Raw genomic sequence first — 57671 nt, 5'->3', positions numbered from 1 at the left:
GCCACGTCCGCACCGCACCCCACCGCGGAGCCCAGGGGCGACGACGGCGGCGCGGCACCCGACGCTTCCCTCGCCTCGGGCGCCGCACGGCGGCCTCCGGGCTTCTACCCGGGCACGTGCCGCGGCCTGACGGAGGACGAGCGGGCCGAGCGTCGTCGGACGCGGCCGGCGGCGCTGCGGATCGACGCGGCACGGGCGGCCGGCCTGCCGGCGGGCACCGTGCCGCGGGCCCACGCCCGCGACGTCCTCCACGGCGAGGTCACGGGCCTCGTGGACGACCTCGTCCTGCGCCGCAACGACGGTGCCTACGCGTACAACCTGTCCGTCGTCGTCGACGACCTGGCCCAGGGCGTGGACCAGGTGGTGCGCGGCGACGACCTGCTCGACTCCACGCCACGCCAGCGCTGGCTGGCTGAGCTGCTCAGCGCGGCGCGCGGCGAGACGGCGCCGCCCACCGAGTACCTGCACGTTCCCCTCGTGCTCAACGCTGGGGGGAGGCGACTGGCCAAGCGGGACGGCGCCGTCACCCTCGCCGACCTCGCGGCGCAGGACCCCCGCTGGACGCCGGAGCGCGTCCGGGACCGCCTCCTGGAGTCGCTCGGCCTGCCGGCCGGCCCCCTCGAGGGCGCGGTGGCGGCGTTCGACCCGCGGGGGCTGCCACGCGAGCCGTGGGTGTTCGACCCGGCGGGCTTCGTGGTCTGACCCGGCTGGCGGCGGCCGGCACCCGAGGCGCCGACCGCGACCGCGACCGCGGCTCAGAGGACCTGCGCGGCCTGGTCGAACTCGAGGCGGCCCTGGCGCGGGCTGACGGCCTTCTCGTGGTCGGAGGCCGCGTGGCCCACGTTGATCACCACGAGCGAGCGCCAGCCGCTCTCGGCATGGAAAGCGGCGTCGACGCCGTCGGTGCTGAAGCCGGCCATGGGGCCCACCTCGAGGCCGAGGGCGCGCAGGGCCACGGTGAGGTAGCCGATCTGGAGGAGCGCGTTGGCGCGGCCCATGCCGTCGCGCAGCTCGGCTTTGTTCTCCCACTGCTCCCGGAAGCCCTCGCGGAAGGGGGCGAGGTGGGGCATGTGCTCGTGCCAGCGCGGGTCGTAGGCGGCGATCAGGGTGAGCGGCGCCGCGAGGGTCTTGTCCGCGTTGAACCCGGCCATGTGCGGGGCCAGCCGCTCGCGGGACTCGCGCGACTCGATCACGGTCAGGCGCAGCGGCTGGCTGTTCATGGCGGTCGGCGCCCAGCGCACGTGCTCGTAGGCCTCGCGGACGAGGGCGGTGTCCACGGGCTGGTCCGTGAAGTGGTTCGTGGTGTGGCGGTCCTCGAAGAGGGCGGGCAGGACGGAGGCGTGGTCGATCCGGGTCATGACGGCCTCAACGCCCGCGCGGACGCACGCCATTCCCGCCGCTCCTGCACAGGCGTCGCAGCGGGCGGCAGGGGCCGACGACGGCGGCCGGCGGGCCGTACGGCGTCCGGGTGAGCCGCTAGGGTGAGCCAGGTGAGCACCGCCCTGTATCGACGCTATCGCCCGGACCGGTTCGAGGAGGTCATCGGGCAGGATCACGTCACGGTCCCGCTGCGCACCGCGCTGTCCAAGGACCGGGTGAGCCACGCCTACCTCTTCTCAGGCCCGCGCGGCTGCGGCAAGACCACCTCCGCCCGCATCCTCGCGCGCTGCCTGAACTGCGCGAAGGGCCCCACGCCCACGCCGTGCGGCGAGTGCGACTCGTGCCGCGACCTGGCCACGGGCGGGCCCGGCTCTCTGGACGTCATGGAGATCGACGCCGCCTCCCACGGCGGCGTGGAGGACGCCCGCGGCCTGCGGGAGCGGGCCACCTTCGCCCCGGTGCGGGACCGGTACAAGATCCTGATCATCGACGAGGCCCACATGGTCACCGCGGCAGGCTTCAACGCGCTGCTGAAGATCGTGGAGGAGCCGCCGGAGCACCTCAAGTTCATCTTCGCCACCACGGAGCCGGAGAAGGTCATCGGGACCATCCGCTCCCGCACCCACCACTACCCGTTCCGCCTCGTGCCCCCGGAGCCGCTCATCGCGTACCTCGAGCAGCTGTGCGCCGAGGAGCAGGTGCGCGTGGAGCCCGGCGTCCTTCCCCTCGTGGTGCGGGCCGGCACGGGCTCGGTGCGCGACACCCTCTCCGTGCTGGACCAGCTCATCGCCGGCGCCGAGCAGGGCGCGGTGTCCTACGACCTCGCGGTGAGCCTGCTCGGCTTCACGCCGGAGGCCCTGCTGGACGACGTGATCGACGCCGTGGCCGCGGACGACACCCCCACCGTGTTCCGCGTGGTGGACCGCGTGGTGCAGTCCGGCCAGGACCCACGCCGATTCGTGGAGGACCTGCTGGACCGGTTCCGCGACCTCGTGATCGCGCGCGCGCTGCCGGAGGAGGCCGGTGCCATCCTGCACGGCATGCCGGAGGACCAGGTGCGGCGCCTGTCCGCGCAGGCCGCCCAGCTCTCCCGTGCGGAGCTCTCCCGGCTGGCGGACGTCACCAACCTCGCGCTGACGGACATGGTGGGCGCCACGAGCCCCCGCCTGCACCTCGAGCTGCTGATGGCGCGCCTCGTGCTGCCCGCCACGGACGACACGCACCGCGGCCTCTCCGCCCGCCTCGAGGCGCTCGAGCGGCGGCTCGAGTACGGGGGCTCGCCCGCGGCCTCTGCACCGGCCCAGGCCGCCGAGGCCGCCGAGGGCACCCCGCACACGGGGGCCGTCGGGGAGGCGGCCGGCCTCTCCGGTGCCGCCCTGGCCCGCGCAGCCATGCGCCGACCCGAGGCCGAGGAGACCACCCCCAGCGCCCGGCAGCAGGACGCGCCGGCCCGCCAGGAGCAGCGCCCGGCCGTCCCCACGCAGGCGCCCGCCGCGCCCGAGACCCCGCCGTCGTCGGCCGCCCCCGCAGCGCCGACCGCGCCGACGCCGCCGAGCGCCCCCGAGCAGTGGTCCCCGCCGCAGCAGGGCGGATCCCCCACGCCGGACGAGGCCGCCGGCAGGGCGGACGCGGAGGGCAAGGGCCCGGAGAAGCCGGTCCCGGAGAACACCGGCGCGGAGCCGGCCTCCGCGCCCCCGTCGTCCCAGCGCTCCGGCGAGGCCGAGGGCCGGGCCGCGGCCCCGAGCACCTCCGGCACGGGCCCCTCCTCCGCGAACCCCGTGGAGATGGTGCGCCGCGCCTGGCCGGACATCCTGGCCGCCCTCGAGGACTCCTCGCGGCTGGTGTGGATGCTGGTGAAGGACAACGCGTCGGTCACCGGATACGACGGCTCACTGCTCACGATCGGATTCCAGCAGGACGGCCCGCGGCAGTCGCTGCTGGGCCGCGGCGGTGACCGGGTGCTGGCCGAGGCCGTCCACCGTGTGCTCGGCATCCGCCCGGAGCTCGACCTCATCCTCGGCGGGGATGCTCCCCGCCCCGAGCACCGCGCGCCCGCCGACGCCCGCCAGGCCTCCGGCCGGCCCGCATCGGGGTCGCCGCACCCCCAGCAGCAGCCCCCGCCGGACGCATCGGACACCCGCGGCCTCCCGCGCCCTCCGGCCCAGCCAGCGACCGCGTGGCCCGCGCCCGCCGACACACGGACCTCTCCCGAGCCAGGGCGCCCCACGTCCGCCGCGTCCGCGCCACCTGCGGCCGCGCCCGCTCCTCCGTCCGCGCCCGCGTCTGCTTCCCCCGCTCCCTCGGCTCCGACCGCGGACAGCTGGGGCCATGCCGGCGAGGCGCCCCCCGCGTGGGAGGACGCCCCGCCGAGCGAGGAGGACCCGTGGGACACCCTCCCCGAGTTCGACCCGGACTCGGACATGGAGGACTCCCCCGGTCCCGAGGGATGGGTGCCGCCGCAGGGTGCCCAGGAGGACGGCGGACCGCAGGAGAACGCCTCGAGCGGCACGCCCGGGTGGGACGGGCCGGTGCCCAGCCCGTCGGACTGGGGCACGCCGCCGCAGGCCGACCAGCCCGCCCCGGCCCCCCGGCCGGACGAGGCGGCCTCGCCCGGGGCCGAGCCCTGGGCCCCCGCCGGGCCCGCCCCGACCGCGGACGCCGCGCAGCGGCTCCAGGACGTGACCCCTGACGCGGCGGAGCGTGCCTACGATCCCGGACCCCTCGTCCGCGAGCCCGCCCCCACCATTCCTGTGTTCGCCCGGCCCGAGGCGGAGCTGCGTGCCGAGTTCGAGGCCCGCTTCGGCACCACGCGGCCCGCCGGCTTCGACGGCGGCTCCCGCGGCGGCGCCTCCGACGCACGCGGGGCGGAGCACACGGCACCGCCGGCCGCCTCGGACCAGACGCGCACGGGACGGGCCGGCGGCGACGGCGTCCCCCCGGGCCAGGGCGATGACCCCGCCGCCTCGGAACGAGAGGACCCCCACCCGGCCGCTTCGACGGCCGCGGTCTCGAGCGACGCCCACCCCGACGCCACCGGCGAGCCCTCCTCGGACGGGACGCCGGCCCCCGGCGTGCCCGCGCACGACGGGGGTGGAGCCCCCGCCGCGGGGACCGCGCCGCGCGGTTCGGGGCATCCCGCCAGCATGTTCCCGCGCCTCATGGAGCGTCTCGAGGCGGGCGGGCCCCTGGAGCCGCCCGTCAACGCCCGCGACGCCGGCGGAGACGGGACGGTCGGGCCCTCCTCGAACGGCCCCTCCGCCTCCTCCGGGCCGTCGGGGAGCACCGCTCCGCCGTCGGGTCGGCCGAGCCCCACCGCCCTGGGCGCCCGCCCAACGGGAGACGGCCGTGCCGCCGCCGGTGGGGAGCCTCCCGCACCTCCCGCGATGGACCCGCGTGCCGCCGCGATCCGGGCGGCCCGCGAGGCCGCACAGGGCCGCGCGCCGGCTCGGCCCGCCGCGCCGGCCACCGCGTCCTCCCCCGCCGTCGCGTGGACGGACGAGGTGGCCAGCGACGACGATGTGGCGCTGGAGGACTCCGGGCTCGTGGGCCGGGCCGTCGTCGAACGCGTGCTCGGCGGCCGGCTCCTCGAGGAGCGGCCGCACGAGCCCGTGCGCTGACCCACACGGCCGACCCGCGCCCTTGTCATGTCCGGTGGTCGTGGCAGACTCGCGTCAGCGCGGTGACCCCGCGCGGACGGACCGGACGGAGCCGGCCGGGCCCACGCAAGACGAAGGGACGACGTGTACGAGGGAGCGGTTCAGGACCTGATCGACGAGCTCGGGCGGCTGCCGGGCATCGGGCCGAAGTCCGCCCAGCGGATCGCGTTCCACATCTTGGAGGCGGACGCGCAGGACATGACGCGCCTCGCGGACGCGATCCGCACCGTCAAGGACAAGGTGCGGCTCTGCTCGGTGTGCTTCAACGTCTCCGAGCAGGACGTGTGCGCGCTGTGCCGCGACGCTCGCCGGGACGCCGCCCAGATCTGCGTGGTGGAGGAGTCCCAGGACGTGATGGCCATGGAGCGCACCCGCGCGTTCCAGGGCAAGTACCACGTGCTCGGTGGCTCCATCAATCCGATCGCGGGCATCGGCCCGGAGCAGCTGCACGTGCGCGAGCTGCTCACCCGCCTGCAGGACGAGACCGTGCAGGAGGTCATCCTCGCCACGGATCCCAACCTCGAGGGGGAGGCCACGGCCACCTACCTCGGGCGTCTGCTCGGCGCCACCGGCATCCGCGTCACCCGCCTGGCCTCCGGCCTTCCCGTGGGCGGCGACCTCGAGTACGCGGACGAGGTCACCCTCGGCCGCGCCTTCGAGGGCCGCCGCCTCATCAGCGGCTGACCGGGCACCCACGGCGACGGCGGCACCGGAGGTCGGTGCCGCCGTGGCCGCCCGCGGGGGAGGGAGCCTCCGGGGGACCGCTCAGGCCACGCGCGTGCCCGCGGCCAGCTTCCCGGCCGGCGTGTCGAGGCGGCGGTGTCCCCACCACAGCAGGCCCGCCGTGAGCGCGCCCTGCATGGCCAGGCCGAGCGGCCACACGGGCCATGTGCCCTCGCGGTTCGGCTCACCCGCCTGGTCGATCCCGCGCAGCTCCCCGTTGAGGCACTCCACGGACTGCAGAGGGTCCCTCTGGGTCCACCGCACCCCGCCCGAGATGAGGTTCAGCGCGCCGATCTGGCCCATGTACGGCTCCGACTGGGGCACCGGCGACCACGGCGTGGCGTCCGCGAGCACCACGAACGGGTTCGGCGCGAGCATCCACCCCGTCCGACGCGGGTCCGGGACCACCTGGTCCGTCACAGGGCCCCCGCACTGGTCGGCGACGAGGTCCCACGCTGCCGGGTCCTCGGCCGCCTGCGCGTCCATCTCCTCCGGCGTGGTGGCCTCGTCCATCGTGGCCGTCTCGTAGCCGTACCGGGGCTGGCTGGCCTGCACGGTGATGTTGATGACGGAGAGGGAGAGCAGGAAGCCGATCAGGGTGCCCAGCGTCAGCAGCGCCACGAGCAGATAGGTGACGACGACGGCGAACAGGGTGCGCCCCGTGATGGCCGAGACCGCCACGCCGATCCCCGTGATCACGGCGAACTCCACCAGGATCATCGCGAGGCCCACGAGGACGAACAGCGGAGAGACCCGTCCCACCAGCGCGGCCACCACGAGCCACGGCAGGGCCGCCACGAGGAAGGCCGCCGAGGCCACCCATGCCGCGAGCCACTTGCCCGCCATGAGGTGCCACGTCTTCAGCAGGGTCACCTGCGTGATGGCCAGCGTCCCGCCCGCCCGGTCGCCGGAGATCGCGTTGGCCGCGAGCGCCGGGGACACCAGCAGCGAGAGGGTCAGGACGAACATCAGGACGCCGTCGAACAGCCACTGGCCTGCCATGCGCAGGGAGGTCTCACGCTGAGCGTCGGACACCCCCTGCATCTCGCCGAGGGTGGAGGCGTGCAGGCCGAGAGCGCCGAGCGTCACGGCGCCGACCACGAGGAAGAACACGCCGAGCAGCGCGAACCAGCCGCGGGAGCGCAGCCGCTGGCGCAGCTCCATCCCGACGACGGTGCGCACCGCCGCCCCCGCGCCCAGGCGCGGGGGGACGATGCCGGGAGTCGGCGCGCCCGGCGTCGCGCTCGAGGGGGCGAGGACGTGGCTCACGGGCGTTCTCCTTCGGTGTGACGGCGGTGGTCCAGGTCGAGGTCCAGGTAGGCGTTCTCCAGGCGGGAGCCCTCCGGGGCGAAGTGGCTCACGGGCACGCCGTCGCGCACGAGGTCCGCGAGCAGCTCGGCGGCGGCCTGCTCGCCGCGCACCTGCACCACGACGCCGTCCCGGCGGTTCCCGGCATCGGCGCCGGGGACCAGACCGTGCGCGGCCAGGGCGTGGACCAGCTCGTCCCGACGCGCGGGGTCCGGCCCTGCGATCCGGTAGGGACGGGTCTGCGCGCCGGCCGCGGCGAAGTCCTGCGTGGAGACGGTGGCGCCCTCGCGCACGAACACCGCGCGGTCGGACATCTCCTCGAGCTCGGCGAGCACGTGGGAGGACACGAGCACGGCGGTCCCCGCGGCGGCCATGGCGCGCAGGTCGTCCCGCAGGCGGATGCGGGAGGTGGGATCGAGCCCGTTGGCCGGCTCGTCCAGCAGGAGCACGGCGGGGCGGTGCACGGTGGCGCGGGCCAGGGAGAGGCGCTGCTGCTGGCCGCGGGAGAGGACGCGCGCGGGGCGGCGGGCGAACTCGGTGAGCTCCACCCACTCCAGCTGCTCGTCCGCCCTTGCGGCGGCGGCGACGCGGCCCATCCCGTAGAGCCGTCCCAGGCTCGTGAGGATGTCGTGGCAGGTCAGCGACTCCCACACGCCGAGGGTGTCCGGCATCCAGCCCAGATGCCGGCGGGCCTCCTGCGGGTCGGCCGTCGCGTCCACGCCGGCCACGGCGACGGAGCCGGCGTCGGGACGCAGGAGCGTGGCGAGCAGGAGCATGAGCGTGGTCTTGCCGGAGCCGTTGGGCCCCACGAGGGCGGTCACGGTCCCGGCGGGCGCGGTGAGGGAGACGTCCCGCACGGCGTGGACGGGACCGAAGGAGCGGGCCAGGCCGTGGGCCACGATCCCGCTGCCCGCGGCGGGCGGAGGTGGGGAGACGTCGAGCACCGAGGAGAGGGTCATGCCTCCATGCTGACCGGGGCGGGGCGACGACGTCGTCCGCCCAGAGGATGATCCCGCGCGGCGCGGGGTCATCCTCACGGGCGGTTCCGGGCGGTTCCGGGTGGCCCGGGCCGACCCCACGGTCCCCGCAGCCCCGGCAGCTCACGATGCGGACGTCCCGGATCACACTGCGGGACCGGAGGCGGTGCGCCCCTACACTGGAGCGGTCCGTGGGGACACCTCGTCTCGACCCCGCCCGAAGGGAGCTCCATGAGCCTGATCGTGCAGAAGTTCGGCGGCTCCTCGGTGGCCGACGCCGCCGGCATCCAACGCGTCGCCCGCCGCGTCACCGCCACCGTCGCCGCGGGCCACCGTGTGTGCGTGGTCGTCTCGGCCATGGGCGACACGACGGACGAGCTGCTCGACCTCGCCGCCGAGCTCACCGACGCCGCCCCCGCCCGCGAGATGGACATCCTCCTCTCCGCGGGCGAGCGCATCTCCATGTCCCTGCTGGCCATGGCCATCCACGCCGAGGGCGTGCAGGCCTGCTCCTTCACGGGATCGCAGGCCGGCATGATGACGGACACGTCGTACGGCCGCGCCCGGATCGTGAAGGTCAGCCCGCACCGCGTGCAGGGCGCTCTCGACGACGGCGCCGTCGCCATCGTGGCCGGCTTCCAGGGCATGAGCCCCGAGTCCCAGGACATCACCACGATGGGCCGCGGCGGCTCGGACACCACCGCCGTCGCCCTCGCCGCGGCGCTCAAGGCGGACGTGTGCGAGATCTACACGGACGTGGACGGCGTGTACTCGGCCGACCCGCGCGTCGTGCCCACCGCCCGCAAGCTCGGCGAGCTCTCCTCCGAGGAGACCCTCGAGCTGGCCGCCTCCGGCGCCAAGGTGCTCCACCTGCGCTCCGTCGAGTACGCGCGCCGCTTCGGCGTGCCGATCCACGTGCGCTCCTCCTTCTCCGACCACGAGGGCACGTGGATCATGCCCGACCCGAACGACACCATCACCCTGCAGGAAGGCGCTCCCATGGAACAGCCCATCGTCGCCGGCGTGGCGCACGACCGCTCCGAGGGCAAGGTCACGATCGTCGGCGTCCCGGACGTCCCCGGCAAGGCCGCCGAGATCTTCCGCGTGATCGCCGAGTCCAACGTGAACATCGACATGATCGTGCAGAACGTCTCGCGCGCGGGCTCCGGCCGCACGGACATCTCCTTCACCCTCCCGATCGTGGAGGGCAAGGACGCCCTGGCCGCCCTGCGCGCGGCGCAGGAGCGCATCGGCTTCGAGGACATCGAGTCGGACAAGGAGATCGGCAAGCTCTCTCTCGTGGGCGCGGGCATGCGCTCCAACCCGGGCGTCTCGGCCACCTTCTTCAAGGCCCTCTCGGACGCCGGCGTGAACGTGGACATGATCTCCACCTCGGAGATCCGCATCTCCGTGGTCACCGCGGAGGACAAGCTCGACGACGCCGTGCGCGCCATCCACACCGCGTTCGACCTGGACGCCGACGAGCAGGCCACCGTCTACGGGGGCACCGGACGCTGAGCCCTGACGCCGGCCCCGGGGGCCCGGGCGCCCTGCTCGAGCCCGACGCCGGATGGACCGGCTTCGCAGCGCTGCTCTCCCCGCGCCTGGGCCAGGAGGACTGAGCGGCGCACGCGCCGCCGTCGCCCTCCCTCGCGCACATGGACGCCGCCGCCCCCGCACCGTCACGGAGAAGGTGCGGGGGCGGCGTCGTGAGCGCCCGTCTCGTCAACGAGGACGATGGGGGTCAGGCTCCGGTCACGGGACCGTGACGGTCACGTCGGTCGCAGCGCCGTCGGCCCAGATGACCTGTCCGCGCCACGTGCCGTCGGTGAGGCCGGACCAGGACAGCTCAGCCTCGGTGAGCTCACCGTTGGTGACGGGCACGGGGTTCGGGGTCACGGTGAGGTTGCCCGCGTCCTCGCGCAGCTCGAGCGTGTCCAGGGACGCGTCGTCCGCGCCGCCGTCGGCGGTGGCGTAGAGGTTGGCGATCACGAGGTACTCACCGGCCACCGGGTTGTCGAGGGTGATGGTCTCGCTCGCCGACTCGGTCGCCATCTGCACGACCTTGCCCTCGGGGGTGACCACGGCGAGATCCCAGTCGGCGTCCGAGGCGCCGGCGTTGATGCTGGCCACGAAGGACTTGGCACCCTCGCCCACGGTCACGGTCTTCACCGCGGTGGAGGTGTTCTCGTTGACGGAGATGGACTCGCCCGGGGTCTTGGTCACGGGGGTGGCGTCCACCTTGCCGAGGCCCAGGATCTGCGGGGTCAGCTCACCGGTCATGCCGGGGTTGATCTCCACCGTGGCGGAGCCGGAGGCGCCGGAGCCGGTGACCGACGACGTCGCGGTGGCCGCCAGGGCCTTGAGGGTCACGGGGGAGGTGACCTCCGGGACGGCCTTGCCCTTGGCGGTGCTCCAGGTGAAGGAGCCGTGGGTCCACTCGTTCGTCGGGGCGTCCGTGCGGGTGAAGGTCAGGGTGACCTCGGCGGACTGGCCCTTCTTGAGGTCCAGGTACGACGGCGAGGCGGTCACCTCGAAGCCGGGCACCGAGCCGGAGAACTGCCAGCGGCCGTTCTCGAGGGCGGTCACGGTGCGCGTCACGGAGGTGGAGCCCACCACATCGGGGATGGCCACGGAGGGGATGTTGACCTCGCGCCCGGCGATGTCACCCATGATCAGGGCGTCCCACTGGGTGGCGTCGGACTCGTAGACCAGACCCGGGCGGTCGGCGGCCTTCGGGTCCGCGGAGCCGGCACCGGTGGCGAAGTTGTCCTCGTTGACGGAGCCGTCCGCGGTGAACACGTCGCCGGCGGTGGTCATGAGCGCCGACTTGACCGCCATGGGCGACCACTCCGGGTGCTTGCCGATCAGCAGGGACGCCATGCCGGCGAGGTTCGGGGCCGCCATGGACGTGCCGGACATGAGCCCGAACTCGTTGCCCTCGTAGGACGGGTCCAGGGGGGAGACGCCGGCGATCACGTTCACGCCGGGGGCGGCGACGTCGGGCTTGAGGAACTCCTGGTTCACGGCGTTGGACGGGCCGCGCGAGGAGAATCCGGCGATCTGGGGCAGCGGGTCCTCGGGCAGGCCCGTGGTGTCCTGCGGCACGAGCGTGGCGGTGAGGCCGCCGGCCTTGACCTTCTCGATGATCGAGGCGTCGTTCGTGTGCACGGTGGGGACCGAGTGGATGTCCGCGTCCAGGGAGCTGGGTGTGACGTTCACGAGGATCATGCCGACGCCGCCGGCCTCGGCCACCACCTGGGACTTCTCGACGCGGGCGTTCTGGCCGCGCTCGCAGAGCACGATCTTGCCGGCGGTCTTGGCCGGGTCCAGGGAGCCGGGCAGGCACAGGCGGGCCTGGTCGGCGGTGGCGCCGGCGGCGGCCACCTGGGACGCGTGCACGACCTCCGCCGGGCCGACGCCGGTGCGGGACGAGGAGGCGCCGCGGACCTTGGTGCCGTCCGAGAACTCCACGGTGCCGGTGAGCTCGTTGGAGAAGGTCTCCGCGGCCACGGTGGTGACCCACGGGGAGGAGTGGTTCACGGTGTTGGCGGTGGGGCCGGAGTTGCCGCCGGAGGCGGAGACGAAGATGCCAGCCTCGGCGGCGGAGCGGAAGGCCATGGCCACCGGGTCCACGACGGAGGTGTTGTTGCCGGAGATCGAGTAGTTGAGCACGTCCACGTTGTTCTCGATGGCCTGCTCGACGGCGGCCACGGAGGCGGAGGTGTAGCAGCCGCCGGTGTCCGGATCGGTGTCCTCCCAGCAGATCTTGTAGGAGATCAGCTTCGCGGCGGGGGCCACGCCGGCGCCCTCGCCGAACGAGTCGCCGTTGATGTCCTGCGCCACGCCGGTGTTGCCCAGGATCGTGGTGGCCACGTGGGTGCCGTGGGAGGCGACACCGAGAGGGGAGATGCGCTCGTTGGGGTCGCGCTCGTCGATCGGGACGAAGCGCTCGAAGTCCTCGGAGAAGGCGTAGGCGCCCAGCAGCTTGCTGTCGCACGAGGAGGCCGGGAAGTCGGGGCCGGTCTCGCACTCGGCGACGGCGGTGGTGCCGTCCGCCTTGAGCATGGCGATCTGGCCGTCCGCGGTGCGGTACGGCTCGCCCACCTTCGGCTTGCCCTTGAGCGGGCCGACCGGCTCGCCGTCGATGAACGGGTTGTCCGGGTGGATGCCGGAGTCGATGACGCCGACCACGACGCCCTTGCCGGCGTTCTTCGCGGAGCCGTACGTGGTCTTCCAGGTGCCTTTGCTGCCGGGAAGGCCGAGGAACTCGGTGGAGGTGTAGTCGGGGGCGACCTGCTCGTCCGGAGTCACAGCGAGGACGCTGCGGTCCTTGCTCAGCTGGAGCGCCTCCTCCGCGGTGAGCTCCGCGACGAACGCGTTCACGGCGCGCTGGAAGGTCATGGCCGGCGCGACGCCGTGGGCCTGCGCGACCTTCTCCTGCTGGCGCTTGAGCTTGGCCTCGTAGTTCTTCACGCGGGGGTGCGACGGATCGAACTTCTCCTTGGGCGCGGCGCCCGGGGCCGGGGCTCCGGCCTCCTCGGCGGTCACCGAGGGCTGATCCGCGAGGATCACGAAGTAGCGGCCGTCCTCGAACTGCTGGTCCACGCTGAGCTTGCCCTGGGGGCTGGAGGCGGCGGCGCCGGAAGGCGGCTGGACAGCCGAGGCCGGAGCGGCCAGCGCGGGAGCGCCGAGCAGGCTGGCGCCGAGGACGGCGGCGGCGAGACGACGCCGGGCAGGGGTGTGGGAACGGGGCATGGCCTCCGCCTTTCTCATCAAGGACAGGTCCGGGTGCCGCTTCGTCGCTGAGGCGGTGGGAGCGGGGGCAGTCGAGGCCGGAGAGCCTGTGTGACTCGCACCACAGTCGGATGGATGCAATGTAGCTCACAGCGTCCGGTTTGGCCAGACGATCGTCAGCCCTCCCCCCCAGGAGCGACACAGAGGGCCCGCCGGGCGCGGGGCACGGTCCGGCCGGCGGCCGCGTGGACGTCGTCGGGCCCGGGAGGGTGGCGCGGCGCGGGAGAATGGATGCGCCATGCTCCAGATCCAGACCGACCCGCCCACTCCTGTCGCCGCGCCGTCCGGGGACGCGCGCCCCGCCGTCGTCGTGCTCCCCGCCGAGGAGTGGCGGGCGCGCGCCCGCGCGCACCGGGAGCGGATCTCCGCGCGGACCGCGCCGCTGGTGGCGCTGCACATGCGCGGCGAGAAGCATCCCGTGCAGGACTTCCTGTTCGGCTACTACGCCCACTCCCCCGCGGCGCTGGCGCGCTGGCATCCCGGGGCGGGCATGCTCCTCGCCGACGACGACGCCGGGTCGAACGCCGCCGCTGAGGCCGAGGAGTCCGGCGCCCCGGCCCGAGGGACGTGGAAGCACGTGCGCCGCGTGCGCGCGGGAGAGGCGCTCGCGCCGGGCGGGCCGCCGTCGCCGGCCGCGGGCTGGACCGTGGACGAGACGGCCTTCGCGCGCGACCGGGCGACCGGCGTCGCCTTCACGCGCGACCTTCTCGCCCGGACCTCCGCTCGAGCGCCCCGGCTGGGGTGCTTCGGACTGCACGAGTGGGCCATGGCGTACCGCGCGGACGTGCACGGCGTGCGCCACTCCCAGCTGCCTCTGCGCCTGGGCGCGGCGGGGACGGACGCGGTGGTCGAGTCCCAGAGGATCCGGTGCACGCACTTCGACGCCTTCCGCTTCTTCGCGCCCGAGGCGCGAGGGCTCAACGAGGGCGACGACGGCGCGCTCCCCACGCGGGAGGGCATGCGGGACATGGAGCAGCCGGGATGCCTGCACGCGGGCATGGACCTCTACAAGTGGGCGTACAAGCTCGTGCCGTGGGTGAGCTCGGAGATCGTGGCGGACTGCTTCGACCTCGCGTGGGACATCCGGGCCCTGGACATGCGGGCCTCGCCGTACGACCTCACCGGCGTGACCGACCTGGCCGGCGGAGACTACCCGCCCGTGCGGATCGAGACGCCCGAGGGCCGGGCCGAGTACGCGCGGGCGCAGCGCGGGTTCGCGGAGCGGGGCCAGGCGCTGCGGAGGCGGCTGCTGGAGGCGATGGAGGCGCTGGAGGGGCACGGTGGGTCGGAAGGCCTGGAGGCGTCAGCAGGCATCGGGGTGCCGCAGACGCGCCGTGGCCTGGGAGGATGAGCGGCATGAGTGAGCTGCCCCCGGAACTGCGCGGCGTGCGCTTCGACGACGACGACGCGCCCCGCCGCCCGCGCCCGATCGTGCTGATCGTGACGTGGCTGTGCATCATCGGCCTCGTGATGAGTGTGGCGGCGGGGATCTTCAGCTCGTTCTGAGGGCGCGTCGGAGGCCCGGGAGGGGCGCCTCGATTCCCCCTCACGCCCGCCGGCCGGCCCCGAGGCCGAGGGGCCGCGGACCCGCGGTGGCGGCGCCTCCTCAGGCCGAGGGGAACTCGCACACCCCGTCGTGGCAGACGGCGCCGCCGTCGGACGGCGGGGACTGGACCCGGGCGGCCTCGTCGCGCAGGACTGCCGCGAAGTGCTCCACGCTCTGGGCCCCGGAGACCGTGGCGGAGTCGTTCACCACGAAGAACGGGACGCCGCGCACCCCGAGGTCCGCGGCACGCTGCTCGTCCGCGCGCACCTCGCGCGCATAGCGGTCGCCCGCGAGGACCTCGTCCACCTCGGCCGCCTCGAGTCCGACGTCCAGGGCGAGCCTGCGGACGACGTCGGCCGAGCCGATCTCCTCCCCCTCGGAGAAGTAGCCGCGGAAGAGGCGCTCCTCCGCCTCGGCGCCGAGCCCGCGGGACGCGGCGAGCTGCAGCACGCGGTGGGCGATGAACGTGTTCCCCGGCTTCGCGGTGCGCCACTGGAAGTCCAGGCCCACGCTGCGGGCCTGCTCCTCCTCGTGGGAGAGGACCGCAAGCGCCTGGGGCGTGCTCGCGCCGTAGGCCGTGCTCATGACCTCGGGCAGCGTCATGCCGTACGACGCCGGCGCCTGCGGGTTGAGCTCGAAGCTGTGCCACACGATCTCGGCGTCCACGCCGGTCTGCTCGAGGGCGAGCTCGAGGCGGCGCTTGCCGATGTAGCAGAACGGGCAGATGACATCCGACCACACGTCGATCTTCATGGGGATCCGACCTCTCTGGGGACGCAGCCGTCGCGGGTCGGCGGCATGTCGTCTCCGGGGCCCAACGCCCCGCCGGGACGGAACATTCCAGGTCAGCGGGGACAGGGACGGTCGGGCCGATACGGTGACGCCATGATCCTGCACATCACCCTGCCCGAGGACTGGGCCGGGGCCCGCCGCACGGGCCGCTACACGGCGTCCACGCGGGGCGCCACCTTCTTCGAGGTCGGCTTCCTGCACGCCTCCGAGGACGCCCGACAGGCAGCCGCGGTGGCGGCGGCGTTCTACGCGGACCGGCCAGACGCGTTCCTCGTCGCCCTGGACGAGGAGACGCTCGCCGGGTCCGGCTTCGCGGTGCGCCGCGAGCCCGGCGACCCGGCCGACCCCGCCTCCGAACGCTTTCCGCACGTCCACCCGGGCACGCAGGCCCGGGACCACATCCCCGTGCCGCTGATGACGCCCGTCGCCATGCCCGGCGCTGAGGCCCGCGTCCTCCGGCAGGACACCGCCGAGGCCGCCGCACTGCAGGACGCCGGGTGGACGGTGCGCTCGCGGTCCTGGGGCGCACGCCTGCACCTGGCCGACGACGCCGACCTCGCCCCGTACCGGGACCTGGTGGCCGCGGCGGAGGCGCAGGGGGTCGAGGTGCGGGTGCTGGAGGCTGCGGACTCGCTTGCCCTGCGCGCACTCGACGCCGAGGCCGCCCCGCGCTTCCCGCGCACCGACGGCTCGTTCCACACGCCCCTGTCCGACGATCTCGAGGCGCGGCTGGACGGCGAGGACGGGGTCGCCGTCGGGGCGTTCGCGGGCGCGGAGCTGATCGGTGTCACCCTGCTGTTCCGCACGCACGGAGCGGACGGGGACGTCCGGTGGGACGTCGACCGGACGGCGGTGCGGCAGGGGCACGAGGAGCGGGGTCTGGGGAAGGCGGTGAAGGCGGCGTCGGTGCTGGCCACGCACGCCCGGGGCGGGCGGATCTGGGGCACGGGCGGCGCCGAGGTGAACGCGGCGTCCCTGCGGATGAACGAGGCGCTCGGGTTCGCGCTCGAGCCGCTGTGGCTGGCCCTCGTGCCGCCGACCCCCGCCCCCACCAACGCCGGTTGAGTTCTCGGGCGTGTTCCGGCCCGGCACCCCCGAGAACTCAACCGATGTTCAAGCAGGGGGGTGAAAGGGTCAAGCTCCCTTGACGTCCAGCGTCCTTGACTGTCAAGTTTGCTTCACACCGCCGGGGACGGGCCCCGGCACCGCACGAAGGAGCAGGCCATGACCTCCGACCACGGCACCGACGACGTCACCGCCCCCACCGCCGAGGCGCCCCGCGCCACCACCGACCCCCGCCGGGACACGCGATCGTTCTGGGGCCGGTCCGCCCGGCTGGGCGGTGGCACGGGCCGGCTCCTCCTCGTGAGCCTGGTGCTGGGCCTGCTCATCGCCCTGCTGATCGGCGCCGCCGCCTACGGCCTGGCCACCCTGCGCGAGCAGCCGGACGCTCGCTACCCCTGGATCATGGGCCTCATCATGGCGGCCACGTCCCTGCCGATCGGCACCGGCGTCGCCTGGTTCTTGTTCGTGGATCGCACGACCGTCCGCGGCGCGATCCGGGACACCGAGGAGACCGTCGAGGGCCGCTGGCTGGAGAAGGCGCAGTCCGGGGCGTTCGGTGACCTGCTCGTGGTGATCGGGCTGGGCACGTTCGTGATCGGCATGACCGGGTGGCAGCCGTCGCCGTCCCTGACGGGTGCCACCCTGATCGTCGTCGCCGCGGCCTCCGCCGCCGTCCGCTACCTCCTGCTGAAGCGGCGGGGCTGAGCCGTGGAGAACTCGCTCCCCGCCGAGCGCACCCGCCTGGGCTGGTCGCAGCAGCGCCTCGCCGACGAGCTCGGCGTCTCGCGCCAGACGGTCATCTCCCTCGAGAAGGGCCGATACGACCCCTCCCTCCCCCTCGCCTTCCGCCTGGCCGCCGTGTTCGGCCGGCGCATCGAGGACCTGTTCACCCCAGACGCGGACTGAACGCCCGTAGACTGGCGCGACCCCCGACCGGCCCCGCCCCAAGAGCACCATGACCGGCCTTCCCCCCGAGCTGCGCGACGCCGACCTCGCCCCGGACGACTCCCCGCGCCACACCCGGCCGGTGGTCACGATCGTGGCACTGCTGTGCATCGCGGGTCTGATCCTCAGCGTGGCCACCGCGTTCCTCTCCGCCTTCTGACCCCTCCCTCCGGCCCCGACGACGCCGCGCGGCCGGCTCAGCCGGCGACGTCCCCGTCCACGTAGCGCCAGACGCCGTCCTCGCGGCGGAACCGGCTGTGCTCGGTCAGGCGCACGCGCGCCCCGGAGGCGTCCCGGCCGAGCGCCGTGAACGTCACGGTCCCGACCGTGTCGAAGGGGCCGCCGCCGGTCGTGTCCGTCACCGCCAGGCGGGTGAACGCGGTGGGCGTCTCCCCCGGCCCCGGGGTCAGGTCCGCCGCGGCGGGACGCGTCTCGGCCGCCCAGGTGGCGCGCAGGTAGGCGACCATCGCGGCCGCGGTGCGGGCGGCGTCGTCGTGATCCGTGGCGACCAGGAGGGCGAACGCCGTGTACCGCGAGCGCATGAGGTCCTCGGCCGTGGGCGCGGCGAGGGTCCCGTCCGCGGCGTGGCGCGCGTGCCAGCGGCCGCAGCAGTCGGGGTACGGCAGGCCCCGGCCGCACGGGCAGGGCTCGGCTCCCGGCTGGTCGGCTGTCACCGGCTCAGGCGGACGGGACGAGGGGCGGCGGCGCGGTCGTCGCGACGGCGGGGGATGCGGGCCAGGATCATGCGCCCAGGCTAGTCGCCGACGCGCGGCCCCGCCGCTCCTGCACAGGCCTCCACAGAACCCTCGCCCTCCCCAGGCGGCCGCCCTCCCCGCGCCCAGCCTCTCCCGCGCGGCCGATCCTGAGCGCATGGACCCCGCACCCCTGCCCGAGGACCCCGGTCTCCGCACCGGCCGCGGCCCGTTGCTGCGAGTGACCGCCCGCACGGACGCGACCACGCGCCGCCGGGTGGCGCGGGCCTGGGATGCCGGGAAGCTGCTGCGCCTCGTGCGCGGCGTCTACTGCCCCGTGGCCGACTGGCTCGGGGCCGCACCCTGGGACCGGTTCACCCTGGCGGCGTCGGCGGTGGTGCTCGCCCGCCCGGACGCGGTGTTCACTGGCGCGACCGCCGCCCACCTCCACGGGCTGCCCCTGATCGAGACGCCCCGGACGCTGCACGTGCGCGCCACGACGCCGCACCACCACGGTCGGTCGACCCTCGTCCGCCAGGCTCTCGCCCCCGGCGCCGCCCCGCTCCCTCCGCTGCCGACCCTCTCCCCCGTGTGGAACCCGGTCTCCGCGCCCGGCCACGAGCCCGTGGAGATCCTGCTGCGGACGGCGGGCGGAGTCCTCCTCGGCACGGCCCGGGCGGAGTCGCTCTCCACCGTGCACCTGCAGCTGGCGGCCGGCCTGCCCCTGCGGGAGAGCGTGGCCCCGCTGGACCGTCTGCTGCGCGACCGGCCCCGGGAGTGCGCCGCATGGGCCGCCGCCCACGCCGAGCTCCCCGCCTCCCGGGCGGCCCGCGAGCGGTTCTCCCGGGCCTGCGCATTCGCCGACGGCGCGTCCGAGTCGCCCGGGGAGTCGCTGAGCCGCGTCCTCGTCCATGAGCTGGGGTTCGCCCCTCCCGTGCTGCAGCACCGCGTCCGCACCCCGGGCGCCGCGCACGAGGACCGGGTGGACTTCTGGTGGCCGCAGCTCCGTGTGGGCGGCGAGTTCGACGGGATCACCAAGTACGACGTCGGGCTGCACGCCTCCGAGGCGGACCGACGCCGGGCGATCCGGGCGGAGAAGGAGCGGGAGGTCCGCCTGCGCCGGCTGCTGTCCGGTCTCGCCCGCTGGACGTGGGAGGACCTGCGTTCCCCCGCCCGACTGGAGGCCGAGCTGGCGCGCCACGGCGTGCCCCGGCGTCGCGGGTGAGGGGTCGGGGCCGGCGGGTCGGTGCGTGCTCCGACTCAGGACCTCCGGCTGTGCTCAGGACCTCGTCATGAGGACGCGGTCCTGAGCACAGCCGGAGGTCGGGGCGGGGCGGGGCGGGACGGAGATGGAGCGGGCGGGGCAGGACGGCCCCGGACTGGGCCGCGCGCCCCCTCGGTAGACTGGCCGGGCAAGCTCGCGGAGCGTCCGGCGGCCCCGGCGTGAGACGGCACCACCGCTCTCCTCTGGCCGCCCCGGAGCGCCACCCGCACGGCCCCCTCAGACACCAGGAGCGTTGGATGCCCATCATCGTCGTCGACGTCATGCCCAAGCCCGAGATCCTCGACCCGCAGGGCAAGGCCATCAACGGGGCCCTGCCCCGCCTCGGGTTCACCCAGTTCAGCCAGGTCCGCCAGGGCAAGCGCTTCGAGCTCACCGTGGACGGCGAGGTCACGGACGAGATCCTGACCGCCGCCCGCAAGGCCGCCGAGGAGATGCTCTCCAACCCGGTGATCGAGGACGTCGTGAACGTCGAGCTCGTCGACGAGGCGGGGACCGACGACGAGGCCCACGCCTGATGGCCGCGGACCTCCCCCTCATCGGCGACTACTCGACGCCCGCCACTCCCCTGTCCGGCGCCCGCATCGGCGTCGTCACCTTCCCGGGCACCCTCGACGACGTCGACGCCGCCCGCGCGATCCGCCTCGCCGGTGCGGAGGCCGTGGCCCTGTGGCACGCCGACGCGGACCCGCACGCCGCGCTGTCCGGCCTGGACGCCGTCGTCGTCCCCGGCGGCTTCTCCTACGGCGACTACCTGCGCGCCGGCGCGATCTCCCGCTTCGCCCCCATGATGGACGCCATCGCGGAGGCGGCCGGCGGCCCGCAGGGCGGCGCGGACGCGCTCCCGGTGCTCGGCATCTGCAACGGCTTCCAGATCCTCACGGAGTCCCACCTGCTGCCGGGCTCGATGATCAAGAACGACCACCTGCACTTCATCTGCCGCGACCAGGAGCTCACGGTCGAGTCCACGGACACCGCGTGGACCCGCGACTTCGCGCCGGGCCAGACCATCACCGTGCCCCTGAAGAACCAGGACGGCCAGTACGTGGCCGACGACGCCACCCTCGACGCCCTCGAGGCCGAGGGCCGCGTGGTGTTCCGCTACAAGGGCTGGAACCCCAACGGCTCGCGCCGCGACATCGCGGGCGTGGCCAACCCGGCGGGCAACGTGGTGGGCCTGATGCCGCACCCGGAGCACGCCGTCGAGGCCGGCTTCGGCCCGGACACCGCGGACGGCGTGCGCGCCGGCACCGACGGCCTGGGCTTCTTCACCTCCGTCCTGACCACCCTCGCGAGCCGGGGAGGCGCCGCATGAGCCAGCAGTTCACCATCGAGACCGTGGAGCACGCCGCGGCGAACCCGGACGTCGCCCAGCCGTGGGCGGAGCTCGGCCTCAAGGAGGACGAGTACGCGCGGATCCGCGAGATCCTGGGCCGCCGCCCCACCGCGGCGGAGCTCGCGATGTACTCCGTGATGTGGTCGGAGCACTGCTCCTACAAGTCCTCGAAGGTGCACCTGCGCCAGTTCGGGGACAAGCTCACCGAGGAGATGAAGAAGAACCTCATGGTGGGGATCGGCGAGAACGCCGGCGTCACCGACCTCGGCGACGGCTGGGCCGTGACCTTCAAGGTGGAGTCGCACAACCACCCCTCCTTCGTGGAGCCCTACCAGGGCGCGGCCACCGGCATCGGCGGCATCGTGCGCGACATCATCTCGATGGGCGCCCGCCCCGTGGCCGTCATGGACCCGCTGCGCTTCGGCGCGATCGACCACCCGGACACCGCCCGCGTGGTGCACGGCGTCGTCTCCGGCATCGGCGGCTACGGCAACTGCCTCGGCCTGCCGAACATCGGCGGCGAGGTCTCCTTCGACGCCTCCTACCAGGGCAACCCGCTCGTGAACGCGCTCGCCGTGGGCGTGCTCAAGCACGAGGACCTGCGCCTGGCGAACGCGTCCGGGGTCGGCAACAAGGTGGTGCTCTTCGGCGCCCGCACCGGTGGCGACGGCATCGGCGGCGCGTCCGTGCTGGCCTCGGAGTCCTTCGACGCCGGCGGCAAGCCCGCCAAGCGCCCCTCCGTCCAGGTGGGCGACCCGTTCGCGGAGAAGGTGCTCATCGAGTGCTGTCTCGAGCTGTTCCACGGCTCCCTCGTGGAGGGCATCCAGGACCTCGGTGCCGCGGGCATCTCCTGCGCCACCTCCGAGCTCGCCTCCAACGGCGAGGGCGGCATGCGCGTCGAGCTGACCGACGTGCTGCTGCGCGACTCCACGCTGACCCCGGGCGAGATCCTCATGTCCGAGTCGCAGGAGCGCATGATGGCCGTCGTGACGCCGGAGAACGTCGCGGCGTTCGAGGCCGTCATGGCCAAGTGGGACGTGGAGTACTCGTGGCTCGGCGAGGTCACCGGCGACGGCCGCCTCGTCATCACGTGGGACGGCGAGGTCATCGTCGACGTCGACCCGCGCACCGTGGCCCATGACGGCCCCGTGTACGAGCGCCCGTACCACCGCCCCTCCTTCCAGGATGCGCTCCAGGCGGACACGTTCCGTGCCTCCGCGGCCGGCCAGGACCTGCCGCAGGACGGCGACGCGCTCAAGGCCGCCGTCGTCGAGCTGATGGCCTCCCCCAACATGGCGGACGTCTCCTGGATCACCCGGCAGTACGACCGGTACGTGCGCGGCAACACCGCGCTCGCCTCCCCCGACGACGCCGGCGTGGTCCGCGTGGACGAGGAGACGGGCATGGGCGTGGCCCTGGCCACGGACTGCAACGACCGCTACGCGTACCTCGACCCGTATGCGGGCGCGCAGCTGTCCCTCGCGGAGGCCTACCGCAACGTGGCCACCGTGGGCGCCGTGCCGCTCGCCGTCACCGACTGCCTCAACTTCGGCTCCCCCGAGGACCCCGAGGTGATGTGGCAGTTCGCCGAGGCCGTCCGCGGCCTCGCCGATGCGTGCCAGGTGCTCGGCGTGCCCGTCACCGGCGGCAACGTCTCGCTCTACAACCAGACCGGCGGCGTCGCCATCCATCCCACCCCCACCGTGGGCGTGCTGGGCCAGCTCGACGACGTCGCGCGCCGCACGCCCTCGGGCTTCGGCCGGGACGCGGACGGGCAGGCGGTCTACCTGCTCGGCGTCACCCGCGATGAGCTGGACGGCTCCGAGTTCGCGAACCTGCGCGGCCACCTGGGCGGCACGCCCCCGAAGGTGGACCTCGAGCAGGAGCGCCTGCTCGGCGAGCTGCTGGTCAACGCCTCGCGCGACGGCATGATCGACGCCGCGCACGACGTCTCCAAGGGCGGCCTCGCGGCGACCCTGGCGGACATGGTGCTGCGCTTCGGCGTCGGCGCGCGGATCGTGCTGGACGAGGTCCTCCGCCGCGACGGCGTGGACCTGTTCACCGCGCTGTTCTCCGAGACGCAGGGCCGCGCCGTCGTGTCCGTGCCGCGCACCGAGGAGGTCCGCTTCAATGACATGACCACCGCGCGCGGCTACACCGTGACCCGGATCGGCGTCGTGGACGTGGAGTCCGGCGCCCTCGAGGTGCAGGGCGGGTTCGAGCTGCCGATCGCCGAGCTGCGCGAGGCCTGGGAGGCCACCCTGCCGAAGCACTTCGGCTGAGCGGGCGCCCCACCCCTGTGACGAGCCCTGCGTCGTCGCCGTCATCCGCCCCGGATGGCAGCGACGACGCAGGGCTCGTCGCGTGGGGGGGCTGAGCGAGGCGGCGGCGCGGGGGACTCAGGGTGGGGTGGGCAGGGGCCGAGATCCACCCTGGGGCGGATGTGCCCCCCGGCCCGTCCCCCTAGTTTCATGGGGTGACCGATGCGAGCGTGCGCCTGCGGGCCGATCCGATCTGTGGGCTGACCCACGCCGAGGTGGCCGAGCGGGAGGCGGCCGGTCTCACGAACGCGCAGCCGCGGGACACCTCCCGCAGCCTCGCCACCATCCTGCGCGTGCACGTGCTCACGCTGTTCAACCTGGCCATCGGCCTGTGCGCGCTCGTGGTGGTCCTGCTGGGCCGCTGGTTCGACCTCCTCTTCAGCCTCGCGGCCGTGGCCAACGTGGTCATCGGCGTGGTGCAGGAGTACTCCGCCAAGCGCACCCTGGACCGGATCGCCCTGCTGAACCAGGACGACGCCCTCGTCGTCCGCGACGGGGAGCGCGTCCCCGTGCGGATCGTCCAGATCGTGCTCGACGACGTCGTGGTGCTGCGCCGCGGCGACCAGGTGCCCGTGGACGCCGAGGTGCTCGCCTCGGAGGGCCTGGACCTCGACGAGGCCCTCCTCACCGGGGAGAACGACCCCGTCCCCAAGCGCCCCGGCGACGCCGTGCTCTCCGGCTCCTCCGTGGTCGCGGGCACCGGGCTGGTCCGCGCGACCGCCGTGGGCCCCGACTCGCACGCCGCCCGCCTCGGCGCCGAGGCCAGGAAGTACCGGGCGATCCACTCGGAGCTGCGCGAGGGCCTCGAGAAGGTGGCCCGCTGGCTCACGATCGCCCTGGTGCCGATCATCGCCGTGATCGTGAACGGCCAGGTCACCGCGGCCGGCGGCTGGGGACGCGCGCTCTCCGCCCCGCGCGAGGAGACGCTCGAGCCCGCGCTGATCGCGTCCGTGGCCGCCGTGACCAGCATGATCCCGCAGGGCCTGGCGCTCATGACCACCATCTCGTTCGCCGTGGCCGCCCTGAAGCTGGCCCGGCGCGAGGTCCTCATCCAGGAGCAGCCCGCCGTGGAGGTCCTGGCCCGCGTGGACACCGTGTGCCTGGACAAGACCGGCACGCTCACGGAGGGCGGCGTGAGCTTCCACGGCGCCAGCCCGCCGCACGCCGGGGACGCCGGTGCCGCGCCTGGCATCAGGGCTGAGATCTCCCCGGCCACCCGGGCGGCGCTGGCCTGGTTCGGTGCGGACCCGGACGCCAACCCGACGGCGGCCGCCCTCCGAGAGCCGTTCGCCGCCGCGCCCGTGCCCATCCCGATCGCCGCGGTCCCGTTCTCCAGTGCCCGGCGCTGGTCCGCCGTCGTCTTCGGTCCAGACGCCGACGCCCAGGCCCCAGGCCTCGCCGGGACGTGGCTGCTGGGCGCCCCCGAGGCGCTGCTGGACGCCGCGCACCTGGGCCCGGAGCGCACCGACGCCGTCGGGGCGGGCTGCGCGCACAGCGCGGACCGCGGGCTGCGCACCATGCTGCTGTGCCGCGCGGACGCCGCGCCCGTCGGCGAGGAGCTCCCCGCGGGCCGGGATCCGGCCGCCGTGCTCACGTTCCAGGAGAACGTGCGCCCGGACGCCGCGCAGACCCTGGGGTACTTCCGGGATCAGGGGGTGCGGATCGCCGTGATCTCGGGGGACAGTCCGCGCACGGTGGCCGCCGTCGCCCGCACCGTGGGTGTGGACGTGCCCGGCGACGCCGTGGACGGGCGCACCCTGCCCTCGGATCCGGAGGAGCTCGCGGAGGTCATGCAGGCCCACAGCGTGTTCGGCCGCGTCGCCCCGGAGCAGAAGCGGGCCATGGTCGCGGCCCTGCAGAGCCGCGGCCACGTGGTGGCCATGACGGGCGACGGCGTCAACGACGCCCTCGCGCTGAAGACCGCCGACCTCGGGATCGCGATGGGCAACGCCGCATCCGCCACCAAGGCCGTCTCCCGGATGGTGCTGCTCGACGGGCGCTTCGACCGCCTGCCGGCTGTGCTCGCGGAGGGGCGCCAGGTGATCGCCAACATGGAGCGCCTGGCGCACATCTACCTCACGAAGACCACGTATGCGCTGCTGCTCGGCGTGGTGTTCTCCCTCCTGGCCTGGCCGTTCCCGCTGCTGCCCCGGCAGGCCTCCACGGTGGACCTCATCATGATCGGCGCGCCCACGTTCTTCCTCGCGCTGCTGCCCAACGCCCGGCGCTACGTGCCGGGGTTCCTCGGGCGTGCGCTGCGGTTCGCCCTGCCCAGCGGCGCGGTGATCCTCGCGGCCATGCTGGCCCTGGGCTGGTACGTGCGGAACCGGGCCGCGGGCGAGGTGGGCACGGCGCAGCTGCAGACCGCCGCCATGATCACCCTGACGCTCGCGGGCCTCTGGGTCCTCAGCACCATGGCGCGGCCGCTCACCCGCGGCACGGCGGTGCTGATCGCCGCGATGTACGCGGTGCTCGCCCTCGTGGTGCTCGTGCCGGCCTCCCGCTGGTACCACGTCCTCGAGGTCCCTGCCCCGGACGTGCTCACCGCGTCCCTGATGATCGCCGGGCTCGCGTGCGCAGGCATCGAGGCGATCCACCGGGTGCACCGGCGTCATGGGGAGCGCACGGTGCCCCTGAGACGTTGACGCTGTGCCCTCGGCGGGGCGAGAGTAGGGCGTGATTCCACTGTGGAACGGCACCTCCTCCGGGTGGGCCCTCCGCAGCGGGGCAGATCTGACCGTCAGACACAGAAGGAGAACACCATGCGTTGGCTCACTCTCGGCCTCGGTGCCGCCCTCGGCTACTTCCTCGCCTCCGGCGAGGGCCGCCAGAACCTCGACAAGATGTCCCAGAACGCGCAGAAGCTCTGGAACGACCCCAAGACCCAGGAGAAGGTGGGACACGTGCAGGAGACCGCTCAGCAGAAGTTCGCCGAGGTGAAGAACTCGGACAAGGTCCAGGACCTCGCCGCCAAGGTCGGCGCGGGTGAGAAGGACGCGCTCAAGGGCGATGACCGCGCGAGCCGCTCGGAGGACTCCTTCGCCGACCAGCGCGTGACCGAGTCCAACAACGACAACGTGCAGGCGGCCAACGCGACCGGCGCCGATCCGGACTTCATCTCGGATCCCTCCACCCCGCTCGGCGACGAGGGCCCCACGGCCCGCTGACCCGCGCACCCCGGACCGACGACGCGGCCCGCCTCCCCCTCCGGGGCGGCGGGCCGCGTCGCGTCCGTCGAGGGTCAGGTCGCGGGTGCCGCGGCGGGCTCGGCGATCGCATCCTCGGCCGGCGCCTCGATGGGCGGCACGGCGTTCCACTCGGAGAACGTGGTGACGGCCCCGGTGCCCGCGGACTCGGTCTCCACGGTCAGCAGCTCGCCGTCGTCCTGGGCCACGGTGAAGGCCCGCAGCGCGACGCCGCCGCCCTCCCTGCTCGCCGGCACGTCGAGCACGTAGCGCACGGCGTCCTGGCCGCTGCGGCGCAGGGTGTCCGCGTCCGCCTCCTTGCCGTCCAGGCCGTCGCCGGCGGGCAGCGCCGCCAGCAGCGAGTCCACCATGGCCCCCATGCCCTGTGCGGACGGGTCGCCCGTGGCCTTGGCCGCGGTCCACTTCTCGGCGTACTCGGGGTCCTCCCCGGCCACGCCGCCGCGCTCCTCGAGCGTGAAGCGGGAGAAGGTGCGCCCGTCCACGGTGCGGCTCTCGTCGCGCGTGGTGTACGCGCCGTCGCGGAACTCGCTCACGTAGCGGAAGTCCTCTCCCGACGTCGGCCCGGAGATGTCCGTGGAGTCCGGCACGGTGCCGCCGGCGGACGTCTGCGCGCCGGCGCGCAGCTCGGTGACCATGCGGACCGAGTCGGCCTGCTCGAGCTGGGTGCGGGCCTTCGCCCACGCCTCGGGGGCGTCGCCGCCGTCAGCCCCGCACCCCGAGAGCAGCAGGGCCGCCCCCGTCCCCAGGACGGCCAGCGGGAGGGCCCGGCGCGCGCCGCGCCGCTTCATCAGGTCGCCACGCATCACTCGGACACCTCCTCCGGCACCTCGGCCGGGTCGATCGCGTTCCAGTCGCTGAGCTCGTACTGCTGGAGGGCGTTCGCGGCCTCCACCTGCAGGCCCACGAGGGAGCCGTCCTCATCCACCGTGAAGGAGCGCACGCGGACGGGCTCGCCTTCGCCCGCGGCGGCCTGGGCCGCGCCCGCGACGTCGGCCGGCACCGCGTACCGCTGGGCGTGGCCGTCCTGGAGCTCGACCTCCTCCGGCTCCACGTCCGCACCCTCGAGGGCGTCCGCGGCGGGGAGGGCGATCCGGTCCAGCTCGGTGCGCAGCGGGTTCGCCTGGGCCTGCGCCTGGTCCGCGGGGAGGCGCTTCCACCCGTCGTCGCCGTACGCGGCGCGGACCTGCGCGGGGACGTCCTGGCCCTCCGTGCTGACGCGCGCGTAGACGTCCTCGCCCACGGTTCGGGTGTCCACGAGCATGCGGGAGTCCTCCCCCACGCCCATGGTGGCGGTCGAGGTGGCGTTGCCGCCGTCGAGCGCGCCGGCGATGTCCCACGTGACCACGCTGGGGCCCTGGCGTCCCGTGGTGTACGCGGTGGAGAGGCGGACCGAGTCCGCCTCGTCGAGCTGGGTGCGGGCCTGCTTCCAGGCCTCACCCGCGGGCTGGGGATCCGACGCGCACCCGGCGAGGGCCAGGGCGCCGATGAGCCCCAGTCCCGCCGCGTGGACGGCACGTCTGCGCTGCATGTTCTCCTCCTCGGTGCGGCCGCGGGGTGGGCCCGCGGTCCTCGCGCCTCACCTTACCGACGACGGCGCAGCGCGAAGGACGCCCCGTGGTGGCCCTCCGGGAGGTGGTCGCCACGGCCGAAGAGCTTGTGGCGCAGCGTGCCGTCCGTGTACGCGGTCTTGTAGCGGCCCAGACGCTGGAGCTCGGGCACCACGTGCTCCACGACGTCCTCGAACGTCCCGGGGGTGATGTGGTAGGCCAGGTTGAAGCCGTCCACGTCCGTCTCGTCGGCCCAGTCGGCCAGCTGCCGCGCCGCCGATGCGCCGCCGCCCACGATCACCGGGCCGAAGCCGCCGATGCCCACCCACTCGGCCAGCTTGCGGACCGTCCACTCCTCGTCCGTGCCAGAGGCCTTCTGGAAGGTCTCCACCGCGGACTGGATGGCGTTGGACTGCACGTCGCCGATCGGCTCGTCCAGCTCGTACTGCGAGAGGTCGATGCCCATCCCGCCGGACATCAGCACGAGACCGCCGAGCGGGTCCACGTACTGGGCGAGGTCGTCGTACTTGGCGCGGGCGTCGTCGTCGGTGGCGCCGGTGACCACGGTCTGCATGGCGAAGACCTTGACGTCGTAGGGGTCGCGGCCGGCCTCGACGAGGGCCTGGCGGATCTTCGCGGTGGTGGCCTTGGCCAGCTCCTTCGTGGGGGAGTTGATGAAGACCGCCTCGGCGTGCTTGCCCGCGAAGGCGCGGCCGCGCGTCGAGGCGCCGGCCTGGTAGATCACGGGGGTGCGCTGCGCGGAGGGCTCGGTCACGGCATGGCCGGGCACCTTGAACCACGTCCCCTCGTGGGCGATGTCGTGGACCTTGGCCGGGTCCGCGAACACGCCGGTCTCATTGTCGTAGACCACCGCGTCGTCCTCCCACGAGCCCTCGAGGAGCTTGTAGACGACGTCGAGGTACTCGTCCGCGTGCTCGTAGCGCTCGTCGTGCTCCATCTGGTCGTCCTGGCCCATGTTCTGGGCCGCCGAGGGCAGGTAGCCGGTGACGACGTTCCAGCCCACGCGGCCGCCCGTGAGGTGGTCCAGCGTGGCCAGGCGGCGGGCGAACGGGTACGGGTGCTCGTAGGCGGTGCCGGCGGTGACCCCGAAGCCGAGGTGCTCGGTGACGGCGGCCATCGCCGAGACCAGCAGGAACGGGTCGTTGACCGGGGTCTGCGCACCAGTGCGGATGGCGGCCTCGGAGGTGCCCCCGTAGACGGAGTAGGGGCCGAGCACGTCCGCGATGAACAGGCCGTCGAAGAGACCCTGCTCAAGGGTCTTGGCCAGGTGCGTCCAGTAGCCCAGCGTGTTGTAGTCGCGGGCGTGGTCGTCCGGATGGCGCCACAGGCCCGGCGACTGGTGGGCCACGCAGTTCATGTCGAAGGCGTTGAAGAGGATCTGACGAGGGGTGACGGACGGTGCGCTGTGGGCATGCTCGGTGGTCATGGCGCCAGTCAATGCAGTGCCCCGACGCTGTGGGAAATCGTGTGACGGCACGACGGCGGCGGGCGTCATGCCGCCGTCGTGCCCGGCTCTGCCACGGCCCGGCCGCCCCCATGTGACGCGCCGTGCCAGGCCCGCCACGTATCACTCGGACGAGAACTCCTTCCAGACCTGAGCGGAGTTCTCCAGGGTGACCTCACCGGTGTAGGCCACCACTCCTCCCTCGTAGTCGGCGTACCACTGCTGGACCTCCGGAGAGTGGTAGGCCTCCTGCAGGACCCGTGCGGCCTCGGTGTCCCGGAAGTCCGCCTTGGCAGCGACGACGACGGAGAACGGCAGCTGGACCCCCGGGTCGTCCTCCAGGATCAAGGTGGACTCGTCGACGTCGTACCCCGCCTCCGCGATGAGGCGGACGAACCCGAAGCCCGCGGCGACGTCAGGGAGAGTCTGGGCGAGCGACTGCTGGTCCACCTCGACGAACTCGACCTTCTTCGGATTGGACGTGATGTCGCGCTGGGACAGCTGGGTCACCGGCTTGTCGGGATCGACCTCGATCACACCCGCCTCTGCCAACAGCTGGAGCGCACGGCCGTTGTTGGAGGTGTCCACCGGGATGGAGATCTTGGCCCCCTGCGGCAGGTCGTCGAAGGAGTCGAGGGTGAGGGAGAAGAGGCCGCTGCGTCCGTAGTAGACGGAGAACAGCGGCTCCACGGCCGTGCCGTTGTCCCTGTTGAACTGCTTCAGGTAGGCCAGGTGCTGGAAGAAGTTCACGTCATACTCGCCCTGTTGGACGGTGTTGTTGGGCTGGATGATGTCCGTCACGTACGTCGTCTGCAACGTCCACCCCTGGCCCGCGAGCTTCTTCTTCACAAGCTCCGTGGGCTCTTGGTAAGGGGCGGACTCCGTGACGATCATGGAGATCTTCCTGTCCGGAGTGGCGCCGGCCTCCTGGGACGATCCGCAACCGGTGGAGGACAGACCTGCGAAGGCCGTCAAGGCCAGCCCCTGGAGGACACGGCGGCGGGTGGGCCTGGACGACGGTGAGTGGGCGTGCAGGAGCATGGGGGTTACCTTTCGATGAGGCCGCAAGGGCACGGGGGGGGCGATCTCGGGCGGGAGAGTGGCGTACGTGAAAAGGGGCGCGTGCACCGCGCACACAGATCAGGCCAGGCGCTTGTCCGTGCGGCGGACCAGCCGGCCGCCGACGAACTGGACCGCCGTGACCAGCAGGAGCATGGCGAGGATGGCCACCGCCATGACCTCCGTCTCGTAGCGGTAATAGCCGTATCGGATGGCGAAATCGCCGATGCCACCGCCGCCGACGAGTCCGACCATGGCGGAGAACGAGATGAAGCTGACCATGGTGATGGTGATCGATCCGATGAGTGCCGGGCGTGCGTCGACCAGCAGGACGTTGCGGATGATCTGGCCGCGCGTCGCCCCCATCGCGCTTGCCGCCTCGACGGCTCCCCCGCCGAGCTGCGTCATGTTCTGCTCCACGAGCCGGGCAAAGTACGGGATCGCGTTGACGGTGAGGGGCACGATCGCCGCGGCGGTTCCCACGGTTGTCCCCACCACCAGGCGGGTGAACGGGATGATGGCGATGAGCAGGATCAGGAACGGGAAGGAACGGAACACGTTCACCAGGCCTGAGACGAGGCGATGCGCCCGCGGCGACGGGGAGATGCCGCCGGGCGCATGGGTGAAGAGCCACACGCCGAGCGGAATGCCCAGGGCCACGGCCGCTGGGATGGCCACGGCGATCATCAGCAGCGTCTGGCCCAGGGCGACGGTGAGCTCCGGCAGGAGTTCGACGATGCGCTCCATCTCAGGCCACCTCCGCCCCGGCCAGGAGGGGCAGGCTCGGCGCGGCGTCCAGGGGGCCGTCTCGGCGCTCGGCCGGGGGCTCCGGGGGTGGAGTGTGCCCGCGTCCAGCCCGGTCGAGGTGGATGCCCTCAGACACCAGGTAGGCGCCGATGGAGGTGGTGGGTATGAACCGTCCCGAAGACAGGTCCTCCACGCTGAAACTCTCCACCACGCGCCCGGCCTCCATGACGGACACGTCGTCGGCCAACGCCTTGATGACCTCCATCTCGTGGGTCACGATCACCACGGTGATGCCCAGCTGACGGTTGATGTCCGCCAGGTACTGGAGCACCGTGGCCGTGGTGAAGGGGTCGAGGGCGGACGTCGGCTCGTCGCACAGGAGGAGCTTCGGGCGCGTCGCCAGCGCACGGGCAATGGCCACACGTTGCTTCTGCCCTCCGGAGAGTTGCGCGGGGTAGGAGGACGCCTTGTCCGCCAGGTCCACCAGGTCGAGCGCCTCCAGTGCCTGCTTCCGTCGGTTTCGGGCATTGCGCTCGCCGGTGAACTTCAGGCCCAGCTCGACGTTGCCCAAGGCGGTGTGGTTGTGCACGAGGTTGAAGCCCTGGAAGATCATCCCGATCTCATGACGGCGGATCCGTAGCTCGGCCTCGGAGAGGCCCGTGAGCTCTTCGGAATCGAACCACACCTCGCCGGCGGTGGGACGTTGCAGGAGGTTGATGTTGCGCAGAAGGGTGGACTTCCCGGCGCCGCTGAAGCCGATGATGCCGTGGATAGCCCCGGCCGGGATGTCCAGTGAGACGTCGTCCACGGCGGTGAAGGATGCACCGGACGACGACGGCGGGTCCACCACCACGGCGTTCCGTCGGCGCAGCCAAGCGGCCGGCGAGGCAGGCCGGGCCCGCCGCGGAGAGGCCTCCCGGGTGAAGGTGGTCGAGACATGGCGAAGTGAGATCAATGCATTCCTCCATCGGTTCTGGCGGTAGCACCCTGGTCCGTACGGGCGGGCTGCTGCGGCGTCGTCGAGCCAGATCTCTCGGCCGCTCTGGATGGGTGCAATGACTTCATCACACCGGCCCCGCGCCTCACAGCCGGGCCGACCGGCGAGGACGCATCGCGGCCGCCAGGGCCGTGGGGGATCTCGGCGCCGCGCACACGTCGTCACAGGACCGCCCCCACCACGACGACGGCGACGCCCCCGCCCGGGTGCGCCGCCGTCGTCGTGGTGGGGCCACCGTGCCCGCCGACCCCGCCGCGCTCAGTCCTCCGGGACCTCGCCGGCGGAGGTGTACGCGACCGGGGCCGCGCCGTTGACCAGGCGGTCCCCGACCATCCGGACCTTGAACACGGCAGGATCGTGCGTGGCCAGGGTGCGGGCGTTGCGCCAGTGGCGGTCCAGCTGCAGCTCGGTGGAGGTCGCGGAGGCGCCGAGGGTGTCGAAGATCCGGGTGCAGACCTCGAGGACGAAGTCCGGCACCACGGCCTGAGCCCGGTAGGCCGCGTCCATCGCCTCGTCCCACAGGCGGGCGCTCACCTCGCCCTCGACGTCGTCCGGATGGGCCGCGTCCCACGCCGCGGCGGCGTCCATGGCCCTCCCGACCTCGCGCACGAGCAGCCGAGCCGCGCTCACCTGCCCGGCCATGCGCCCCACGATCTCGAGCAGCTGCGGATCCTGCTGCGGGCGGTCCGCCGTGCCGGTGTTGAACGTTCGGGTGCGGGCCTTCAGGAGGGCCACGCCCTCGTCGAGGGCCGCGCGGGCCACGCCCACCTGCAGGGCCAGCAGCGTGGCCTCCTCGAGCACCGGCACGGGCCCGTGCGAACGCGGCACCTCGAGCAGGTCCTCCGCGGCCGCGCCGTCGAGCACCACGGACCCGGTGGCGGTGAGCCGCTGGCCGAATCCGTCCCAGTCATCCTTGATGCGCACGCGCGGCTGGCGCACGCGCACCACCGCGATCGCCCGCTCCGGCTCGCGCACCGCGCCGCCGGCCCGCTTCGAGTTGCGTCGGGAGACGAGGTCGGCCCCGTCCACGCCCACCGTGACGATGGTCCACTGCGCGAACGCCGAGCCCGTGGCGTAGTACTTGTGGCCCGTGACCACCCACGTGCCGCCCTCGTCGCGGGCGGCACGCGCCGCCGCCCGGCCCGGCGCGGCCCCGGATCCGGCGCGCTCCGCGAGGGCGGAGCCGGCCCACTCCCCCGCGGCGGCGTGAGGCATCCAGGCCTTCCTCAGGCGCTGAGGCTGGTCGTCGACGGCGGCCACGAACACCAGGTGCGAACGCCACAGGTGTGCGGTGTTCACGTCCCGCGCGGCGAGGTCGGCCAGCAGGCGCAGCACCGTCTCGTGCCCGGCTCCGCGCCCGCCGAACTCGGCCGGGACGCTGACCTTCCCCAGCCCGGCCTCCTGGAGCCGCTGCTGCGCCACGAAGGGCAGGTGGCGCCCGGCCTCGCGGGCCCGCTCGCCCTGGGCGGCGGCGTGGAACACCTCGGCGAACTCGGCGGAGAGGGATGCGTGGTCGGCGGCGGGGCTCTGCATGGGCACCACTCTTCCAGAGCGCCCCGGGGGTGCCGGGCAGCCGGCGGCGCGGCAGGCGGCGGCCGGCCCTGCGTGACGCGGGGCGGGCGGGGCGGCCGCGGGGATTCGTACGCTCGAGGACCGAGCCCGGGCTCCTCCGAGACGCCCGCCGCTTGCGCTCGCCACACCCCCGACCGAACCGAGGTTCCCTCCCGTGACCGCGTCCGTCCCCGCAGCCTCCCCCGCCGATCCGGTGCGCCGCCCGAACGACGGCGTCCCCGCCGCCGCGCTCGCCACGCTGCCCGGCCCGCTGCCGCGGGAGGTCGTGGACGCCGCCGACCCGGACGTGCACCCGGGCCGTCCGGTGGCCGAGGCGGACCGGCTCGCCTTCTGGGAGGCCGTCGGACGGCGCCTCACGTGGGACCGCGACTTCACCCGGACGCACTCCCTCACCGCCCCGGACCCGGCCGCCGAGCGCGGCCCGGAGATCCGCTGGTACGAGGACGGCACCCTGAACGTGGCCGTGAACTGCGTGGACCGGCACGTGGCGGCGGGGCGCGGGGAGAAGGTCGCCCTGTACTTCGAGGGCGAGCCCGGCGACCGCCGCGCCGTCACCTACGCGGACCTGCAGCGCCGTGTGGCCCGCGCGGCGAACGCGCTCGAGGAGCTGGGCATCACCGCCGGCGACCGCGTCGTCGTGTACCTGCCCGTGATCGTGGAGACGATCGTCATCGCCCTGGCGTGCGCGCGCATCGGCGCGGTGCACTCCCTCGTGTTCGGGGGCTTCTCCGCCGAGGCGCTGCGCTTCCGCGTGGAGGACACCGGCGCCAAGCTGCTCGTCACCACGGACGGCCAGCACCGCCGTGGGAAGGTGGTGCCCGTCAAGGAGAACGCAGACGCCGCCGTCGCCGGTCAGAACCAGGTCGAGCACGTGCTCGTGGTGGACCGCTGCGGCCTCACCGGACCGGGAGAGATCGCGTGGACGGCCGGCCGGGACCTGTGGTGGCACGACGTCGTGGACCGCCAGCCGGCCACCCACGCCGCGCGCGCCTTCGAGGCCGAGCACCCGCTGTTCATCATGTACACGTCGGGCACCACGGGGCAGCCCAAGGGTCTCGTGCACACCTCGGCGGGCTACCTCGCCGCGGCCTCGTGGACGCACGACTTCCTCTTCTCCCACCCGGACGTGTCCCGCCGGGGCGACGACGTGCACTGGTGCACCGCTGACCTCGCGTGGGTCACCGCCCACACCTACGAGATCTACGGACCGCTCTCCAACGGCGTCACGCAGGTGATCTACGAGGGCGTGCCCAATGCACCACATCCGGGCCGTCACTTCGAGGTGATCGACCGCTACCGTGTGACCAGCTACTACACCGCGCCCACGCTCATCCGCTCGCTCATGGGCTGGCACCCGGACGGGATCCCGGCGGAGGATGCCGGCGGCCCCTCGCTCGCGTCCATCCGCCTGATCGGCACCGTGGGCGAGGCCGTGAATCCCGAGGCGTGGGCGTGGGCCCGCACCCAGATCGGCCGGGCCGGGCTCGAGCGAACCGGCACCCCGGTGCCCATGGTGGACACGTGGTGGCAGTCCGAGACGGGCTCCACCGTCATCTCCCCCCGCCCCACGGACACCACGTTCAAGCCGGGCTGCGGTTCCCGCCCGCTGCCCGGCGTCGACGTGGCCGTGGTCGACGACGACGGCGCGCCCGTGTCCGCGCACCTGCAGGGCAAGATCGTGGTCACCCGGACCTCACCGTCCATGGCGCGCACGGTGTGGGGCAACCCGGCACGGTACTTCCGCTCCTACTGGGCGGACTACGCGGAGCAGGGCTGGTTCCTCGCCGGAGACGGCGCCAAGACCGATGACGACGGCGACGTCTGGATCCTCGGGCGCATCGACGACGTCATCAACATCTCCGGGCACCGGCTGAGCACGATCGAGATCGAGTCGGCGCTCGTGGCGCACCCCCATGTGGTGGAGGCGGGCGTGTGCCCCGTGCCCGACGAGCGCACCGGACACGCGGCGGTGGCCTTCGTCGTGCCGAGCCGGGAGTGGGCGACGGCGTTCGCGGACGGGGGCGAGGACGTCGCGGCGAAGCGCGCCGAGGAGCTCCGCCGGCACGTCGGCCGGATGATCGGCCCGGTGGCCAAGCCGGGCGAGGTGGTGTTCGTCCCGGATGTGCCGAAGACGCGCTCGGGCAAGATCATGCGGCGCCTGCTCACGCAGCTGCACACCGGGGACCGCCTCGGGGACACCACGAGCCTGCAGAACGAGTGGTGCGTCGGGCAGATCGCGGAGGTGCTGGCCGCCCGCGCCTGACCGCCCCGCTCTCGCCGGCGAGGTCCGCGTTCGCGGACTGGATCTCGGAGGAGGGCGAGCCCGCGGGCCCGGCCGACTCGCGGATCGAGGATGACGACGTCAGCCTCTCACCCCCGTCCGGAACCGTCACGGGGCGGGGGCCCGCCCGCCCCCATAGACTGGCGGCCGTTCCCCGCTCGGTCCCGCCCCCTGAAAGGCCCCCGTGACCTCATCCCCCGACGCCGGCTCCCCGGGCCCCGCGCACGACGACGGCGAGCGCGCCCTCGTCGCCGACACCCTCGCCCCCGGCACCGGCCGACTCATCGGCCTGCTCGTCTCCGCCGCCTTCGTGGTGATCCTCAACGAGACGATCATGTCCGTGGCGCTGCCGCGCCTGATGGAGGAGTTCTCGGTCTCGGCCGCCTCGGCGCAGTGGCTCTCCACCGGCTTCATGCTGACGATGGCCGTGGTCATCCCCTTCACGGGGTGGCTGCTGAACCGGTTCACGCTCCGCACCGTGTTCATCATCGCCATGAGCACGTTCACGCTCGGCACCGCTCTGGCGGGACTGGCGCCGACCTTCGGGATCCTGCTCGCCGGACGCGTGGTGCAGGCCGTCGGCACGGCCATCATGATGCCGCTGCTGATGACCACGGTGCTCAACGTGGTGCCGCTGGCCCGCCGCGGGCGCATCATGGGCGTCATCTCGATCGTCATCGCCGTGGCCCCGGCCAGCGGCCCCACCGTGGGCGGAGTGATCCTCGAGCACTTCACGTGGCGCTGGCTGTTCTTCACCGTGCTGCCCATCGCCCTGTTCGCGCTGGCCGCCGGCGCCGCGTGGGTCCGCAACGTCACCGAGCCGCATCCTGTCCGCCTGGACGTGCCCTCCGGAGCGCTCTCCGCCGTCGGCTTCGCGGGCCTGGTCTTCGGCCTCTCCAGCATCGGCGAGGCCGCGGGCGGGCACGCGGCCGTCGCGCCGTGGATCCCGATCCTGGTGGGAGTGCTCGCCCTGGCGGCGTTCGCGGCCCGCCAGCTGCGGCTCAAGGACCGCGCGCTCCTGGACCTGCGCACGCTCGCCCGGCCCACGTTCACGGTGGCGCTGGGCGTGATGCTCGTGTCCATGATGGCCCTGTTCGGCACCATCATCCTGTTGCCCATCTACCTGCAGGAGGTGCTCGGCTGGAGCACCCAGCAGTCCGGCCTGGCCCTGCTGCCCGGCGGCGTCGTGATGGCGGTGCTCGGCTACGTGGTGGGAACCCTCTACGACCGCGTCGGCCCGCGCCCGCTCGTCGTGCCGGGCTCGGTTCTCGGCGCCGCGGGACTGTGGGGCTACACCACGCTGAGCGAGGACTCGAGCGCCCTCATGGTGGTGGGCCTGCACGTGGCCATCTCGATCGGCCTCTCCCTGCTGTTCTCCCCGCTCATGACGACGGCGCTCAGCGCCCTGCCCCGGCCGCTGTACGCGCACGGCTCCGCCCTGATGTCCACGCTGCAGCAGGTGGCCGGCGCGGCGGGCACGGCGCTGTTCATCACGCTGCTCACGGTGGGGACGGCGTCGTCGGCCGCGGCAGGCCTGCCGGCGCGGGCCGCCATGATGGACGGCGTGCACCTGGCGTTCCTCTCTGGCGCGGCGGTGTTCACGCTCAACGTGGTGGCGGTGTGGTTCGTGAAGCGCCCGGCGGCCGACGCGGCGTGAGCCCTGCCCCGGGTGACGAGCCCTGCGCTGTCGCCCTGGAGACCGCGCGACAGGCACAACGACGCAGGGTTCGTCGCATGGGCACGTCACCCCTCAGGGGAAGATCTGCCCCACCGGCGTCTGCTTCTCCGCCTGGAACGCGTCCTCGGCGCGGCCGAACGCCCAGTAGGCGCTGACGGACATGGACCGCCGGTCCACCCCGCGCTCGTCCGTGAGGTACGCCCGCGCGGCCTTCACCTGCTCGCGCTCCCCGTGCACGAACGCGTGCACCCGGCCCTCGCGCCACGGGAGCGCGCGCAGCTCGGCAGCCCAGCGCGTCGCCTCCGGGGTGAAGTCCCCGCCGCGGTGCAGCCAGCGCACCTCGACGCCGAGCGGTGCCTCGAGCGGCAGCTCGTCCTCCGCGCCGCCCACCTCGATCAGCGCGGTCCCGACGGCGTCCGGGGCCGTGCGCGCGAGGTCCTCCAGGGCGGCGGCGATCGCGGGCAGGGCGGAGTCGTCACCGACCAACAGGTGCCAGTCCGCCCCGGGATCGGGGCTGTAGCTGCCGCCGGGTCCCATGAACGCCACCGTGTCCCCCGGCTGTGCCGAGGCGGCCCACGGACCGGCGAGGCCGTCGTCGGGACCGGTCCCGTGCACCACGAAGTCCACGTCCACCGTGCCGGCCGCCGCGTCCACGGCGCGCACCGTGTAGGTGCGGCGGACGGGCATCTGCTCGGGTGTGAGGCGCTCGCGGAGGGCGTCCAGGTCGTAGGGCGGGGTGAGGCCGAGCACGGGGTCGGTGAAGAGCAGCTTGATGTACTGATCCGCCGCACCCTTGGCGGCCCAGCGGGCGTGGAAGTCCGCGAACTGCTCGCCGCCGAGCGTCATGCGGACCAGGTGCGGGCTGAGGCGCTCGGTGCGCTGGACCGTCAGCACGGTCTGGGGGCGGGCGGGGCGGCCAGGCTCGTCGGGGCGGGTCATGCCCTCACTCTCCCACGCCACGGCGCGACGAGCCCTGCGTTGTGGTGCCTGTTCCCGCGGGAACGGCAGCACGACGCAGGGCTCGTCGAGGACGGGGAGGTCAGCCGCGGAACCCCGCGCCCCGGTGATCCTCCGGCAAGCGCGGCCCCGCGCCGGTGATGTTCTCGCGCAGCGTCCTCCCGGCCTCGGGCTCGCGCAGCGCGCCGCGGCGGCGCAGCTCCGGGCTCACGAGCGTGGTGAACCGCTCGAGGTCGGCCGGGCGCACGGCCGCGGAGATGTTGAAGCCGTCCACACCGGTCTCGGCCTGCCAGCGCTCGAGCTCGTCCGCCACGGTCGCCGGGGAGCCCACGATCACGGGGCCGCGCCCGCCGATCGCCACGAACTCGGCCACGTCCCGCAGCGTCCACAGCTTCCCCGAGGGGTCCGCGGTGAAGGCCGCGAGCGCGGAGCGGTTCGCGTCCGTCACCACGTGCTCCAGCGGCGCGTCCGGGTCCAGGCCCGCGAAGTCCACGCCGGTCCAGCCGCCGAACAGGGCGAGGGCACCCTCGACGTCCACGAAGTCCGCGTAGCCACGCAGCCGCTCCTCCGCCGCCTCGTCCGTCTCGGCGACGACGACGGTCACCATCGCGAGCACACGGATCGCGTCCTCGGCGCGGCCGGCGTCGACGAGCCCCGCCCGCGTCTGCTCGACGAAGCGGCGGACGTGCGCCGTCGTCGGGCCGATGGCGAAGACGGCCTCGGCGTGCTCCTGCGCGAACCGCAGCCCCCGCGCGGAGGCGCCGGCCTGGAAGAGGAACGGGGTGCCCTGCGGACCGGGGTGGGTGAGCGCGGCGTCGGGGACGCGGAAGTGCGTGCCCGCCACGCCGGCCGGGTGCACGCGCTCCGGGTCCGCGAAGACGCCGGCGGCGGCGTCCTTGACCACGGCGCCCGGCTCCACCGATCCCTCGAAGAGGCGGTAGACGGCGTCGAGGTGCTCGTCGGCGCGGTCGTAGCGCTCGTCGTGCGGCAGCTGCCTGTCCAGCCCGAGGTTGCGGGCCGCGGAGTCCTGGTAGCTGGTCACGACGTTCCAGGCCACGCGGCCCTGCGTGAAGTGGTCGAGCGTCGCGAAGGTGCGGGCCAACTGGTACGGCTGCTCGTACGTGACGGACGCGGTCACGCCGAAGCCGAGGCGGTCGGTCACGGCGGCCATGGCGGGCACGGCCACGGTCGGCTCGAGCAGCGGCCACTGGACACCGCCGCGCACGGTGGCCTCGACCCCGCCGTCGTACACGTCGTACAGGCCCAGGACGTCCGCGAGGAACAGCGCGGTGAACCCGCCCTCCTCCACGGTGCGGGCGAGGTCGGTCCAGTAGGAGAGGCGGTCGAACTCGGCGATCCGCGAGTCCGGGTGCCGCCACAGCCCCGGGGACTGGTGCACGGGCGTCATCATCTCGAACGCGCTGAGCAGGAAGGGCTGGGCGCTCTGCGCCTCGGGCTGCGGGGTCATCGGGTCTCCTGGACGGTCGGGACGGCGGGCGCCGATCCGGACGCCTCGCCGCGGCGCGCGGTCGGATCGGCGGCCTGGCTGGACGCCCACAGGGAGAGCCCGGCCAGGACGGTGAGGTACGCGGCGATCAGCCACGGGGTGCGCCCTCCGGCTTCGAAGAGCAGGGCCGCGACGAACGGGGCGATGCCGCCGCCGAGCACCGTGCCGATCTGGTAGCTGAGGTTCACGCCGGAGTAGCGCACCTGCACGGGGAACTGCTCGGCGAACCACGCCGCCTGCGGGCCGTACACGGAGTCGTGGGCCACGTTGATCACGAGCACGACGACGATCGGCAGCCACGCGATCAGCCCGGCCTCGGTCACGGCGAACACGGCCCACCCGGCGCCGGCGATGAGGGCGTAGCCGAGCTGGGATACCCGGCGCCGGCCCCACCGGTCGGAGAGCGCGGCCCACAGCGGGGTGCTCACGAGTCCGATCGCGGAGGCGACCATGATCGAGGTGAGGAGGATCCCGCTGTCATGCCCGCGCAGCACGAGGAAGCTCACGAGGTACACGGTGATCAGGTAGTACACCCCGTTCTGTCCCAGGCGCAGGCCGGCCGTGACGAGCACGGCCCGGCCGTGGTCCCGCAGCAGCTCGCGGACCGGGGAGGCGCTGAGCTCGCCGGCCGCGCGCCGCTCCTGGAACTCCGGCGCGTCCTGCACGCCGAGCCGGATCACCAGGGCGATCGCCACGAGCACGGCCGAGGCGAGGAAGGGGATGCGCCAGCCGTAGGCGGCGAACTGCTCCTCCGTGGTGAACAGGTGGACGATGCTGAACGCGGCCGTGGCCAGCAGCATGCCCGCCGAGGAGCCGATCTGCGTGAAGGAGCCGAAGAAGCCGCGGCGGTGCGCGGGGGCGTGCTCCACGGACATCAGCGCGGCCCCGCCCCACTCCATCCCGGCAGAGACGCCCTGCACGAGGCGCAGGAGGACGAGACCGGCGACGGCCCACCAGCCGGCCTGCGCGAAGGTGGGCAGCAGGCCGATGAGGAACGAGGAGACGCCCATGAGCAGGAGGGAGACCACGAGGAGGGCCTTGCGCCCCACGCGGTCCCCGAAGTGCCCGGCCACGACCCCGCCGAGCGGGCGCATCACCACGCCCACCGCGAGGGTGGCGAAGGAGGCGAGCGTGGCTCCGAGCTGCGTGGCGCCCGGGAAGAACTGCACGTTGAACACGAGGGCGGCGGCCAGGCCGTAGAGGTAGAAGTCGTACCACTCGATCGTGGTCCCCAGCAGCGAGGAGACGACGGCGCGCGTGCGATGGCGCCGGGCCGCGGGGTCCTCGGCGGGGGCGGCCGGGGAGGCGGGCGCGTTCCCGGTGCCGGGTCCCGACGACGGCGGGGTCGCCTCCGGAGCGTCCAGGACGGTGCTCATCGGGCGTCCCCCTCGGTGATGACGACCGCGGACGCCGCGGCGTCGGTCGGCCCTGAACCCGTCGCCGGCGCATCGCCGATCGCGGAGAGCCCCTCGGGCAGGGTGCCGTTGATCCAGTAGTCGCCCACGGCCCGGGCGCGGAAGGCGATGGGGTTGTGTGTGGCAACGGTCTGCGCGTTGCGCCAGTGGCGGTCCAGGCCCTTGGCGGTGGACGTGTCCGAGGCGCCGCCGGTGAGGAAGAGCTCCTGCGCGGCGCCGATCGCGAGCTCGGGCACGGTGATCTGCGCGTGCTCCACCGCGACCTCGGCGTTCGCGAACGCGAGCGGCGTCTCCCCGTCGTAGCCCCAGCGGTCGGCGCCGGTGGCCGCCCCGGCGGCGAGCGCGGCGTCGAGCGCCTCCGCCGCCGCCAGCACCGCGGCCTCCGCGGTGAACGCCTTCGCGGCGATCCGGCCCACGGCCTCCTGGATCAGCGGGTCCTCACGGAACGGCAGGCCCAGGCCCGTGTTGAAGGTGCGCACGCGCGCGGCCACGCGGGCGGCGGCGTCGCGGCGGGAGGCGCGGGCGATCCCGGCCAGCACCGCGAGCAGGATCAGCTGGAAGTACGCGGCCTCGAACACGGCCTCGGGGGTGCCGGGGATGCGCCGCAGCACGTCGCCCGCGGGGATCCTCACATCCTCGAACACCGCGGTGCCCGTGCCGGTGAGGCGCTGCCCGAAGCCGTCCCAATCGTCCTCGAGGGTGACGCCGGCGGCGTCCACGGGCACGACGGCGAAGCCGCGCCCGGCGTCCACGCTCCCGTCGGCGCGGCGCACGGAGGCGGAGACGCGGGTGTGCGAGGAGAAGATCGAGCCCGTGGCGTAGTACTTCGTGCCGGAGAGCGTCCACGCGGGCGCGGAGTCCGCCGCGCCGTCGTCGCCCGCCTCCGCCGCGTCCTCCGTGAGCACCGTGTTGAGCGTGCCGAGCGCGTTGCCGCCCTTCTCCGTGGAGGCGTTGCCCACCGTGGCGCCGGCGAGGACGCGCCCGTACCAGCGCGTGCGGACGTCCTCGGGCTGGAACCGCAGCGCGTCGAGGAAGCCCAGGTGTGAGCGGTAGAGGTGGGCCACGTTGGAGTCGGCCTCGGCGAGGTCCACGAGCAGGGCGATCGCGGTGCGCACGTCGACGCCGGGCCCGCCCGCCTCGGCCGGGACGCGCAGCACCGCAAAGCCGGCGGCGTGGAGCGCGCGGACCTCCTCGAAGGGCAGGATCCGCTCGTGATCGCGCTCGCGGGAGCCCTCCGCGATCTGCGCGAACAGCGGCGCGAAGTGGGCGCGCAGCCCGGCGAGGTCGCGGGGCAGGTCGGCCACGTCGACCTCGGGCGGGGTGAGGACGGAGGCCTCCGCGCGGGGCGGCTCGGGGCGGACGTCCTCCGCGCGGGCGGTGGTGAGGGTCTCGGTCATGGGGGTCCTTGTCAGCGGGGCGGTCAGCGGTGGTGTCCGGCACCGACGGCCGAGTGCGTGGTCTGCCGCCACGCTAGGAGCGCGCCCGCCCACGGTCTGAACCGGGCCCCGGGCCGGAGTCACGACGGCGCTGCCGCACCGCCGAACGCGTCCGGCCGCCCCTGGATGACCCGTACGCTGGCCGCGTGCCTCCCGTGCTGCTGGTCCTGCTCTCCGTGCTGTGCCAGCAGCTCGGCGCCTCCATCGCCGGCCTGCTGTTCGGTCAGGTCGGCGCCTCCGGGATGGTCGCCCTGCGCCTCGTGTTCTCCGCCCTCCTGCTGCTGGCCTTCGCCCGCCCCGGGCGCCGCGCCCTGGCGAGCCTGACCGCGCAGGGGTGGGCCGCCGTCGTCGGGCTGGGGCTGACCATGGCCGGGATGAACCTGCTCATCTACGAGGCGTTCGACCGGATCCCCCAGGGCGTGGCCGTCACGTTCGAGGTGCTCGGACCGCTCGCGCTGTCCGTCCTGGCGCGGCGGCGCTGGGACGCATGGGCCTGCGCCGGCGTCGCCCTTGCGGGCATCGTGCTGCTCGGCCGGGACGGGTTCAGCGCGGGCGCGGGCGCCGGGCTGGATCCCGTGGGCGTGGCGTGCGCCGTGGGCGCCGCCGCCTTGTGGGCGGGCTACATCCTGATGAGTCGGGCCGCGGGCGGGCATCTGCCCGGGGTGCAGGGGCTCGCGCTGGCCATGGTCGCGGGCTCCTTCCTCGCCCTGCCCATCGGCGCGACGACGGCGGGGCCCGCCCTGCTCGACCCCGTCGTGCTGGGCGTCGGGCTGGTGGTGGCGGTGCTGAGCTCCTCGCTGCCGTACGGGATCGAGATGCACGTGCTGCGCCGCATGCCCACCGCACTGTTCTCCCTCCTCACGTGCCTGTCCCCCGTGGCCGCCGCGCTCACCGCGTGGGCCGTGCGCGGGCAGGTGCTGGACGTGCCGGACGTGGCCGGGATGCTGCTCGTGGTCGCGGCGTGTGCGGCGGCGGTGTGGCTGGGGCGGGCGCCGGAGCGTCGCATGCGCCGGGCGACGGACCGCGGGGACCGGGCGGCGCGGGCCTGACGCCCGCCGCCCTCAGCGCGTCCACAGGATTCTGTAGCCTGAACGCATGACCCCCGCCACACCCCCCGGCCCGGGCCGGCCCGACGACGACGTCCCCGCCGCCGAGCGGGAGGCCCTGCGCCGCGGGGCGTGGCGGCCCTGGCTGCCGTTCCTGCTGACCGCGGCGGTGTGCATCGGCATGCTCGGGTGGGTCACGGTCGCCCTGCCCGACCTCCCGGACCGGGTCCCGGTGCACTGGGGCATCGACGGCCGTCCCGACGACTGGGACGAGAAGTCCCTGGGCACCGTCGGCATGGGGCCGATCGTCGCCCTCGGCATGACCGTGCTCATGGCGCTCATGGCCGCCATCGTGCCGATGATGACGCCCCTGCCTCCGGACGCCTCCCCGTGGCGGCGCGTGCGGCAGGCCGGGGTGGACCGCGGCATGCGCACGGCCCTCGGGTGGATCGCCGCGTTGACCCTGCTCCCGATGCTCCCGTCGACGGTGGAGGTCCTCACCGCGGGCGCGTGGCGGATGCCCTGGTGGCTCATGCCGCTCAGCCTCACCCTCCTCATGGTCGGGGTGATGGTCGCGCTGAGCGCGGCGATCCGCGGCGGCACCCGCTGGTCGGACCGCGTCGCCCAGGACCTCGGCCACCGCCCCACCGCCGAGGAGGCCGCCGAGGAGGAGAAGTGGACCGCGGCGGGCCTGAAGCGCGACCCCGACGACCCCTCTGCCTTCCCGCCCAAGCGCGAGGGCTACGGCGTGGGCGCCACGGTGAACCTCGCCTCGCGCACGGGCCGCCTTCTCACCTACGGGTTCGTGGGCGTCTTCATCGTCGGTCTGCCCGCGGCCGTCTGGATCGCGGCGGCCCTGAACCGATGACCACGCGCCTGCTGCTCCTCGCCACGCTCCCCCTCCTCTCGGAACGAGGTGTCACGAAATGTGGGAATGCGGGCGCCATTCCAACGTTTCGTGACACCTCGTTCGCTGGGGAGGCCGGGGTCGGGGGCCGGCGGCCGGGTGCCGCGAGCGCCCCGGCGGCGCGTATGTGACGCGGTGTCCGACGTCGTCGCCCGGGCCTGGCAGGGTGGGGCGCGCATTCTCGCCCCCTGCCAGAGAGGACCGCCGTGGCCGACCACGAGTTCGGATTCCGCACCAAGGCCCTGCACGCCGGCGCCGTCCCGGACGCCGTCCACGGCTCCCGCGCGGTGCCGATCCACCAGACGAGCTCCTTCGTGTTCGAGTCCGCCGAAGACGCCGCCAACCTCTTCGCGCTGCAGAAGTACGGCAACATCTACTCGCGGATCGGCAACCCCACGGTCGCCGCGTTCGAGGAGCGGATCGCCACGCTGGAGGGCGGCATCGGCGCGGTGGCGACGGCGTCCGGCATGGCCGCCGAGTTCGTCACCTTCGCGGCGCTCGCCGGGGCCGGGGACCACATCGTGGCCTCCTCGAAGCTCTACGGCGGAACCATCACCCAGCTCGACGTGTCCCTGCGCCGCTTCGGCGTGGAGACCACGTTCGTGAACTCGATGGAGGCCGCCGACTACGAGGCCGCGATCCAGGAGAACACCAAGGCCGTGTACGTGGAGATCGTGGCCAACCCCTCGGGCGACATCGTCGACCTGCCGGGCCTGGCCGACGTCGCGCACCGCCACGGCGTCCCGCTCGTGGTGGACGCGACGCTCACGCCGCCGTACCTGATCCGCCCGATCGAGCACGGTGCGGACATCGTGATCCACTCGGCCACGAAGTTCCTGGGCGGCCACGGCACCACGCTGGGCGGCGTCGTGGTGGAGTCCGGCCGCTTCCCGTGGGACAACGGCAAGTTCCCGTCCATGACCGAGCCCGTGCCCTCGTACGGCGGCGTCTCCTGGTGGGGCAACTTCGGCGAGTACGGGTTCCTCACCAAGCTGCGTTCCGAGCAGCTGCGTGACTTCGGCCCGTCCTTGGCCCCGCAGTCGGCGTTCCAGCTGATGATCGGCGTCGAGACGCTGGCCCAGCGCATGGACGCCCACCTGGCGAATGCGCAGGCCGTGGCGCAGTGGCTGGACGAGGATCCGCGCGTCTCCTGGGTCCGCTACGCCGGCCTGCCCGACCACCCGCACCACGAACGCGGCCGCGAGCTGCTGCCCCGGGGCGTCAGCTCGGTGTTCAGCTTCGGTGTGGTCGGCGGCCGCGAGACCGGCGCCGCGTTCATCTCCGCGCTGCAGCTGGCCTCCCACCTGGCCAACATCGGCGACGCCAAGACGCTCGTGCTGCACCCCGCCACGACGACCCATCAGCAGCTCACCGCCGAGCAGCTCGTGGCCGGCGGCATCCCGGAGGACCTGATCCGCATCTCGGTGGGCATCGAGGACGTCGAGGACATCCTGTGGGACCTGGACCAGGCCCTCACCGCGGCCACCGGCCGCACCCGCGACGACGACGGCGCCCCGGCCGCGCCGAAGGAGGCCTGAGCCATGAGCACCACCCACCCAGAGCGGGCCTGGACCGGCCCCAGCGCCCCCGAACGCCTGGCGATCCTGCGGCGCACCCGTTCGATCGCGATCGTGGGCGCCTCGGACAAGCCGGCCCGCGCGTCCTACTTCGTGGCCACGTACCTGCTGAGCTCGACCACGTACGACGTCTACTTCGTGAATCCCGTGCTCGCCGCGGCCGGCAAGGAGATCCTCGGCCACCGCGTGTACGCCTCGCTCGAGGACCTGCCCGTCACCCCGGACCTCGTGGAGGTGTTCCGCAAGGCCTCCGACGCCCCAGAGGTGGTGGCGGACGCCGCCCGCGTGGGCGCGAGGACCGTGTGGCTGCAGCTGGGCATCTGGAACGAGGACGCCGCACGTCAGGCCGAGGCCGCGGGCCTGGAGATCGTGATGGACCGCTGCGTGAAGATCGAGCACGCCCGCTTCCACGGCGGGCTCAACCTCGCCGGCTTCGTCACCGGCGTGATCAGCTCGCGGCGCCAGGAACTCGACCGCTAGGCGGACGACGCCCCATGTCGGGCGTCGTCCGGCCCTCGTTGCGCACCCGCCCGTCGATGGCGTGGGATGGGCCCATGACCTCCGAGCTCCCCTCCCCCTCCCTCTCCCCCACCTGGACCGGCCGCACCGACGGCGACGCCCCCGAGCACCTGCGCTGGCACCAGGTCGTCCGCCCCGCCGCCGGCCACGGTGAGCCCACGACGACGCAGCGCCACCCCGGCGCCGGCGCCCCGACGTCGGGCGCGCGGTCCACGGCGCTCGTCGGCTTCGCCTCGGACGAGGGCGTGCGCCGCAACCACGGCCGCGTGGGCGCCGAGGACGGCCCGGAGGCGCTGCGCGGTGCGCTCGCCTCGCTCGCGTACCTCGAGGGCACGGGCGCGCTCGTGGACGCGGGCGACGTGTCCGTGGACCGCGGTGACGACGACGCCCCGGGCGAGCTCGAGGCGGGCCAGGCCGAGCTGGGCACGGTGGTCAGCGGGCTGCTGAACGCCCACGACCTGGCCGTGGTGCTCGGCGGCGGACACGAGACCGCCTACGCCTCGATCACGGGCCTGACCGGCTCCACGCGCGTGGGTGCGGGCACCCGCGTGGGCATCCTCAACCTGGACGCGCACTTCGACCTGCGCGAGGCGCCGCGGCCCAGCTCCGGCACCCCGTTCCTGCAGGCGCTGCGCGACGCCGAGGGGGCGGAGCATCAGCTCTCCTACGCGGTGGTGGGCATCAGCGAGGCCAACAACACCCGCGTCCTGTTCGACACCGCGCGCGAACGCGGGGTCACGTGGGTGACCGACGAGCAGGCCCAGACCGCCGACGTCACCGGCGTGCGCCGCTGGGTGCGCTCGTTCATCAACGCCGTGGACGTGCTCTACCTGACGATCGACCTGGATGTGCTGCCGGCCGCCGTCGCCCCGGGGGTGAGCGCACCGGCCGGCTTCGGCGTGCCGTACGAGGTGATCCACGCGTGCACGCTGGAGGCCACCCAGTCCGGGAAGCTGGCCCTGGCCGACGTCGTGGAGCTCAACCCCTCCCTGGACGTGGACGGCCGCACGGCGAAGGCCGCGGCCCGGCTGATCCACGCGATCGTCAGCCGTCACCGGACGGACGCGTCGCTGCTGGCCTGAGCGGGCCGGGACTCGTTCAGGCGCGGGGGCCGCGCGCGTCAGCGTCGGTCCGCCCACGGGGCCGGGGGCTCGGCGCTGCCGTGGGCCGCGCGTCGGGCGGCGTAGTCCAGCGCCGAGCGTGCCAGGAAGTCGTGCAGGGCCAGCACCCCGGCCCGGGCTCCCGCCGAGTCCCTCCGGGTCACCGCCTCCAGCGCCGGGACGTAGAACGCCCGGCCGCGTTCGACCTCGTCGGGCAGACCCTTCGTGGTGGCGAGCCAGAACCGCCGGGAGAGCCCCTGGAGCGGGACCAGGGAATCGGCGAGATAGCGGTTGTTCGCGATCGTGCGCAGGAGTTCGTGCGAGCGCCCGACGGCGGCGACGTACGCCGGCAGGTCCTCCACCGTGCGCAGGTGCCGCACGTGGGCCGCGACGGCGGCCAGCTGCTCCTCGCCCGCCCGCGCGCAGGCCAGTCCCACGGCCAGCGCCTCGAGCGACCGCCGCACCTCCAGCCTCTCCAGCTGGTCGTCCACGGAGATCGCGGGGACCTGCAGGCCACGTCCCCCACCGGTCAGGAGCCAGTGGTCGCGGATGAGGCGCTGCACGGCCTCGCGCAGGGGCGTGCGTCCCGTCTCGGCGGCGGCGATGAGGGCCGCCTCGCTGAGGACGGCGCCCGGTGGCAGCTCCCCGGTCTCGATCTTCTGCGTCAGGCGGGCGTAGGCCTCCTCCGACTTGTTCATGGGCCCAGCCTAGGCAGTCATCTGCGCACATCCGCTTGATATATACGGAATATGCGGCGTAGCGTGACCCACATCCTGTTACCGCCATCACACGGAGGACTCATGAAGTACCGCCCGCAGCACGACGCCAACCCCCTGCCCTTCTCCCCCTTCAAGAGCTCCACCGTGCCGCGGCCCATCGGCTGGCTGTCCTCCGTCAGCCCGGACGGCATGGAGAACATCGCCCCCTACAGCCAGTGGCAGAACCTCACCTTCGACCCGCCCATGGTGATGTTCTCCGCGAACCAGTACCCGGACGGACGCCGCAAGGACACCGTCCTCAACGCGGAGCAGACCGGCTGGTTCGTGTGGAACATGGCCACCTACGACCTGCGCGAGGCCGTCAACGTCTCCGCCATGGCCCTGGAGCCGGGCGAGAGCGAGTGGGACCGCATCGCGGAGCACGGCGTCACCAAGGTCTACGCGGACAACCACCCCATCCCGATGGTCGCCGAGTCCCCCGTGCGCTTCGAGTGCCGCTACCACTCGACGCACCGCATCAAGGGCGACTCGAACGTCGGCACCATCGACGTGGTCTTCGCCCACGTGGACACCATCCACATCGACGACGACGTCATCACCGCCGACGGCCGCATCGACATCCCGCGCATCCAGCCGATCGCGCGTCTGGGCTACTTCGACTACACCGTGGTGCGGGAGACCTTCGAGATGCGGGTGCCCGGCGCCGACGGCGACGCCCAGGCCGGCCTCGAGGGACGGGCATGAGCACCGCGGCCACCGGCGCGGCCCGGCCCACTCCCGTGCCCCAGGCCCGCCCCCGGAGCCTGAAGGACATGCTGGCCGTGAACTTCGGCAACGCGCTGGAGTGGTACGACTGGAACGTCTACACGATCTTCGCCCCGGTCTTCGCGGCGCAGATCTTCCACACGGACAACCCCACCTCCGGGCTGCTCGCGACCCTGGCCGTCTTCGCGGTGGGCTTCGTCGCCCGCCCCATCGGCGGCTACGTGTTCGGCGCCTACGCGGACCGGGTGGGCCGCAAGCGCAGCCTCTTCGCGGCGATGATGATCACCGCGCTCGGCAGCCTGATCATCGCCGTCACCCCCACCTACGGCACGGTGGGCGTCTTCGCCTCGGTCATCCTCGTCATCGCCCGCCTGCTGCAGGGCCTGGCGCACGGAGGCGAGATGGGCACCTCCGTGACCTACCTCGTGGAGCGCGCGCCGCAGGGTCGGCGCGGGCTGTTCGGGGCGACGTCGTGGGTGTCCGTGGTGGTGGGCACGATCCTGGCGACCCTCGTGGGTCTGGCCATCAACACGCTGCTCTCCCACGAGCAGGTGGCGTCCTGGGGCTGGCGCGTGGCGTTCGGCATCGGCGGCGTCCTCGGCCTCTACGCGCTGTACCTGCGACGGAGCCTGACGGAGTCGGAGCACTTCACGGCGGCGCAGCAGGTGGTGCCCACCGCGGACGAGGCCCCACGTCGGGAGCCGGGCGCGGTGTGGCGCGGCCTGCTGACGATCTTCCTGGTCTCCGCGGGCGGCTCCCTGATGTTCTACACGTGGCTGATCTACCTGCCCACGCACGCGCAGGTGGCCCATCACATGGACAAGTCCACCACCCTCTCGGCCTCGCTCGTGGCCCAGGTGATCTTCCTGGTCGCCATCCTCGGGGCGGGCCTGCTCGGTGATCGGGTCGGCCGCCGTCCGCTGGTCATCGCCTTCGGCCTGCTCTTCGTGGTGCTGCCGTTCCCGCTCTTCGGCATGCTGGACGGCACCTTCGCCTCGTTCCTGCTCGTGCAGACCATCGCCCTGCTGGCCGTGGCGCTGCTGTTCGGCGTCAACGGCGCCGTCTGGTCCGAGGTGCTGCCCACGGCGGTGCGCGCCAAGGGCGTGGCCACCATGCTCTCGCTGGCTACCGCGATCTTCGGCGGCACGGCGCCGTACCTGATCACGTGGCTGACGGCGCAGGGGTGGACCAGCGCGTTCCCGATCTACCTCATGGTGGTCGGCGGCCTCACCGGGCTGACCGGCCTGGTCATGAAGGAGACGAAGGACGTGGACCTGGCGGCCTGAGCCGGCAGGGCCGCCCACACACAGAGTGGTCACGACACGCCGTCTCGCGCAGGCGCACGCGGCATGTCGTGACCACTCTGTGGCGTCGGACCTCTCTGCGGCGTCAGTGCCCCTCGGCCTCGGCGCCCTCGGACTCCTCGGCCAGGTCCTGCGGCTCGGCGTCGGCGGACGCACCCGCGAGCGCCTCCGCCACGGCGGCCAGCACGGACCCGTCGCGCAGGGCCTGCTCGGCGGCGGCCAGCTGCGGGGCCATGTACTGGTCCGGGCCGGGGCCGGGGACGCCGGCCTCGCGGATCACGCGGACGGCGGCACCGGTCGCGGCGGAGGGCTGCAGCGGCGCGCGCAGCTCGATCGCCCGGGCGGCGGCCACGAGCTCGACGGCGAGCACGCGGCGGAAGTTCTCCACGGCCGAGCGCAGCTTGCGGGCGGCGTGCCAGCCCATGGACACGTGGTCCTCCTGCATGGCGGAGGACGGGATGGAGTCCACGGAGGCGGGCACGGCCAGGCGCTTCATGTCCGAGACGAGCCCGGCCTGCGTGTACTGGGCGATCATCATGCCGGAGTCCACGCCGGGATCGTCCACGAGGAACGCGGGCAGGCCGTGGGAGCGGGCCGGGTCCAGCATGCGGTCGGTGCGGCGCTCGGACATGCTGGCGACGTCGGCCACCGGGATGGCCAGGAAGTCCAGCACGTACGCCACGGGCGCCCCGTGGAAGTTGCCGTTCGAGCTCACCCGGCCGTCGTCGAGCACCACCGGGTTGTCGATGGTCGCGGCGAGCTCGCGCTCGGCCACGGACGTGACGTACGCGAGGGTGTCGCGCAGGCCGCCGGCCACCTGGGGGGCGCAGCGCAGCGAGTAGGCGTCCTGCACGCGGGAGTCGCCCACGCGGTGGCTCGCCACAATCGGCGAGCCGGCGAGGATCTTCAGCATGCGGTCCGCCGAGGCGGCCTGGCCGGGGTGCGGGCGCAGCGGGGCGTGCAGCTCGGGCACGAACACGCGGTCGGTGCCGAGCAGGGCCTCCACGGACATCGCGGCGGTGAGGTCCACGGTATCGGCGAGCTCCTCGAGGTCGGCCAGCGCGAGGATCAGCATGCCGAGCATGCCCTCGGTGCCGTTGACGAGGGCCAGGCCCTCCTTCTCCCGCAGCTCGACCGGCTCGATCCCGGCCTCGGCGAGCGCCTCGCCGGCCGGACGCAGCGCGCCGTCCTCCCCGACGACGTCGCCCTCGCCCATGAGCGCGAGCGCCACGTGGGACAGCGGGGCCAGATCGCCCGAGCAGCCGAGCGAGCCGAACTCGCGCACGCCCGGGGTGATGCCCGCGTTGAGCATGGCCACGAAGGTCTCCACGACCACGGGGCGCACACCCGTGCGGCCGGAGGCCAGCGTGGTGGCGCGCAGGAACATCAGCGCGCGGATGACCTCACGCTCCACCACGGGGCCCATGCCGGCGGCGTGGGAGCGGATCAGCGACTTCTGCAGCTGCGCGCGGGACTCGAGCGGGATGTGCTTGTCCGCGAGTGCGCCGAAGCCGGTGGAGACGCCGTAGGTGGGGGTCTCGGCCTCGGCCAGTGCCTGGACGTGGCGGCGCACCGCGCCGACGGTCTCGAGGACGTCGTCGGCGAGCACCACGCGGGCGTCGTGGCGGGCCACGGCGACGACGTCGTCCAGGGTGGCCCCGGACGTGCCGAGCGTGACGGTGGCGGGAGGGGTGGTCATGGGCGGTGCGCTCCTCGGGTGGTGGGGTGGGTCGGGCCCGACGCCGGGCGGGTGTGTCCGACGTCGGGCGTCACCGGGCGGGTGGTCCCGGCGGTGATCGTACGGGGTGGGCGACCTCAGACGACGCGCCGGCCGGCCCGCCACACCGCGTGGGTGAGCGGCATGCCGGGGCGGTAGGCGAGGTGGATGGCGGCGGGGGCGTCGAGCACGTGGAGGTCCGCGCGCTTGCCGACCTCGAGGCTGCCCACGCGGTCCTGCGCGCGCAGACCGATCGCGCCGCCGAGCGTCGCGGCCCGCAGCGCCTCGGCCAGCGTGAGGCCCATCTGCAGCACCGCGGTGGCCACGTTGAAGTTCATGGACGTGGTGTAGCTCGTGCCGGGGTTGCAGTTGGAGGCCAGCGCGATCTCGATCCCGGCGTCCAGCAGGCGGCGGGCCGGGGCCAGGGGGGCGCGGGTGGAGAGGTCGCACGCGGGCAGGCAGCCGGCCACGGTGCCGGGGGTGCCGGCGGCCGACGCGCGGTCCCAGTCGCCCCACGTGCCGGCCAGCGCCTCGACGTCCGCGTCGGCGAGGAAGTTCACGTGGTCCACGGAGGCGGCGCCGAACTCGACGGCCAGGCCGACGCCGGGGCCCTCCTCGATCTGGTTGCCGTGCAGGCGCACGCGCAGGCCCGCGGCGGTGCCCGCCTCGAGCACGCGGCGGGTCTGCGCGGCGTCGAAGGCGCCCTTGTCGCAGAAGACGTCGATCCAGCCCACGTGCTCGCGCACGGCGTCCAGCATGGGGCCGACGACGTCGTCGAGGTAGTCCTCCGCCTCGCGGCCCTTCGGCACCAGGTGGGCGCCGAGGAACGTCACCTCGTCGATCTGCCCCTCGGCCTTCAGCTCCGAGAGCAGGCGCGCGTGACGGGCCTCCTCCTCGACGGAGAGGCCGTAGCCGGTCTTCGTCTCGAGGTAGGTGGTGCCGCCGGCGACGGCGTCCGCCACACGCCCGGCGACCAGTGCGCGCAGACGCTCGTCGGAGGCCTCCCGCGTGGCCGACGTGGTCACGCCGATGCCGCCGGCGGCGTAGGACTCCCCGGCCATGCGGGCCTCGAACTCGGCCGAGCGGTCGCCGTCGAACACGAGGTGGGTGTGCGAGTCCACCCAGCCGGGCAGCACGGCACGCCCGCCCACGGACACGCGCTCGTCGGCCCCGGGGGCCTCGGCGGCGGCGCCGATCCACGCGATCCGCTCGTCCTCCACCACGACGGCGGCGTCCGCCAGGACCCGGCCCTCGGGGTCGACGGTGGTCAGCTCGGCGATGTCGGTGAGGAGCGTGGAGCGCATGGGGGCCTTTCGGAGCGGGCGGGCGAGGGAGACGGAGGAGCGACGTTCCCAGGATGTCAGGTCAGGGCGGCGACGAGATGGGCCACCGGGGTGGCGAGCAGGATCGTGAGGATCACACGCTCCGCCCAGACGACCACGAGGTGCCAGAGCTTCACGGGGATGTCCGTGGCGAGGATGGCCGGGACCACCGCCGAGAAGAAGATGATCGCGGACACGCAGATCACACCGATCACGAAGCGCGCCACGAAGTCCTCGTGGCCCGCCGCCATGGTGGCCGGGATGAACATCTCGGCGATGGAGGTGGCGGACGCCGTGGCCAACAGGCCCGGGTCCGAGAAGCCGAGGAGGGCGAAGAGCGGGAAGAAGAGGTAGCCCACCCACGTGAAGACCGGGGTATGGGTGGCCAGCAGCAGCGCGATCAGGCCCACGGACATGATGGACGGCAGGATCTGCATGACCATCACGAGACCGTCGCGGAAGTTGAGCCACACATTGCGCCCCAGCGACGGAGCCTCGGCGAGCGTCTGCTCCGCGGCCCGGCGCGCGACGCTGAAGCGGTCGGCCGTGACGGGCTGCTCCGGATGGTGCTCGACGCCGGGGTGGACCTCGTCCGGGATGCGGCTCAGCGGGGGGATGCGCACGGTGATGGCGGTGACGAGGAATGTCACCACGAGGGTGCCGAAGAAGTACCAGAGCCACACGTCCATGAGACCGAGCGTGCGGGCCACGATCACCATGAAGGTCGCGGACACCGTGGAGAAGCCGACGGCGATGATGGCCGCCTCCTTCGCCGTGTACCGGCCGCCGCGGTACATGCGGTTCGTCAGAAGCAGTCCGAGGGCGTAGCTGCCCACGAACGAGGCCACGGCGTCCACGGCCGCACGGCCGGGCACCTTCCAGATCGGCCGCATGGCCGGGCGCAGGTACACGCCCACGAACTCCATGAGTCCGTATCCGATGACCAGGGCGAGGAAGACGGAGCCGATGGGCACGATCAGCCCGACCGGGACCACGAGCTTGTCCAGCAGGAACGGGCCGATGGCCTTGTCCAGGATCCAGCTCGGGCCGAAGCCGAACACCACCATGCTCGCGGTGACGAAGCCCAGCACCGCGAGGAAGGCGAAGGTCATCCGCATGGGGCCCTGGCGCCACCGGCCGGTCGCGAACGGGTACACCGCGCCGGCCGCGATGATGGCCAGGCCCACGAAGCGCTCGGCCGGTCCCAGGATCCTGCGGACCCAGGTCACCATGTGGTCGAGGGGGATGGTGCTGACCCCGTCGATGGTGATCGGCACGAAGAACATGAAGACGCCGATCGCCGAGTACACCAGCATGCGCCACCGCGCGGGAGGGCGGGGATCGTCGTTGCGGATGGCGGTCATCGCCGTCGTGTTCGTATGCAGCTCTGCGTCTCCGGGATGGGCCTGCGCCATCGTGGTGTCCTTTCACCGAGCGGCCCGAGCGGTCATGCCCGCCCGGGCCGCTTCTTCAGGTGCGCGGGCGGCGGCTGCCGCCCGCGCCGAGACCCGCTCAGTCGCGGATCTTCGCCTCCATAGGCACGCGCACGCCGCGCTCGGCGGCGACTTCGGCGGCCCGGGAGTAGCCGGAGTCCACGTGGCGGAAGACGCCCATGGCCGGGTCGTTGGTCAGCAGGGCCTCGAGCTTGGCCGCGGCCAGCTCGGTGCCGTCCGCCACGCCCACCTGGCCGGCGTGGATGGAGCGGCCGATGCCCACGCCGCCGCCGTGGTGGATGGAGACCCACGTGGCACCGGAGGAGGTGGCGGTCAGGGCGTTGAGCAGCGGCCAGTCGGCGATCGCGTCGGAGCCGTCCAGCATGGACTCGGTCTCGCGGTACGGGGACGCCACGGAGCCGGAGTCCAGGTGGTCACGGCCGATCACGATCGGGGCCTTCACCTTGCCCTCGGCCACGAGCTGGTTGAAGAGCAGGCCGGCCTTGTGGCGCTCGCCGTAGCCGAGCCAGCAGATGCGCGCCGGCAGGCCCTCGAACTCCACGAACTCGGCGGCGCCGTCCAGCCAGCGGTGCAGGTGCTCGTTCTCGGGGAAGAGCTCCTTCAGGGCCTCGTCGGTGACGCGGATGTCCTCCGGGTCGCCGGAGAGCGCCACCCAGCGGAACGGGCCGAGGCCCTCGCAGAAGAGCGGGCGGATGTAGGCCGGGACGAAGCCCGGGAACTCGAACGCGCGGGAGTAGCCGGCCTTGCGGGCCTCGTCGCGGATGGAGTTGCCGTAGTCGAAGACCTCGGCGCCGATGTCCTGGAAGCCGACCATGGCCTCGACCTGGCGGGCCATGGACTCCTGGGCCTTCTTGGTGAACGTGTCCGCGTCGGCCTCGGCCTCGGCCTGCCACTCCTCCACGGTGTACTCCAGCGGGAGGTAGGAGAGCGGGTCGTGGGCGGAGGTCTGGTCCGTCACGATGTCGATCTCGACCTCGCCGGCCTTCTGGCGCTCGAGCAGCTCGGGGAAGACCTCGGCGGCGTTGCCCACGAGGCCCACGGAGACGGCCTCGCCGTCGCGCTTGGCCTGCATGACGCGCTCGATCGCCTTGTCGATGTCGGTCTCCACCTCGTCGAGGTAGCGCTTGCCCATGCGGCGGCGCAGGCGCTCCTCGGAGACGTCCACGATCAGGCAGACGCCGCCGTTGAGGGTCACGGCTAGGGGCTGGGCGCCGCCCATGCCGCCGCAGCCGCCGGTGAGGGTCAGGGTGTTCTTGAGCGTGCCGTCGTACTTCTTGCGGCCGATCGCGGCGAAGGTCTCGTAGGTGCCCTGCAGGATGCCCTGGGTGGCGATGTAGATCCACGAGCCGGCGGTCATCTGGCCGTACATCATGAGGCCCTCGGCCTCGAGCTTGCGGAACTCCTTCCAGTTGGCCCAGTCGCCCACGAGGTTGGAGTTGGCGATCAGCACGCGCGGCGCCCACGTGTTGGTGCGGATGACGCCCACGGGCTTGCCGGACTGCACGAGCAGCGTCTCGTCGTCCTCGAGGTCCTTGAGGGTCTCGACGATCGCGTCGAACGCCTCCCACGAGCGGGCGGCGCGGCCGGTGCCGCCGTAGACGACCAGGTCCTCGGGGCGCTCGGCGACCTCCGGGTCCAGGTTGTTCATCAGCATGCGCAGGGGAGCCTCGGTCTGCCAGGACTTGGCGGAGAGCTCGGTGCCGCGGTCGGCGCGGATGGTGCGGGACGGATCGTGCTGGGTGAAGCCCTCGGCCATGGTGGTTCCTCTCGAGAAGGCGGTGCGCGGCGTCGCCGAGGGGGACTCCCCAGGCTTGCCGTTGAGCGGCAACGTGTTGCCACCCATTGAAACAGTGAGCATCGACACATGCAAGCCCCCTCGGCGTGCCGGGCAGTACTCTCCCCTTCATGGCCACCGCATCGACTCGCACCGTGGACCGCGCGCTCGAGCTGCTCGCTGCCGTCACCGAGGAGGCGCCCCTGAGTCTCTCGGAGGCGGCGCGGACCGCCGACCTCCCCCCCTCCACGGCGCTGCGCCTCCTGCGCAGCCTCGAGAGCGCGGGGCTCGTGGCCCGCGACGACGACGCCCAGTACCGCCCGGGACCGCGTCTCCTCCAGATCGGCGCCCGGGCCTTCACGCGGGAACCGCTCGTGGCCCTCTCGCGTGACGCGATGGAGGAGGTGGTCGCCGGGACCGGCGAGTCCGTATACCTGGCGATCCACGGTCCGGGCGAGACCGCGCTCTACATCGCGATCGTGGAGGGCACTCACTCGGTCCGGCACACCAACTGGGTGGGCCGCACGGTGCCGCTCGCGGAGAGCGCCGTGGGCCGCGCCTTCCGGGGAGAGGTGCCCGCCGGGGAGTACACGCAGCGCACCCACTCCGTGGAGCCGGACGTCACCGCCCTGACCTCCCCCGTCGTGGTGCGGGGCGCCGTCGTCGGGGCGCTCAGCACCCTGGTGCCCGACTACCGGTGCACGGACGAGCTGGCCGAGCGCTGCGGCCGGGCCCTGGTGGCCGCCACGGCGCGCATCGCGCGCGTGCTCTCCGGCGACT

48 protein-coding genes and 1 riboswitch (2 of these 49 cut by a window edge) are annotated in these 57671 nt (G+C 73.5%); of the genes, 26 read left to right on the top strand and 22 right to left on the bottom strand.

Features of this window, described 5'->3' with window-relative positions; translation table 11 throughout:
* Positions 1–702, top strand: partial view of a tRNA glutamyl-Q(34) synthetase GluQRS gene (gene gluQRS / locus AAG742_RS01360; RefSeq protein WP_298710453.1) — the 3' portion only. It extends 321 nt beyond the left edge of the window; the window shows 702 of its 1023 coding nt (coding positions 322–1023); its start codon lies beyond the left edge, outside the window; it ends in the stop codon at positions 700–702.
* Between the two features lie 53 nt (positions 703–755).
* Here the strand turns inward: gluQRS and AAG742_RS01355 are convergent, their stop codons facing one another.
* The gene (locus AAG742_RS01355; protein ID WP_298710455.1) at positions 756–1358 is read right to left on the bottom strand and encodes a malonic semialdehyde reductase; all 603 of its coding nucleotides are present in this window, start codon (positions 1356–1358) and stop codon (positions 756–758) included.
* Between the two features lie 132 nt (positions 1359–1490).
* On the opposite strand from AAG742_RS01355, the gene AAG742_RS01350 reads away from it, so the two are divergent.
* Positions 1491–4997: a DNA polymerase III subunit gamma and tau gene (locus AAG742_RS01350; RefSeq protein WP_298710457.1), complete on the top strand. Its 3507-nt coding sequence runs from the start codon at positions 1491–1493 to the stop codon at positions 4995–4997.
* Positions 4998–5120: 123 nt separating this feature from the next.
* Positions 5121–5720: a recombination mediator RecR gene (gene recR, locus AAG742_RS01345; protein WP_298710459.1), complete on the top strand. Its 600-nt coding sequence runs from the start codon at positions 5121–5123 to the stop codon at positions 5718–5720.
* An 81-nt stretch (positions 5721–5801) separates the two neighbouring features.
* Here recR and AAG742_RS01340 read toward each other — a convergent pair whose 3' ends face one another.
* Positions 5802–7028, bottom strand: a complete 1227-nt coding sequence (locus tag AAG742_RS01340) for a hypothetical protein (RefSeq protein ID WP_298710461.1) — start codon at positions 7026–7028, stop codon at positions 5802–5804.
* Positions 7025–8026: an ABC transporter ATP-binding protein gene (locus tag AAG742_RS01335; RefSeq protein ID WP_298710463.1), complete on the bottom strand. Its 1002-nt coding sequence runs from the start codon at positions 8024–8026 to the stop codon at positions 7025–7027. Before AAG742_RS01335 ends, AAG742_RS01340 begins: the two co-directional genes overlap by 4 nt.
* Positions 8027–8275: 249 nt before the next feature.
* On the opposite strand from AAG742_RS01335, the gene AAG742_RS01330 reads away from it, so the two are divergent.
* The gene (locus AAG742_RS01330) at positions 8276–9562 is read left to right on the top strand and encodes an aspartate kinase (RefSeq protein WP_298710465.1); all 1287 of its coding nucleotides are present in this window, start codon (positions 8276–8278) and stop codon (positions 9560–9562) included.
* A 237-nt stretch (positions 9563–9799) separates the two neighbouring features.
* On the opposite strand, the gene AAG742_RS01325 is transcribed toward AAG742_RS01330, so the two are convergent.
* Positions 9800–12802 (bottom strand): S8 family serine peptidase, encoded by a 3003-nt coding sequence (locus AAG742_RS01325; protein ID WP_298710467.1) that lies wholly within the window; start codon positions 12800–12802, stop codon positions 9800–9802.
* A 277-nt stretch (positions 12803–13079) separates the two neighbouring features.
* Between AAG742_RS01325 and AAG742_RS01320 the strand changes: the two genes are divergently transcribed.
* Positions 13080–14192: a 3-methyladenine DNA glycosylase gene (locus AAG742_RS01320; protein ID WP_343282200.1), complete on the top strand. Its 1113-nt coding sequence runs from the start codon at positions 13080–13082 to the stop codon at positions 14190–14192.
* A 5-nt stretch (positions 14193–14197) separates the two neighbouring features.
* Positions 14198–14347, top strand: coding sequence for a hypothetical protein (locus AAG742_RS01315; protein ID WP_248116516.1), 150 nt, complete (start codon positions 14198–14200; stop codon positions 14345–14347).
* A 100-nt stretch (positions 14348–14447) separates the two neighbouring features.
* Here AAG742_RS01315 and AAG742_RS01310 read toward each other — a convergent pair whose 3' ends face one another.
* The gene (locus AAG742_RS01310; protein WP_298710470.1) at positions 14448–15140 is read right to left on the bottom strand and encodes a DsbA family oxidoreductase; all 693 of its coding nucleotides are present in this window, start codon (positions 15138–15140) and stop codon (positions 14448–14450) included.
* A 132-nt stretch (positions 15141–15272) separates the two neighbouring features.
* Between AAG742_RS01310 and AAG742_RS01305 the strand changes: the two genes are divergently transcribed.
* The 4 genes from AAG742_RS01305 (at position 15273) to AAG742_RS01290 (ending at position 17349) form a co-directional block, all read left to right on the top strand.
* Positions 15273–16244 carry a DUF952 domain-containing protein gene (locus AAG742_RS01305; protein ID WP_298710472.1) on the top strand — a complete coding sequence of 324 codons (972 nt, stop codon included), beginning with the start codon at positions 15273–15275 and terminating at the stop codon, positions 16242–16244.
* Positions 16245–16403: 159 nt separating this feature from the next.
* Positions 16404–16949, top strand: a complete 546-nt coding sequence (locus AAG742_RS01300) for a hypothetical protein (protein ID WP_343282199.1) — start codon at positions 16404–16406, stop codon at positions 16947–16949.
* Positions 16950–16952: 3 nt separating this feature from the next.
* Entirely contained in the window at positions 16953–17150 is a 198-nt protein-coding gene (locus tag AAG742_RS01295) for a helix-turn-helix transcriptional regulator (RefSeq protein ID WP_298710476.1), read from the top strand.
* A 49-nt stretch (positions 17151–17199) separates the two neighbouring features.
* Positions 17200–17349, top strand: coding sequence for a hypothetical protein (locus AAG742_RS01290; RefSeq protein ID WP_298710478.1), 150 nt, complete (start codon positions 17200–17202; stop codon positions 17347–17349).
* 37 nt (positions 17350–17386) lie between these two features.
* Here the strand turns inward: AAG742_RS01290 and AAG742_RS01285 are convergent, their stop codons facing one another.
* Positions 17387–17863 carry a YchJ family metal-binding protein gene (locus AAG742_RS01285; protein ID WP_298710480.1) on the bottom strand — a complete coding sequence of 159 codons (477 nt, stop codon included), beginning with the start codon at positions 17861–17863 and terminating at the stop codon, positions 17387–17389.
* Positions 17864–18059: 196 nt separating this feature from the next.
* Between AAG742_RS01285 and AAG742_RS01280 the strand changes: the two genes are divergently transcribed.
* The 6 genes from AAG742_RS01280 (at position 18060) to AAG742_RS01255 (ending at position 25987) form a co-directional block, all read left to right on the top strand.
* Complete coding sequence (locus tag AAG742_RS01280) at positions 18060–19106, top strand: hypothetical protein (RefSeq protein WP_248116500.1); 1047 nt, start codon at positions 18060–18062, stop codon at positions 19104–19106.
* A gap of 296 nt (positions 19107–19402) precedes the next feature.
* Complete coding sequence (gene purS, locus AAG742_RS01275) at positions 19403–19681, top strand: phosphoribosylformylglycinamidine synthase subunit PurS (RefSeq protein ID WP_298710481.1); 279 nt, start codon at positions 19403–19405, stop codon at positions 19679–19681.
* Positions 19681–20478, top strand: a complete 798-nt coding sequence (gene purQ, locus AAG742_RS01270; RefSeq protein ID WP_298710483.1) for a phosphoribosylformylglycinamidine synthase subunit PurQ — start codon at positions 19681–19683, stop codon at positions 20476–20478. The genes purS and purQ overlap by 1 nt, the downstream gene beginning before the upstream one ends.
* Entirely contained in the window at positions 20475–22781 is a 2307-nt protein-coding gene (gene purL, locus AAG742_RS01265; protein WP_298710485.1) for a phosphoribosylformylglycinamidine synthase subunit PurL, read from the top strand. The genes purQ and purL overlap by 4 nt, the downstream gene beginning before the upstream one ends.
* Positions 22782–22975: 194 nt before the next feature.
* On the top strand, positions 22976–25465 hold the full coding sequence (locus AAG742_RS01260; RefSeq protein WP_298710487.1) for an HAD-IC family P-type ATPase: 2490 nt from the start codon (positions 22976–22978) through the stop codon (positions 25463–25465).
* A 117-nt stretch (positions 25466–25582) separates the two neighbouring features.
* A complete protein-coding gene (locus AAG742_RS01255) occupies positions 25583–25987 on the top strand; it encodes a YtxH domain-containing protein (RefSeq protein WP_248116492.1) in 405 nt (134 codons plus the stop codon).
* A 74-nt stretch (positions 25988–26061) separates the two neighbouring features.
* Here the strand turns inward: AAG742_RS01255 and AAG742_RS01250 are convergent, their stop codons facing one another.
* The 7 genes from AAG742_RS01250 to AAG742_RS01220 form a co-directional block, all read right to left on the bottom strand.
* Positions 26062–26829, bottom strand: a complete 768-nt coding sequence (locus AAG742_RS01250) for a hypothetical protein (RefSeq protein ID WP_298710489.1) — start codon at positions 26827–26829, stop codon at positions 26062–26064.
* On the bottom strand, positions 26829–27554 hold the full coding sequence (locus tag AAG742_RS01245; protein ID WP_298710491.1) for a Tat (twin-arginine translocation) pathway signal sequence: 726 nt from the start codon (positions 27552–27554) through the stop codon (positions 26829–26831). Before AAG742_RS01245 ends, AAG742_RS01250 begins: the two co-directional genes overlap by 1 nt.
* A 53-nt stretch (positions 27555–27607) precedes the next feature.
* Complete coding sequence (locus AAG742_RS01240) at positions 27608–29020, bottom strand: LLM class flavin-dependent oxidoreductase (RefSeq protein WP_298710493.1); 1413 nt, start codon at positions 29018–29020, stop codon at positions 27608–27610.
* Positions 29021–29161: 141 nt separating this feature from the next.
* The gene (locus AAG742_RS01235) at positions 29162–29932 is read right to left on the bottom strand and encodes a MetQ/NlpA family ABC transporter substrate-binding protein (RefSeq protein WP_298710495.1); all 771 of its coding nucleotides are present in this window, start codon (positions 29930–29932) and stop codon (positions 29162–29164) included.
* A 246-nt stretch (positions 29933–30178) separates the two neighbouring features.
* Complete coding sequence (locus AAG742_RS01230) at positions 30179–30844, bottom strand: methionine ABC transporter permease (RefSeq protein WP_298710497.1); 666 nt, start codon at positions 30842–30844, stop codon at positions 30179–30181.
* Position 30845: 1 nt separating this feature from the next.
* The gene (locus AAG742_RS01225; RefSeq protein ID WP_343282198.1) at positions 30846–31652 is read right to left on the bottom strand and encodes an ATP-binding cassette domain-containing protein; all 807 of its coding nucleotides are present in this window, start codon (positions 31650–31652) and stop codon (positions 30846–30848) included.
* A 153-nt stretch (positions 31653–31805) separates the two neighbouring features.
* Positions 31806–31897, bottom strand: a riboswitch (SAM riboswitch).
* Between the two features lie 202 nt (positions 31898–32099).
* Positions 32100–33374: an acyl-CoA dehydrogenase family protein gene (locus AAG742_RS01220; protein WP_298710501.1), complete on the bottom strand. Its 1275-nt coding sequence runs from the start codon at positions 33372–33374 to the stop codon at positions 32100–32102.
* Between the two features lie 289 nt (positions 33375–33663).
* On the opposite strand from AAG742_RS01220, the gene acs reads away from it, so the two are divergent.
* A complete protein-coding gene (gene acs, locus AAG742_RS01215) occupies positions 33664–35676 on the top strand; it encodes an acetate--CoA ligase (RefSeq protein WP_298710860.1) in 2013 nt (670 codons plus the stop codon).
* A gap of 202 nt (positions 35677–35878) precedes the next feature.
* On the top strand, positions 35879–37351 hold the full coding sequence (locus tag AAG742_RS01210) for an MDR family MFS transporter (RefSeq protein ID WP_298710503.1): 1473 nt from the start codon (positions 35879–35881) through the stop codon (positions 37349–37351).
* Between the two features lie 93 nt (positions 37352–37444).
* On the opposite strand, the gene AAG742_RS01205 is transcribed toward AAG742_RS01210, so the two are convergent.
* From AAG742_RS01205 to AAG742_RS01190, 4 genes are all read right to left on the bottom strand, one after another.
* Positions 37445–38311, bottom strand: a complete 867-nt coding sequence (locus tag AAG742_RS01205; protein ID WP_298710505.1) for a siderophore-interacting protein — start codon at positions 38309–38311, stop codon at positions 37445–37447.
* 100 nt (positions 38312–38411) lie between these two features.
* Positions 38412–39797: an LLM class flavin-dependent oxidoreductase gene (locus AAG742_RS01200; RefSeq protein WP_298710507.1), complete on the bottom strand. Its 1386-nt coding sequence runs from the start codon at positions 39795–39797 to the stop codon at positions 38412–38414.
* Positions 39794–41212, bottom strand: a complete 1419-nt coding sequence (locus AAG742_RS01195; protein ID WP_298710509.1) for an MFS transporter — start codon at positions 41210–41212, stop codon at positions 39794–39796. The genes AAG742_RS01200 and AAG742_RS01195 overlap by 4 nt, the downstream gene beginning before the upstream one ends.
* Positions 41209–42648, bottom strand: coding sequence for an acyl-CoA dehydrogenase family protein (locus tag AAG742_RS01190; protein ID WP_298710511.1), 1440 nt, complete (start codon positions 42646–42648; stop codon positions 41209–41211). Before AAG742_RS01190 ends, AAG742_RS01195 begins: the two co-directional genes overlap by 4 nt.
* A 185-nt stretch (positions 42649–42833) precedes the next feature.
* On the opposite strand from AAG742_RS01190, the gene AAG742_RS01185 reads away from it, so the two are divergent.
* From AAG742_RS01185 to hutG, 5 genes are all read left to right on the top strand, one after another.
* On the top strand, positions 42834–43736 hold the full coding sequence (locus AAG742_RS01185; RefSeq protein ID WP_298710513.1) for an EamA family transporter: 903 nt from the start codon (positions 42834–42836) through the stop codon (positions 43734–43736).
* 46 nt (positions 43737–43782) lie between these two features.
* Positions 43783–44601: a DUF1648 domain-containing protein gene (locus AAG742_RS01180; RefSeq protein WP_248116462.1), complete on the top strand. Its 819-nt coding sequence runs from the start codon at positions 43783–43785 to the stop codon at positions 44599–44601.
* Positions 44602–44846: 245 nt separating this feature from the next.
* The gene (locus AAG742_RS01175) at positions 44847–46178 is read left to right on the top strand and encodes an O-acetylhomoserine aminocarboxypropyltransferase/cysteine synthase family protein (RefSeq protein WP_298710517.1); all 1332 of its coding nucleotides are present in this window, start codon (positions 44847–44849) and stop codon (positions 46176–46178) included.
* 3 nt (positions 46179–46181) lie between these two features.
* Entirely contained in the window at positions 46182–46697 is a 516-nt protein-coding gene (locus tag AAG742_RS01170; protein WP_298710519.1) for a CoA-binding protein, read from the top strand.
* Between the two features lie 74 nt (positions 46698–46771).
* Positions 46772–47818, top strand: coding sequence for a formimidoylglutamase (hutG, locus tag AAG742_RS01165; RefSeq protein ID WP_298710520.1), 1047 nt, complete (start codon positions 46772–46774; stop codon positions 47816–47818).
* 38 nt (positions 47819–47856) lie between these two features.
* Here hutG and AAG742_RS01160 read toward each other — a convergent pair whose 3' ends face one another.
* Positions 47857–48534, bottom strand: coding sequence for a GntR family transcriptional regulator (locus AAG742_RS01160; protein ID WP_298710523.1), 678 nt, complete (start codon positions 48532–48534; stop codon positions 47857–47859).
* A 102-nt stretch (positions 48535–48636) separates the two neighbouring features.
* On the opposite strand from AAG742_RS01160, the gene AAG742_RS01155 reads away from it, so the two are divergent.
* Together AAG742_RS01155 and AAG742_RS01150 are read left to right on the top strand one after the other, a co-directional pair.
* Positions 48637–49299 (top strand): flavin reductase family protein, encoded by a 663-nt coding sequence (locus AAG742_RS01155; RefSeq protein WP_298710524.1) that lies wholly within the window; start codon positions 48637–48639, stop codon positions 49297–49299.
* The gene (locus AAG742_RS01150) at positions 49296–50606 is read left to right on the top strand and encodes an MFS transporter (protein WP_343282197.1); all 1311 of its coding nucleotides are present in this window, start codon (positions 49296–49298) and stop codon (positions 50604–50606) included. Before AAG742_RS01155 ends, AAG742_RS01150 begins: the two co-directional genes overlap by 4 nt.
* 103 nt (positions 50607–50709) lie before the next feature.
* Here the strand turns inward: AAG742_RS01150 and hutH are convergent, their stop codons facing one another.
* The 4 genes from hutH to hutU all read right to left on the bottom strand — a co-directional run bounded on the left by hutH (position 50710) and on the right by hutU (position 56873).
* Positions 50710–52323: a histidine ammonia-lyase gene (hutH, locus tag AAG742_RS01145; RefSeq protein ID WP_298710527.1), complete on the bottom strand. Its 1614-nt coding sequence runs from the start codon at positions 52321–52323 to the stop codon at positions 50710–50712.
* A gap of 116 nt (positions 52324–52439) precedes the next feature.
* A complete protein-coding gene (hutI, locus tag AAG742_RS01140) occupies positions 52440–53645 on the bottom strand; it encodes an imidazolonepropionase (RefSeq protein ID WP_298710528.1) in 1206 nt (401 codons plus the stop codon).
* Between the two features lie 56 nt (positions 53646–53701).
* Complete coding sequence (locus AAG742_RS01135; RefSeq protein WP_298710529.1) at positions 53702–55078, bottom strand: YjiH family protein; 1377 nt, start codon at positions 55076–55078, stop codon at positions 53702–53704.
* A 97-nt stretch (positions 55079–55175) separates the two neighbouring features.
* The gene (hutU, locus tag AAG742_RS01130; protein ID WP_298710863.1) at positions 55176–56873 is read right to left on the bottom strand and encodes a urocanate hydratase; all 1698 of its coding nucleotides are present in this window, start codon (positions 56871–56873) and stop codon (positions 55176–55178) included.
* Positions 56874–57022: 149 nt separating this feature from the next.
* Between hutU and AAG742_RS01125 the strand changes: the two genes are divergently transcribed.
* Positions 57023–57671, top strand: partial view of a helix-turn-helix domain-containing protein gene (locus AAG742_RS01125; RefSeq protein WP_298710530.1) — the 5' portion only. Its footprint extends 2 nt past the window's final position; 649 of the gene's 651 nt are visible here — the first part of the coding sequence; its start codon is at positions 57023–57025; only part of the stop codon is in view: it crosses the right edge, with 1 base visible at position 57671.

Source organism: Micrococcus sp. 2A (assembly GCF_039519235.1).
Lineage (GTDB): Bacteria > Actinomycetota > Actinomycetes > Actinomycetales > Micrococcaceae > Micrococcus.
This window is presented reverse-complemented; position numbering and strand designations above follow the sequence as displayed.

Coding starts and splice junctions, on each gene's coding strand:
- AAG742_RS01305 (WP_298710472.1), top strand. CDS start 15,273: ATGATCCTGCACATCACCCTGCCCGAGGACTGGGCCGGGGCCCGCCGC.
- hutU (WP_298710863.1), bottom strand. CDS start 56,873: ATGGCCGAGGGCTTCACCCAGCACGATCCGTCCCGCACCATCCGCGCC.
- AAG742_RS01335 (WP_298710463.1), bottom strand. CDS start 8,026: ATGACCCTCTCCTCGGTGCTCGACGTCTCCCCACCTCCGCCCGCCGCG.
- AAG742_RS01325 (WP_298710467.1), bottom strand. CDS start 12,802: ATGCCCCGTTCCCACACCCCTGCCCGGCGTCGTCTCGCCGCCGCCGTC.
- AAG742_RS01235 (WP_298710495.1), bottom strand. CDS start 29,932: ATGATCGTCACGGAGTCCGCCCCTTACCAAGAGCCCACGGAGCTTGTG.
- AAG742_RS01315 (WP_248116516.1), top strand. CDS start 14,198: ATGAGTGAGCTGCCCCCGGAACTGCGCGGCGTGCGCTTCGACGACGAC.
- AAG742_RS01280 (WP_248116500.1), top strand. CDS start 18,060: ATGGACCCCGCACCCCTGCCCGAGGACCCCGGTCTCCGCACCGGCCGC.
- AAG742_RS01205 (WP_298710505.1), bottom strand. CDS start 38,311: ATGACCCGCCCCGACGAGCCTGGCCGCCCCGCCCGCCCCCAGACCGTG.
- hutH (WP_298710527.1), bottom strand. CDS start 52,323: ATGACCACCCCTCCCGCCACCGTCACGCTCGGCACGTCCGGGGCCACC.
- AAG742_RS01230 (WP_298710497.1), bottom strand. CDS start 30,844: ATGGAGCGCATCGTCGAACTCCTGCCGGAGCTCACCGTCGCCCTGGGC.
- AAG742_RS01310 (WP_298710470.1), bottom strand. CDS start 15,140: ATGAAGATCGACGTGTGGTCGGATGTCATCTGCCCGTTCTGCTACATC.
- AAG742_RS01355 (WP_298710455.1), bottom strand. CDS start 1,358: ATGACCCGGATCGACCACGCCTCCGTCCTGCCCGCCCTCTTCGAGGAC.
- AAG742_RS01170 (WP_298710519.1), top strand. CDS start 46,182: ATGAGCACCACCCACCCAGAGCGGGCCTGGACCGGCCCCAGCGCCCCC.
- AAG742_RS01150 (WP_343282197.1), top strand. CDS start 49,296: ATGAGCACCGCGGCCACCGGCGCGGCCCGGCCCACTCCCGTGCCCCAG.
- AAG742_RS01155 (WP_298710524.1), top strand. CDS start 48,637: ATGAAGTACCGCCCGCAGCACGACGCCAACCCCCTGCCCTTCTCCCCC.
- AAG742_RS01255 (WP_248116492.1), top strand. CDS start 25,583: ATGCGTTGGCTCACTCTCGGCCTCGGTGCCGCCCTCGGCTACTTCCTC.
- hutI (WP_298710528.1), bottom strand. CDS start 53,645: ATGCGCTCCACGCTCCTCACCGACATCGCCGAGCTGACCACCGTCGAC.
- AAG742_RS01135 (WP_298710529.1), bottom strand. CDS start 55,078: ATGGCGCAGGCCCATCCCGGAGACGCAGAGCTGCATACGAACACGACG.
- AAG742_RS01200 (WP_298710507.1), bottom strand. CDS start 39,797: ATGACCCCGCAGCCCGAGGCGCAGAGCGCCCAGCCCTTCCTGCTCAGC.
- AAG742_RS01250 (WP_298710489.1), bottom strand. CDS start 26,829: ATGCGTGGCGACCTGATGAAGCGGCGCGGCGCGCGCCGGGCCCTCCCG.
- purS (WP_298710481.1), top strand. CDS start 19,403: ATGCCCATCATCGTCGTCGACGTCATGCCCAAGCCCGAGATCCTCGAC.
- AAG742_RS01290 (WP_298710478.1), top strand. CDS start 17,200: ATGACCGGCCTTCCCCCCGAGCTGCGCGACGCCGACCTCGCCCCGGAC.
- AAG742_RS01320 (WP_343282200.1), top strand. CDS start 13,080: ATGCTCCAGATCCAGACCGACCCGCCCACTCCTGTCGCCGCGCCGTCC.
- AAG742_RS01195 (WP_298710509.1), bottom strand. CDS start 41,212: ATGAGCACCGTCCTGGACGCTCCGGAGGCGACCCCGCCGTCGTCGGGA.
- AAG742_RS01190 (WP_298710511.1), bottom strand. CDS start 42,648: ATGACCGAGACCCTCACCACCGCCCGCGCGGAGGACGTCCGCCCCGAG.
- AAG742_RS01300 (WP_343282199.1), top strand. CDS start 16,404: ATGACCTCCGACCACGGCACCGACGACGTCACCGCCCCCACCGCCGAG.
- purQ (WP_298710483.1), top strand. CDS start 19,681: ATGGCCGCGGACCTCCCCCTCATCGGCGACTACTCGACGCCCGCCACT.
- AAG742_RS01330 (WP_298710465.1), top strand. CDS start 8,276: ATGAGCCTGATCGTGCAGAAGTTCGGCGGCTCCTCGGTGGCCGACGCC.
- hutG (WP_298710520.1), top strand. CDS start 46,772: ATGACCTCCGAGCTCCCCTCCCCCTCCCTCTCCCCCACCTGGACCGGC.
- AAG742_RS01240 (WP_298710493.1), bottom strand. CDS start 29,020: ATGACCACCGAGCATGCCCACAGCGCACCGTCCGTCACCCCTCGTCAG.
- AAG742_RS01245 (WP_298710491.1), bottom strand. CDS start 27,554: ATGCAGCGCAGACGTGCCGTCCACGCGGCGGGACTGGGGCTCATCGGC.
- AAG742_RS01220 (WP_298710501.1), bottom strand. CDS start 33,374: ATGCAGAGCCCCGCCGCCGACCACGCATCCCTCTCCGCCGAGTTCGCC.
- AAG742_RS01180 (WP_248116462.1), top strand. CDS start 43,783: ATGACCCCCGCCACACCCCCCGGCCCGGGCCGGCCCGACGACGACGTC.
- purL (WP_298710485.1), top strand. CDS start 20,475: ATGAGCCAGCAGTTCACCATCGAGACCGTGGAGCACGCCGCGGCGAAC.
- AAG742_RS01160 (WP_298710523.1), bottom strand. CDS start 48,534: ATGAACAAGTCGGAGGAGGCCTACGCCCGCCTGACGCAGAAGATCGAG.